The 56,179-nt window shown below is 65.7% G+C and carries 48 protein-coding genes, 2 tRNA genes and 1 riboswitch (1 of these 51 running past the window's edge); of the genes, 30 read left to right on the top strand and 20 right to left on the bottom strand.

Features of this window, described 5'->3' with window-relative positions:
- The first annotated feature begins 24 nt into the window (after positions 1 to 24).
- Positions 25 to 1,713 (top strand): MFS transporter, encoded by a 1,689-nt coding sequence (locus tag ABIA45_RS28495; RefSeq protein WP_271543161.1) that lies wholly within the window; start codon positions 25 to 27, stop codon positions 1,711 to 1,713.
- Positions 1,714 to 1,826: 113 nt separating this feature from the next.
- Here ABIA45_RS28495 and ABIA45_RS28490 read toward each other — a convergent pair whose 3' ends face one another.
- Together ABIA45_RS28490 and ABIA45_RS28485 are read right to left on the bottom strand one after the other, a co-directional pair.
- Positions 1,827 to 2,042: a hypothetical protein gene (locus ABIA45_RS28490; protein ID WP_404545042.1), complete on the bottom strand. Its 216-nt coding sequence runs from the start codon at positions 2,040 to 2,042 to the stop codon at positions 1,827 to 1,829.
- A 164-nt stretch (positions 2,043 to 2,206) separates the two neighbouring features.
- A complete protein-coding gene (locus tag ABIA45_RS28485) occupies positions 2,207 to 2,500 on the bottom strand; it encodes a hypothetical protein (RefSeq protein ID WP_036038816.1) in 294 nt (97 codons plus the stop codon).
- A gap of 253 nt (positions 2,501 to 2,753) precedes the next feature.
- On the opposite strand from ABIA45_RS28485, the gene ABIA45_RS28480 reads away from it, so the two are divergent.
- Complete coding sequence (locus tag ABIA45_RS28480; RefSeq protein ID WP_404545040.1) at positions 2,754 to 3,809, top strand: polysaccharide deacetylase family protein; 1,056 nt, start codon at positions 2,754 to 2,756, stop codon at positions 3,807 to 3,809.
- Positions 3,810 to 3,981: 172 nt separating this feature from the next.
- On the opposite strand, the gene ABIA45_RS28475 is transcribed toward ABIA45_RS28480, so the two are convergent.
- The 5 genes from ABIA45_RS28475 to ABIA45_RS28455 form a co-directional block, all read right to left on the bottom strand.
- Entirely contained in the window at positions 3,982 to 4,371 is a 390-nt protein-coding gene (locus tag ABIA45_RS28475; RefSeq protein ID WP_157285113.1) for a hypothetical protein, read from the bottom strand.
- A 134-nt stretch (positions 4,372 to 4,505) separates the two neighbouring features.
- Positions 4,506 to 4,581, bottom strand: a tRNA-Thr gene (locus tag ABIA45_RS28470).
- A gap of 99 nt (positions 4,582 to 4,680) precedes the next feature.
- Complete coding sequence (locus tag ABIA45_RS28465) at positions 4,681 to 6,480, bottom strand: heme biosynthesis HemY N-terminal domain-containing protein (protein WP_404654489.1); 1,800 nt, start codon at positions 6,478 to 6,480, stop codon at positions 4,681 to 4,683.
- Positions 6,481 to 6,516: 36 nt separating this feature from the next.
- Positions 6,517 to 7,737, bottom strand: coding sequence for a COG4223 family protein (locus ABIA45_RS28460; RefSeq protein ID WP_404545034.1), 1,221 nt, complete (start codon positions 7,735 to 7,737; stop codon positions 6,517 to 6,519).
- Positions 7,738 to 7,801: 64 nt separating this feature from the next.
- On the bottom strand, positions 7,802 to 8,548 hold the full coding sequence (locus ABIA45_RS28455; RefSeq protein ID WP_404545032.1) for a uroporphyrinogen-III synthase: 747 nt from the start codon (positions 8,546 to 8,548) through the stop codon (positions 7,802 to 7,804).
- Positions 8,549 to 8,699: 151 nt separating this feature from the next.
- Between ABIA45_RS28455 and tsaD the strand changes: the two genes are divergently transcribed.
- The 3 genes from tsaD to ABIA45_RS28440 are packed head-to-tail and all read left to right on the top strand — an operon-like array spanning position 8,700 to position 11,172.
- On the top strand, positions 8,700 to 9,773 hold the full coding sequence (tsaD, locus tag ABIA45_RS28450; RefSeq protein ID WP_404545030.1) for a tRNA (adenosine(37)-N6)-threonylcarbamoyltransferase complex transferase subunit TsaD: 1,074 nt from the start codon (positions 8,700 to 8,702) through the stop codon (positions 9,771 to 9,773).
- Between the two features lie 2 nt (positions 9,774 to 9,775).
- The gene (locus tag ABIA45_RS28445) at positions 9,776 to 10,756 is read left to right on the top strand and encodes an NAD(P)H-dependent glycerol-3-phosphate dehydrogenase (protein ID WP_404545028.1); all 981 of its coding nucleotides are present in this window, start codon (positions 9,776 to 9,778) and stop codon (positions 10,754 to 10,756) included.
- Between the two features lie 2 nt (positions 10,757 to 10,758).
- Positions 10,759 to 11,172, top strand: coding sequence for an EVE domain-containing protein (locus ABIA45_RS28440; protein ID WP_271543172.1), 414 nt, complete (start codon positions 10,759 to 10,761; stop codon positions 11,170 to 11,172).
- 92 nt (positions 11,173 to 11,264) lie between these two features.
- Here the strand turns inward: ABIA45_RS28440 and ABIA45_RS28435 are convergent, their stop codons facing one another.
- Entirely contained in the window at positions 11,265 to 12,359 is a 1,095-nt protein-coding gene (locus tag ABIA45_RS28435; protein WP_271543684.1) for an adenylate/guanylate cyclase domain-containing protein, read from the bottom strand.
- A 101-nt stretch (positions 12,360 to 12,460) separates the two neighbouring features.
- Between ABIA45_RS28435 and ABIA45_RS28430 the strand changes: the two genes are divergently transcribed.
- Complete coding sequence (locus ABIA45_RS28430) at positions 12,461 to 12,916, top strand: SRPBCC domain-containing protein (protein WP_404545026.1); 456 nt, start codon at positions 12,461 to 12,463, stop codon at positions 12,914 to 12,916.
- 110 nt (positions 12,917 to 13,026) lie between these two features.
- Here the strand turns inward: ABIA45_RS28430 and ABIA45_RS28425 are convergent, their stop codons facing one another.
- Entirely contained in the window at positions 13,027 to 14,196 is a 1,170-nt protein-coding gene (locus ABIA45_RS28425) for a DNA topoisomerase IB (RefSeq protein WP_271543173.1), read from the bottom strand.
- Positions 14,197 to 14,586: 390 nt separating this feature from the next.
- Here ABIA45_RS28425 and acs point away from each other — a divergent pair, with 390 nt between their 5' ends.
- Both acs and ABIA45_RS28415 read left to right on the top strand, forming a co-directional pair.
- Positions 14,587 to 16,533, top strand: coding sequence for an acetate--CoA ligase (gene acs, locus ABIA45_RS28420; RefSeq protein WP_157285120.1), 1,947 nt, complete (start codon positions 14,587 to 14,589; stop codon positions 16,531 to 16,533).
- 420 nt (positions 16,534 to 16,953) lie between these two features.
- Positions 16,954 to 17,469 (top strand): L,D-transpeptidase, encoded by a 516-nt coding sequence (locus ABIA45_RS28415; protein ID WP_036024233.1) that lies wholly within the window; start codon positions 16,954 to 16,956, stop codon positions 17,467 to 17,469.
- 53 nt (positions 17,470 to 17,522) lie between these two features.
- On the opposite strand, the gene ABIA45_RS28410 is transcribed toward ABIA45_RS28415, so the two are convergent.
- The gene (locus tag ABIA45_RS28410; RefSeq protein ID WP_275513670.1) at positions 17,523 to 18,107 is read right to left on the bottom strand and encodes a thermonuclease family protein; all 585 of its coding nucleotides are present in this window, start codon (positions 18,105 to 18,107) and stop codon (positions 17,523 to 17,525) included.
- 201 nt (positions 18,108 to 18,308) lie between these two features.
- On the opposite strand from ABIA45_RS28410, the gene ABIA45_RS28405 reads away from it, so the two are divergent.
- The 4 genes from ABIA45_RS28405 (at position 18,309) to cysN (ending at position 24,064) form a co-directional block, all read left to right on the top strand.
- Entirely contained in the window at positions 18,309 to 20,027 is a 1,719-nt protein-coding gene (locus ABIA45_RS28405) for a methyl-accepting chemotaxis protein (protein ID WP_404654488.1), read from the top strand.
- A 154-nt stretch (positions 20,028 to 20,181) separates the two neighbouring features.
- The gene (locus ABIA45_RS28400) at positions 20,182 to 21,201 is read left to right on the top strand and encodes a sulfotransferase family protein (RefSeq protein WP_271543174.1); all 1,020 of its coding nucleotides are present in this window, start codon (positions 20,182 to 20,184) and stop codon (positions 21,199 to 21,201) included.
- 5 nt (positions 21,202 to 21,206) lie between these two features.
- Positions 21,207 to 22,169 (top strand): sulfate adenylyltransferase subunit CysD, encoded by a 963-nt coding sequence (gene cysD / locus ABIA45_RS28395; RefSeq protein ID WP_404545020.1) that lies wholly within the window; start codon positions 21,207 to 21,209, stop codon positions 22,167 to 22,169.
- Positions 22,169 to 24,064 carry a sulfate adenylyltransferase subunit CysN gene (cysN, locus tag ABIA45_RS28390; RefSeq protein ID WP_404545018.1) on the top strand — a complete coding sequence of 632 codons (1,896 nt, stop codon included), beginning with the start codon at positions 22,169 to 22,171 and terminating at the stop codon, positions 24,062 to 24,064. The genes cysD and cysN overlap by 1 nt, the downstream gene beginning before the upstream one ends.
- A gap of 184 nt (positions 24,065 to 24,248) precedes the next feature.
- Here the strand turns inward: cysN and ABIA45_RS28385 are convergent, their stop codons facing one another.
- On the bottom strand, positions 24,249 to 24,458 hold the full coding sequence (locus tag ABIA45_RS28385; protein WP_271543177.1) for a DUF1674 domain-containing protein: 210 nt from the start codon (positions 24,456 to 24,458) through the stop codon (positions 24,249 to 24,251).
- A gap of 188 nt (positions 24,459 to 24,646) precedes the next feature.
- Between ABIA45_RS28385 and ABIA45_RS28380 the strand changes: the two genes are divergently transcribed.
- The 3 genes from ABIA45_RS28380 (at position 24,647) to purH (ending at position 29,627) form a co-directional block, all read left to right on the top strand.
- On the top strand, positions 24,647 to 25,993 hold the full coding sequence (locus tag ABIA45_RS28380; protein WP_271543178.1) for an RsmB/NOP family class I SAM-dependent RNA methyltransferase: 1,347 nt from the start codon (positions 24,647 to 24,649) through the stop codon (positions 25,991 to 25,993).
- A 157-nt stretch (positions 25,994 to 26,150) separates the two neighbouring features.
- Positions 26,151 to 27,869, top strand: coding sequence for a heparinase II/III family protein (locus ABIA45_RS28375; RefSeq protein ID WP_404654487.1), 1,719 nt, complete (start codon positions 26,151 to 26,153; stop codon positions 27,867 to 27,869).
- A 59-nt stretch (positions 27,870 to 27,928) separates the two neighbouring features.
- Positions 27,929 to 28,010: riboswitch (ZMP/ZTP riboswitch) on the top strand.
- A gap of 24 nt (positions 28,011 to 28,034) precedes the next feature.
- Positions 28,035 to 29,627: a bifunctional phosphoribosylaminoimidazolecarboxamide formyltransferase/IMP cyclohydrolase gene (purH, locus tag ABIA45_RS28370; RefSeq protein WP_404545015.1), complete on the top strand. Its 1,593-nt coding sequence runs from the start codon at positions 28,035 to 28,037 to the stop codon at positions 29,625 to 29,627.
- Between the two features lie 120 nt (positions 29,628 to 29,747).
- On the opposite strand, the gene ABIA45_RS28365 is transcribed toward purH, so the two are convergent.
- The gene (locus tag ABIA45_RS28365; RefSeq protein ID WP_157285130.1) at positions 29,748 to 31,133 is read right to left on the bottom strand and encodes an MFS transporter; all 1,386 of its coding nucleotides are present in this window, start codon (positions 31,131 to 31,133) and stop codon (positions 29,748 to 29,750) included.
- A gap of 100 nt (positions 31,134 to 31,233) precedes the next feature.
- Between ABIA45_RS28365 and ggt the strand changes: the two genes are divergently transcribed.
- Positions 31,234 to 32,985, top strand: a complete 1,752-nt coding sequence (ggt, locus tag ABIA45_RS28360) for a gamma-glutamyltransferase (protein ID WP_404654486.1) — start codon at positions 31,234 to 31,236, stop codon at positions 32,983 to 32,985.
- A 29-nt stretch (positions 32,986 to 33,014) separates the two neighbouring features.
- Here ggt and ABIA45_RS28355 read toward each other — a convergent pair whose 3' ends face one another.
- Entirely contained in the window at positions 33,015 to 33,680 is a 666-nt protein-coding gene (locus ABIA45_RS28355) for a glutathione S-transferase family protein (RefSeq protein WP_271543182.1), read from the bottom strand.
- Between the two features lie 150 nt (positions 33,681 to 33,830).
- Here ABIA45_RS28355 and ABIA45_RS28350 point away from each other — a divergent pair, with 150 nt between their 5' ends.
- The 4 genes from ABIA45_RS28350 (at position 33,831) to panE (ending at position 37,622) form a co-directional block, all read left to right on the top strand.
- The gene (locus ABIA45_RS28350) at positions 33,831 to 34,424 is read left to right on the top strand and encodes a DUF2239 family protein (protein ID WP_271543183.1); all 594 of its coding nucleotides are present in this window, start codon (positions 33,831 to 33,833) and stop codon (positions 34,422 to 34,424) included.
- Between the two features lie 88 nt (positions 34,425 to 34,512).
- Positions 34,513 to 35,862: an MATE family efflux transporter gene (locus ABIA45_RS28345; RefSeq protein WP_271543184.1), complete on the top strand. Its 1,350-nt coding sequence runs from the start codon at positions 34,513 to 34,515 to the stop codon at positions 35,860 to 35,862.
- A 102-nt stretch (positions 35,863 to 35,964) separates the two neighbouring features.
- Positions 35,965 to 36,579, top strand: coding sequence for a 2-hydroxychromene-2-carboxylate isomerase (locus tag ABIA45_RS28340; protein WP_404545011.1), 615 nt, complete (start codon positions 35,965 to 35,967; stop codon positions 36,577 to 36,579).
- 119 nt (positions 36,580 to 36,698) lie between these two features.
- Complete coding sequence (gene panE / locus ABIA45_RS28335; protein ID WP_271543186.1) at positions 36,699 to 37,622, top strand: 2-dehydropantoate 2-reductase; 924 nt, start codon at positions 36,699 to 36,701, stop codon at positions 37,620 to 37,622.
- A 194-nt stretch (positions 37,623 to 37,816) separates the two neighbouring features.
- On the opposite strand, the gene ABIA45_RS28330 is transcribed toward panE, so the two are convergent.
- From ABIA45_RS28330 to ABIA45_RS28315, 4 genes are all read right to left on the bottom strand, one after another.
- On the bottom strand, positions 37,817 to 38,410 hold the full coding sequence (locus ABIA45_RS28330) for a cytochrome c (RefSeq protein ID WP_271543187.1): 594 nt from the start codon (positions 38,408 to 38,410) through the stop codon (positions 37,817 to 37,819).
- A gap of 191 nt (positions 38,411 to 38,601) precedes the next feature.
- Positions 38,602 to 39,876, bottom strand: a complete 1,275-nt coding sequence (locus ABIA45_RS28325) for a PQQ-dependent sugar dehydrogenase (protein WP_404545006.1) — start codon at positions 39,874 to 39,876, stop codon at positions 38,602 to 38,604.
- Between the two features lie 338 nt (positions 39,877 to 40,214).
- Positions 40,215 to 41,201: an NAD-dependent epimerase/dehydratase family protein gene (locus ABIA45_RS28320; protein WP_404545004.1), complete on the bottom strand. Its 987-nt coding sequence runs from the start codon at positions 41,199 to 41,201 to the stop codon at positions 40,215 to 40,217.
- Positions 41,202 to 41,276: 75 nt separating this feature from the next.
- Positions 41,277 to 41,351, bottom strand: a tRNA-Gly gene (locus ABIA45_RS28315).
- A gap of 271 nt (positions 41,352 to 41,622) precedes the next feature.
- On the opposite strand from ABIA45_RS28315, the gene trxA reads away from it, so the two are divergent.
- Entirely contained in the window at positions 41,623 to 42,546 is a 924-nt protein-coding gene (gene trxA, locus ABIA45_RS28310) for a thioredoxin (RefSeq protein WP_025033093.1), read from the top strand.
- Between the two features lie 105 nt (positions 42,547 to 42,651).
- Positions 42,652 to 43,329 (top strand): LON peptidase substrate-binding domain-containing protein, encoded by a 678-nt coding sequence (locus ABIA45_RS28305; RefSeq protein WP_128265775.1) that lies wholly within the window; start codon positions 42,652 to 42,654, stop codon positions 43,327 to 43,329.
- Positions 43,330 to 43,343: 14 nt separating this feature from the next.
- Here ABIA45_RS28305 and ABIA45_RS28300 read toward each other — a convergent pair whose 3' ends face one another.
- Positions 43,344 to 45,845 carry an EAL domain-containing protein gene (locus ABIA45_RS28300; RefSeq protein ID WP_404545000.1) on the bottom strand — a complete coding sequence of 834 codons (2,502 nt, stop codon included), beginning with the start codon at positions 45,843 to 45,845 and terminating at the stop codon, positions 43,344 to 43,346.
- 409 nt (positions 45,846 to 46,254) lie between these two features.
- Between ABIA45_RS28300 and ABIA45_RS28295 the strand changes: the two genes are divergently transcribed.
- A complete protein-coding gene (locus tag ABIA45_RS28295; RefSeq protein WP_225135539.1) occupies positions 46,255 to 46,452 on the top strand; it encodes a Trm112 family protein in 198 nt (65 codons plus the stop codon).
- 66 nt (positions 46,453 to 46,518) lie between these two features.
- On the opposite strand, the gene ABIA45_RS28290 is transcribed toward ABIA45_RS28295, so the two are convergent.
- Positions 46,519 to 47,739, bottom strand: a complete 1,221-nt coding sequence (locus tag ABIA45_RS28290) for a ubiquinone biosynthesis hydroxylase (RefSeq protein WP_404544997.1) — start codon at positions 47,737 to 47,739, stop codon at positions 46,519 to 46,521.
- 205 nt (positions 47,740 to 47,944) lie between these two features.
- Between ABIA45_RS28290 and tesB the strand changes: the two genes are divergently transcribed.
- Positions 47,945 to 48,808, top strand: coding sequence for an acyl-CoA thioesterase II (gene tesB, locus ABIA45_RS28285; RefSeq protein ID WP_404544994.1), 864 nt, complete (start codon positions 47,945 to 47,947; stop codon positions 48,806 to 48,808).
- Positions 48,809 to 48,948: 140 nt separating this feature from the next.
- Here the strand turns inward: tesB and ABIA45_RS28280 are convergent, their stop codons facing one another.
- Positions 48,949 to 49,827, bottom strand: a complete 879-nt coding sequence (locus ABIA45_RS28280; RefSeq protein ID WP_271543204.1) for a DUF4339 domain-containing protein — start codon at positions 49,825 to 49,827, stop codon at positions 48,949 to 48,951.
- Between the two features lie 260 nt (positions 49,828 to 50,087).
- Between ABIA45_RS28280 and ABIA45_RS28275 the strand changes: the two genes are divergently transcribed.
- From ABIA45_RS28275 to ABIA45_RS28250, 6 genes are all read left to right on the top strand, one after another.
- Entirely contained in the window at positions 50,088 to 50,426 is a 339-nt protein-coding gene (locus tag ABIA45_RS28275; RefSeq protein WP_008142802.1) for a P-II family nitrogen regulator, read from the top strand.
- A gap of 134 nt (positions 50,427 to 50,560) precedes the next feature.
- Positions 50,561 to 51,862, top strand: coding sequence for an ammonium transporter (locus ABIA45_RS28270; RefSeq protein ID WP_404654485.1), 1,302 nt, complete (start codon positions 50,561 to 50,563; stop codon positions 51,860 to 51,862).
- A 309-nt stretch (positions 51,863 to 52,171) separates the two neighbouring features.
- Positions 52,172 to 52,510, top strand: a complete 339-nt coding sequence (locus tag ABIA45_RS28265) for a P-II family nitrogen regulator (RefSeq protein ID WP_008142813.1) — start codon at positions 52,172 to 52,174, stop codon at positions 52,508 to 52,510.
- Positions 52,511 to 52,547: 37 nt separating this feature from the next.
- Positions 52,548 to 53,996 (top strand): ammonium transporter, encoded by a 1,449-nt coding sequence (locus ABIA45_RS28260; RefSeq protein ID WP_157285148.1) that lies wholly within the window; start codon positions 52,548 to 52,550, stop codon positions 53,994 to 53,996.
- A 323-nt stretch (positions 53,997 to 54,319) separates the two neighbouring features.
- Complete coding sequence (locus tag ABIA45_RS28255) at positions 54,320 to 55,534, top strand: aminotransferase class I/II-fold pyridoxal phosphate-dependent enzyme (RefSeq protein WP_404544989.1); 1,215 nt, start codon at positions 54,320 to 54,322, stop codon at positions 55,532 to 55,534.
- A gap of 9 nt (positions 55,535 to 55,543) precedes the next feature.
- Positions 55,544 to 56,179, top strand: the 5' portion of a protein-coding gene (locus tag ABIA45_RS28250; protein ID WP_275500376.1) for a DNA translocase FtsK. Its footprint extends 1,845 nt past the window's final position; 636 of the gene's 2,481 nt are visible here — the first part of the coding sequence; its start codon is at positions 55,544 to 55,546; its stop codon lies beyond the right edge, outside the window.

Here is a 56,179-nt window from a genome sequence, read left to right as displayed (position 1 = left end):
CTGCCATCCGACATGGAAGGGGATATGACCGAGCAGCCGAACCGCCCGAAAATGGCCGCCGACGGCATCACTGCGCCCCTGCGGTACACCGTGTTCCGGCGGATCTGGCTCGCCAGCCTGCTCTCCAATCTCGGCCTCCTGATCCAGGGCGTGGGTGCGGCCTGGGCGATGACGCAGATGGCGGCCTCGGCAGACAAGGTGGCCCTGGTGCAGACCGCGCTCATGCTGCCGATCATGCTGATCTCGATGCCGGCCGGCGCCATTGCCGACATGTATGACCGTCGCATCGTCAGCGTGATTTCGCTGTCGATCGCGCTGATCGGCGCGAGTGTGCTCACCGTGCTGGCCGGCTTCAACCTGATCACCCCGGAATTGCTGCTCGCCTTCTGCTTCATCGTCGGCAGCGGCAATGCGCTGTTCGGTCCGGCCTGGCAGTCCTCGGTCAGCGAACAAGTGCCGCCCGAGGCATTGGCGTCCGCGGTGGCGCTGAACGGCATCAGCTACAACATCGCGCGCAGCTTCGGCCCGGCGGTCGGCGGCGTCATCGTCGCTGCGCTCGGTGCGGTGGCGGCGTTCGCCTGCAACGCGATTCTCTATCTGCCGCTGCTGGTAGTGCTGCTGCTCTGGCGCCGCAACACCGAGGCGTCGCGCCTGCCGCGGGAGAAGCTCAACCGTGCCATGGTTTCGGGCGTGCGTTACATCACCAATTCGCCGCCGATCAAGATCGTGCTGTTGCGCACGCTGGTGATGGGCCTGATCGGCGGCGCCGTGATGGCGCTGATGCCGCTGGTCGCGCGCGACCTGCTGCATGGCGGCGCGCAGATGTATGGCATCATGCTCGGCGCCTTCGGCATGGGCGCCGTGATCGGCGCGCTCAACATTCACGAACTGCGCAAGCGCATGAGCGGCGAGGCCGCGATCCGCGCCTGCACCATCACGATGGCCTTCGCCATGGCCGCCCTCGCCCTGAGCACGGAGCCGGTGCTGACGGCGGCCGCGCTGGTGCTAGGCGGCGCAGTCTGGATGGCGGCGATCGCGCTATTCAATATCGGCGTGCAGCTCTCGGCCCCCCGCTGGGTCGCTGGTCGCTCGCTCGCAGCCTTCCAGGCCGCGATCGCCGGGGGCATCGCGATTGGCGCCTGGGGCTGGGGCCATCTCACCGACTATGCCGGCGTCGAGATCGCGCTGCTGACGGCAGCCGGCCTGATGCTGATCTCGCCGCTGCTCGGCATCTGGCTTACGATGCCGCGCGTCGGCGCCCGCAACGAGGATGCGGACATGCTGGCCGATCCCGAAGTGAAGCTGTCGCTGACCGGACGCAGCGGGCCCCTCGTGGTCGAGATCGAATATCGCGTCGCGCAAGAGAACGCGCGCGCGTTCCACAACGTGATGCAGGATGTGCAGCTCTCCCGCCAACGCAATGGCGCCTATGGCTGGTCGATCGCGCGCGACATCGCCGACCCCGAGCTGTGGACCGAGCGCTATCACTGCCCGACCTGGCTCGACTATTTGCGTCAGCGCAACCGGGCGACCCAGTCCGAACGCGCGCTGCATCAGCAGGCGATCGATTTCCACATCGGTCCCGAGCCGGTGCGGATCCGCCGCATGCTGGAGCGCCCATTCGGTTCGGTGCGCTGGAAGGACGATACGCCGGACCGCGCCAACAGCGAGGTGCTGCCGGTGGTCGCGACCGCGGCGGGAAGCAGTACGTAGGTCTTTCGTCATTCCGGGGCGCGCGAAGCGCGAGCCCGGAATCCATTTCTCTCAGGAGTTTGCCGCCCGATGGATTCCGGGCTCTCGCCTAACGGCGCGCCCCGGAATGACGATCACTGCCCATGATCCGTCAGCACCTTGTCGCAGCCCTTACTGAGGCGGGTGCGGTTCTGCTTCAGGCAGGCGAGCACGGCACCGTCGCCATTGTTCATTACGGGACGGCAGAAGCGCGTTACGTCGCGCGCGCAGGCATCATGGCCGGGCTGCTGTTGCGCGGAGGCGCTCGATGCGCACAGGAGCAAGTAAATAACGAAAAGCAGTCTGGTCATTGCGCAATTGCCTCTTACCCGGAAAGACGCGGGCGAAGCTAGTGCGACGATCCCGCACCTGCAACGGCTTTGTTGACTAGCTGCAGCGCGCCGCCGCCATCACCCCGGCTTCATGCCGGGGGACATGGCGAGGGGAGCTGCCGGCGCAACCGCCGGCGTCTTGATTACTGTGTGTCCTGAGCGTCAGCGACCTTGCGCGAAGCGCCCTTGGCGAGGGTCTTGTCCATCACCGCGCGGCAGCCGGCGCTGAGGTCCGAGCGATGCTTGATCATGCACGCGGTGATCTTCGGGATATTGGGGATCTCGGCCGAGCAGAGACGGAAGGCATCGCCCGTGCACATCTGCTGCGCCTCGGCCGAGAAGGCGAAGCTCGCGCCCGTCGAAGCGATCGAGACGATGGCGGCAAAACCCAGGGCCAGGCTGGTGTCGCGGATCTTGCCGGTAAACGACTTGGTCATTTGAAGCTCCCATTGGCGCCGCCACAGCGGGGCCCGTTGTCGATGGGAGCTACGATGCTCCGGCAAAACCGTTTCCACTGTGATGACGCTCACGGGAGACCCGTCCTCTGTGATCTCAGTCACTCAGACGCAGCCCACTGAAATTCCTTCGCAACCGCTGTCGTGTTGGTGTCACGTTAACTCTTACTTCGCATTAATGGCTCGTCGCGCGGGAAATTCCGCCGGTTTGGTTGCGTAATTGGAAAGAGTAGCGATGCGTAATGCGTTGGGCCTGATGCTGGCCAGTGTAGTTGCGGCGGTCGTGATCGCCGCCGGCGGTTGGTTTTATTATTCCGCGCGCGCCGACCAGGGCGCTCCCAAGACAGTTGCCGCCCGTGCCGCCGACCCATTGCCGGCACAGGCGAAGCTCGCCGCCAAGGACGACGTCGAGACCACCGCGGCCGTCGCGGCCAAGCCGGCCGCTGCAGCTCCAGCACCTGCCCCCGTGCCGGTCATGCCGATGCAGCCGAAGCAGGCCTGCGCCAATCCGAACGCGCTGGGCGTGTCCCGCGTCGTCGAGATCGACACGACGGGCGGCCCCGGCTTCGGCTTCGAGCATTTCAAGCAGTTCGACTTCCTGACCGAGAAGGAGGTCGTGCTGACCTTCGACGACGGTCCGTGGCCGGTCAACACGCCTACGGTGCTGAAGGCGCTCGCGGACGAATGCACCAAGGGCCTATTCTTCTCGGTCGGCAAGCACGCGACCTACCATCCGGAGATCCTGAAGCAGGTGCTGGCCCAGGGCCACACGGTGGGCACGCACACCTGGTCGCATGTCAATCTGAACAGCAAGAAGTTGACCGAGCAGCAGGTCAAGGACGAGGTCGAGAAGGGCTTCAGCGCGGTGAAATTCGCGCTCGGCACCAATCCGGCGCCGTTCTTCCGCTTTCCGCAGCTTCAGCATAATCCGGCGATGGTGAGCTATTTCGGCACCCGCAACGTCGCGATGTTCTCGACCGAAATCGACTCCTTCGACTTCAGGAAGGGCGCGACGCCGGAGAAGATCGTCGAGACCGTGATGACGAGGCTGGACAAGCTCGGCAAAGGCATCATCCTGATGCACGACTTCCAGAAGAACACGGGCCTCGCCCTGCCGACGCTGCTCGCGCGGCTGAAGGCCGGCGGTTACAAGGTCGTGCAGATGAAGGCCAAGACGAGCCTCCAGACGCTGCCGGAATATGACGAGGCGCTGATGAAGGACATGAAGGTGCCGACCGCAGGCACCAACACGCGCCCGATCGCGAGCGTGGTGCAAACAATTTCGCAGTAACCGCGCTAAATCCAAACTTTTGCGTCATGGCCGGGCTTGTCCCGGCCATCCACGTTTCTGAGTCAGGCGCGAAGACGTGGATGCCCGGGCCTTCGCCGCGCCGAAGCGGCTTCGGCCGCGCAGGCGGGTCAAGCCCGGGCATGACGGCGAGATCGGGGTACTGGTCTGCGGCCTACCAATAGATGCCGTGGCGATGCAGTTCGCTGATGATGCGGCGCTCGGTCCAGCTGCGCTTGGGCTTCGGCTTGTCTGACCTTGCTGCGCTCTTAGATGCGGGCTTGGCCGTCATGACCGGCGCGGCCGTCGTAGGTGCGGTCGCCGTCGGAGCGCTCACCGCAGCCGGCGCGGAGAGCGACACCGCCGGCGGACGATCGGAATATTTCGGAGCCTCGGTGGCCGGCGCGGCTTCGCTCACGTGCGTGGTCACGGTGCTCGCCGATGTCGCAGTTTGCGGAGTGGAGGTCTGTTCGTCTGCCGCGGCGAGCGACAGGCCGCGGGAGCCGCCTGCCTGGGCGGAGGCAGAAGCCAGGAGCATGGCGGCAATCAGAATGATCTTGCGCATGTGAGGTCTCCCCGTGTTGGCGTGACGGACGGTAGGGGAGCCATGGCTGCGATTATGTGATCGCGATCACGCAGCTGAGCGAGCCTGATGCCTGGTCGATCGGAGGCGCTTGGGGATCGGATGAACCGGGGCGCTGGTGCCGCAAGAGGGATTCGAACCCCCGACCCCGTCATTACGAATGACGTGCTCTACCGACTGAGCTATTGCGGCGAACCTGCCGGGACCAAAGCAATGCCGGCCCCGATACGCGCGCCCCTGATATCGGGCATGGCCCGAATTGGCAAGGACAAGCGGGAGGCGAAATACCGCTCACGCGCCCCAGCGGGACCAGAATCCGCGCCAGCCGCCCGCCTGGGCTTTGGGCGTGCCGATTTGTTCCGTAAATTCGTCGCTTGGGCCGTCGTCGTCGATCCCGGGATCGTCCGGTGCGCGGACGATCGGGATGACGGTCTGGGTCGGCGCCGAGGTGGGCTTACTGAGGTCGGCGCGGGTCCGGAAGACCGGCGTCGGCGCCGGCGGCGATGATTCGGCGGGCGCCGGAGCCGGATTCGCCGGCTCGGCGGGCGTGACGACCGGCTCGTCGACCTTCGCAGTTTGCTCCCCAGTCTCCTTGGCCACTTCCTTGGTAGCCTCCTTCGCGGCGTCCTTGGCCTGAGGGGGTGAATTGTCCTGCGCGGCCGGTGCCGGCAGCGGGGCCACCTCCGGCGGTTCCACCGCGGCTTCGCTGGGAGCGGCGGTCACCCGCTTCGGCGGCGGAGCGGCCAGCATGGCTTCCTCGAAGGCCGAGGATTCGAGCGTGGGGCCCTTGTCCGAGGGCAGGCTCGCGACCGGCGCCTGCCACTGGAACGCATCGAGGCGGCCGGTGACCGGGGAGACCGGACGCCAGCGGTCGCTGACATAGCCGTCCGCGGTCCAGGCGGGATCGAGCCGGGCGCGCACCGCGCGCAAGGTCCAGGCGCGGGCGCGGCCGCCGTCACCATGCTCGGTGCGCTCGATCTCAGCCATCAGCAGCGCGACGCGCTGGGTCGGATCCTTGAGATAAGGCGCGAGCACCTCGCGTGCGCGGGCGAACTCCGAGGCCTCGATCGCAGCACGCGCGATCGCGAGCTGCCCTTCGACATAACCGGGCTTGTCGGCGGGGGTCTTCGCGGCGAGAGTTTCCACCCGCTGCAAGCGGTGCCATGCGGAATCGCCGAGCTTCACATGCGCATAGGCATCCGCGAGATCGGGATGCGGATTGGCGAGCCAGGCGGCTTCGACCATCTTCATGGCGCGGCGCACCTGATGCGCCTCGCTCTCGAATTTTGCCGCGAGCACGGCCGCCGGCACCAGGGTCGGCGCGAGCTTGACCGCCTCCATCACGCTCTCGCGCGCGACGTCGCGGTCCATCGTTTCCAGCTCCAGCGCACGCGCGGCGAGCAGCACGCCGCGCTGCCGGCGATAGGTCGGCTTGTCGATCAGGCCCGCGGACAGATTCGAATCGAGGATCGCGAGCGCGCCGCTCCAGTCGCCGCGCGCGCAGCGGAAGCCGAGCACCGCGTGCGAGGCCCAGGTCGCGGACGGCGACAGCTTGATCGCTTCCTCCGCGATCATCACGGCGCCGACCGCATCATCGGCGCGCTGCGCCTCGATGAAGAGACCGCGCAGGCCGAGCAGCCGCATATCCTCGCGTTCGGCCATGGCGCGGAAGACGCGCTGCGCCTCGTTGCGATTGCCTTCGAGCTGCGCCGACTGCGCGTGCAGCAGCAGCGCGAGCGGATCGTTCGGTGCATGCCGCCGCGCCGCCTCGGCGTGCCGGCGCGCGAGCGCGGAATCGCCGTGGCCGATCGCGAGCAGGCCATGGGTGATGGCATGACGGCCGCGGGCATGGCGCTTGTCATGACGGCGTCGGCGCAAGCGCCCTGGCATGCGCCAGATCATCGTCAGGATGCTCCAGACCAGCACGACGGAAGCGGCGAAGAGGCCGAGCAAGAACACGAACCTCGGCAGCGTCGTCGAGATGCGGAAGCTGCCCGCGGTCAGGACGAGATCGCCGGGCTGGTCGGCGACCCAGGCCGCGCCGGCCGCCGCCAGTGCGATCAAGACGAGAAAGAGGACGATGCGAAGCATGGTCGATCCCTATACGCGCCGATTGTTGCGCGAATCTTATTGAGTAGATTTGGCGAGATCCGCCATGGCATCGTCGGCGAATTTGCGGGACGCGGCGAGCGCGGCGTCGCGGGCGTCGGCTTTGTCGAGCCAGGCCTGCGCCGGGGCGCGATCAGCCTCGGGCAGCGTCTTCAGCTCGCGCCGCGCTTCGGCGAAATCGCTGCGGAGCGCCGCCGCCGTGACGCGCGTCACGATAGCGCCGCGATCGTTGCCGACGCCATCGGTGCGCTCGATCCGCACGAGCTTCGACGCGCCCGCCTGGAGCCGCTCGACAATGCCGGCCTCGCTCGACGGAGCTTCAGCCGGCGGCGACAGCTTCGGCACGATATTGAGGAGCTCGCGGCTCAGCGCCGCCGATGTCGGGATGCCGGACGATGCAAACGCCTCGAGCGGCTTCAGCATATCGGGCTTGGTCGCCAGCGACCGCGCCGCCGCCAATTGCGATTGATAGGGATCGCCGTGGCGAACGGCAACGTCGAGCAGGGACGCCGCCACCACGTAGCGGAGCGGCTTGTCGTCCATCGTCTTGGCCTCGGCGATCTTCTCGCCCTGCTGCGCGAGCTCGGCCCGCTCGGTCTTGCTCGCGCGCTCGAGCTGAGCGATGCGGTCGGTGAGCGCGGCAAGATCGGGCGCGGCACTCGGGGCTGCGGATTTCGCATCGTTCAGCGCGCTCGCCGTCTTGTCGAACTGTGCGCGCAAATTGGCGATGTCGCCGCGCAGTGCGCTCGCCGCTTTCTCCAACGCGTCGATCCGCGCGACTTGGGCCGGATCAGCCGCGGGCCTCGCCGCTCTGGCTTCGACCGCGGCAACGCGTCCGCTCAGCGCATCGACGGTCGCACTGGTGACCTGCGGCGCGGCCGGCGGGGCCTGCACCGCGGGCCAGCCCAGCATCCAGCCGACTGCGATCACGACCGCAGCCGCGGCAACGCCGGAGAACGGCGCAATGATCCAGGGGGAAATCGGCGCCGATACAGGCGCCGCCGCGGAGGCCTGCTGCTCTGCCGATTCGGACTGAGGCTCGGCCTTGACCTGTTCCGAGCCGGGCTCTTCCACCCTGGCCGGCTCCTGCGCGACGTGCTCGGATGCCTCGGGCTCGCCCGCGACCTGCTGCGGCTGGGTCGAGACTTCCGTCGCCTCGAGGTCGATGGTGGGCGGGGTGCGCTTGGCACGACCCGGATCGGGCGCCAATCCAGCGTCTTCAGGCTTGTCGTCGGCCATCGTGACGGTTCCTCACACTTCCATACCAGGGATGGATTAGATTGCGTCGGATTCGGCCCGACCTTTACGCCAAACGGGTCCGCAACGCACGCTCCAAGGTGTCGAATAAGGCAGTTTCGTCCGGCGTTGCGGCCACCAGAACCTGTGACGCGCCGGCATCGCGCAGCACGCCCGCAACGGTCTCGGACAGGCAGCAATGCGGGATCGCTAGCGCCGAAATTTCGACACCTTCGTCCCGCGCCGCATCTAGGAACGCACGTGCGCTACGCCGGGAGTAGTGCAGCACCGCCTCGATCCCGTAGGCGGCAAAGCCCTCGCACACCTCGCGCGGCAGATGCTTCACCGGCGCCATGCGGTAGGTCGTCTGCGTCACCACGCGGAAACCTCCCGCGCCGAGCTCGCCGCCGAGGTCGCGCGACAGATCCGCGCCGGCGAGATACAGCAGCGTGCTGTTTTTCTTCAGCACCTTGTCGCACGCGCTCTGCATCACCTTGTCGCGCAAGGACGCTGCGTCGCCCCCGGCGACGATCACCTCGGCAAAACCAGCCTTTCGCGCCGCTGAAGCCGTATGTTCGCCGACCGCGTACAATGGTAGCTCCAGCAGACCGAGGTCCGGCAATTGCGGCGCTATGGCGCGAATCGCGTTGGCCGAGGTGACGAGAACGGCATCATAAGAAACTTCGCTCTCGCCTTGGAAGGCGACCGGCTCGAGCTTGAGTGCCGGCGCAAGCAGTACCGCATGCCCGCGCGTGCGCAGATTGTCCGCCGTCGCCGCATTGTCGGGATGCGGCCGTGTGACAAGAATGGACATCGCTGCTGTTCCCGGACCATTTGGCGGTGACGCATTGACCAGAACGGCTGCGCGTGACGATTGCGCAAGCCGACCCCGGGATGCTACCGGACGTACCAGAACTCTGCTTTATGGATGAGCGCAAGGGCGCAAATTGGATAACAATTCGCCAATGCTGGTGCTGGGCATCGAAACCACCTGCGACGAGACCGCCGCGGCCGTGATCGAACGCGCGGCCGACGGCAAGGGCAAGATCCTGTCCAACATCGTGCGGTCGCAGATCGCCGAGCATGCCCGCTTCGGCGGCGTGGTGCCGGAGATCGCCGCGCGCGCGCATGTCGACGTGCTCGATGGGATTATCGAGCGCGCCATGAACGAGGCCGGCATCGGGTATGCTCAGCTCGACGGCGTCGCGGCGGCCGCGGGGCCCGGGCTGATCGGCGGCGTCATCGTCGGACTCACCACCGCGAAGGCGATCGCGATGGTGCACGACACGCCGCTGGTCGCGGTGAACCATCTCGAAGCGCATGCGCTGACGCCGCGTCTCACCGACGGCATCGAATTTCCCTATTGCCTCTTCCTCGCCTCCGGCGGCCATACCCAGATCGTCGCGGTCACCGGCGTCGGCCAATATGTGCGGCTCGGCACCACGGTCGACGACGCCATCGGCGAGGCCTTCGACAAGGTCGCGAAAATGCTGGGCCTGCCCTATCCCGGCGGCCCGCAGGTCGAGCGCGCGGCGGCAGGCGGCGACGCCACGCGCTTTGCGTTTCCCCGGCCGATGCAGGGGCGCCCCGATGCCAATTTCTCGCTGTCGGGGCTGAAGACGGCGGTGCGCACCGAAGCGAGCCGGCTGGCCGAGCTCATGCCGCAGGACATCAACGATCTCTGCGCGAGCTTCCAGGCCGCCGTGCTCGATTCAACGGCCGACCGGCTGAGCGTCGGCCTGAAGCTTTTCCGCGAGCAGTTCGGCGCGCCGCGCGCGCTGGTCGCCGCCGGCGGCGTCGCCGCCAATCAGGCGATCCGCGGCGCGCTTGACGATGTCGCGAGGCAGGCCGGGACGCAGCTGATCATGCCACCGCCCGCGCTGTGCACCGACAACGGCGCCATGATCGCCTGGGCCGGCGCCGAGCGCCTGGCGCTCGGCCTGACCGACACGATGGACGCGCAGCCGCGCGCACGCTGGCTGCTCGATGCCAACGCGACGGCGCCCGCGGGCTACGGCAAGACTCGGGCGGGATTCTAGGGATGGCCGCGTTCCAATCCGTCGCAGTGATCGGCGCAGGCGCCTGGGGTACGGCGCTGGCGACGGTGGCGGTGCGAGCAGGGCGAAACGTGACGCTGTGGGCACGCAATGCCGAGCATGGCGCGCGGATCGCATCGACGCGCGACAACCCGCGGCTGCCGGGCGTGCGCATCGCGCCTGAGATCGTGGTGACGGGCGAGCTGGCGCTCGCCGCGCGCGCGGACATGCTGCTGATCGCGACGCCGGCGCAACATTTGCGCGGTGCCGTCAACATGCTGGCCTCGCACATCACGAAAGCGGTGCCGATCGTCGCCTGCGCCAAGGGTATCGAGCACGGCACCCACAAGTTCATGACCGACGTGATCGCCGAGGCCGCGCCGCACGCGCGGCCGGCGATCCTGTCGGGGCCGAGCTTTGCCGACGACGTCGCACGCGGCCTGCCGACGGCAGTGACCCTGGCGGCAAGCGATGAGGCGCTCGCCAGCAGCCTGGTGCAGGCGCTGGGCTCGCCGACATTCCGCCCCTATCACTCCACCGACATTCGCGGCGTCGAGATCGGTGGCGCCGCCAAGAACGTGCTGGCGATCGCGGTCGGCATTGCGGTCGGGCGCAAGCTCGGCGCCTCCGCGCAGGCGGCGCTCACGACCCGCGGCTTTGCCGAGCTGACGCGCCTCGGCCGTGCGCTCGGCGCACGCAGCGAGACGCTCACCGGCCTGTCGGGCCTCGGTGATCTCATTCTGACCTGCTCGAGCCCGCAATCGCGCAATTTCGCGCTCGGCCTCGCGCTCGGACGCGGCGAGCAGCCGCCCGCCGGCAAGCTCGCCGAGGGTGAGTTCACCGCCCCCGTGCTGATCGAGCTCGCGGCTTCGCAAGACATCGAATTGCCGGTATCCGAGGCGGTCGCATCGATCCTGAGCGGCCGAAGCACGATCGATGCCGCGATCTCGGCGCTGATGACGCGCCCCTTCAAGGCAGAGGAATAAGCTTGGCGTACTGGCTCGTGAAATCCGAACCGTCGGTGTGGTCCTGGGACCAGCAGGTTGCGAAGGGCGCCAAGGGCGAGGCCTGGACCGGCGTGCGCAATTTCACCGCGCGTCAGAACCTCGTGAACATGAAGAAGGGCGACAAGGCGTTCTTCTATCATTCCAACGAGGGCAAGGAGATCGTCGGCATCGCCGAGATCATCAAGGAGGCCTATCCCGATCCAACCGACAAGACCGGCAAATTCGTCTGCGTCGACATCAAGGCCGACAAACCCTTGAAGACGCCGGTGACGATGGTCGCGATCAAGGCGGAGAAGAAGCTCGCGGATATGGCGCTGGTGAAATATTCGCGCCTGTCGGTGCAGCCGGTGACGGCGGAGGAGTGGAAGCTCGTCTGCAAGATGGGCGGGCTGTAGTTACGTCGTTTCGTAGCCCGGATGGAGCGCAGCGCAATCCGGGAAAGTCTCGATTGAAGCCCGATCCCGGATTACGCTTCGCTCCATCCGGGCTACGATATCCGGGCTTGCGATTCCTCCAGCGCAAACACCTCGCACGGTGCGGCAATGCCGCGCAGCGAGTGCGACCCGAGCGCAACCAGCGGCATCTCCGTCTCGGCGGCGAGCGCGCCCGACACCAGCACCGTCCGGCCCAGCGGCTTGCACAATCCCTCCAGACGGCTGGCGAGATTGACGGCGGGGCCGATCGCGGTGAAGTCGAGCCGGTTGGCGGCGCCGATATTGCCCCAGAGCATCTCGCCGAGATGGAGCGCGGCGCCAAACGACAAAGGCGGCAGCCCTTGCGCGCGGCGCTCCTTGTTGAGGTACGCCATGCCCGCTTCGGCTGCGCTTGCCGCGCGCAGCGCGGCATCGCAGGCGCGGCGCGGTGACGCCTCGAGCACCGGAAAGATCGCGAGCACGCCGTCGCCGATGAATTTCAGCACCTCGCCGCCGAAGGCGTGAACCGCGCCGGCGATGCGATCAAACCAGGCATCGAGCGCCGCAATGACACCGGCCGGCGGGGTGGTCTCCGACAGGCTCGTGAAATTGCGCAGGTCCGCATAGAGCAGTGCGGCCTGGATGGTCTCGCCGAGATCGCGGCGCAGAGGCGCCGCCAGTACCCGCTCCGCGCTGCGCGTGCCGAGGTATGCATCGAGCGTTGCCCGCAAGGTGGCGCGCGCGGCGAGCACGGCCAGCGGCGTTGCGGCGAAACGCGCGGCCTGACGCAATTGCTCGATCTCATCTGCCGTGAATGGGCGCGGTCCGATCCAGCCGAGCAGCGGTCCAGCAGGCCGTCCGGCGACATCTTCATGCACCTCGCCGCGCGCGATATCGCGCAGCCAGCGGCGGCCGGCGTCGTCGGGTGGATCGGGCGCGAGGCCGCCCGGCGCGAAGCCGAGCGCTTCGATCACCTGGCCGCTGTCGGCACGCCACAGCCAGGTCCGCTTCGCGATCAGCGGATGCGGCACCTCCAGCGTCAGGGCGCCTGCCGCGAGCGGCACGCCGTCGGCGACCAGATGCGCGCCGAGCTCCGCGAGCAGGTGGTCGGCCCCGCGACAATCCGAGGCCGCATCGAGGAGCCAGGCGAGGGTCGGGGAGAGCTGCATCAGGCGATCATGGCGAAACCGGGTCGTCTTTGCCACGGGCAATCCTTGACGGAGCGCAGGGCCACCGCCATGTCCCATCGTCAGACCAGGGATGATCGCCGATGCCCGAGCCCTTCATAGTGCGACGCGAGACCCAGATCGCGGCCCCGCGCGCCACTGTCTTCGCCTACCTCACCGACCCCGAAAAGATCCTGAGCTGGATGGGCTCCGACGCAACCACGGAGCCTTATCCCGGCGGGCTCTACCTGCTCAAGGGCGTCAGCCCGGACGGCGCCGCCGCCCGCGGCGCGTTCCGCGAGGTCGTGCCGGTGCATCGTCTGGCCTACACGTTCGGGTGGGAGGGCGGTCAGGAAGTGCCGCCCGGCTCGAGCCTGATCGAGATCGACCTGATCGAGCAGGACGGCGGCACGCTGCTGCGCATGACCCATAGCGGCCTGCCGAACGAAGCGCAGGCGGCCGCTCATGCAACGGGTTGGGCGCACTACCTTGAGCGGCTCACGATCGCAGCCGCAGGCGGCGATCCCGGTCCGGACACGGGTGTGTCAGATAAGAAGTAGCTCTCGTAGGGTGGGCAACGGCGCGCTCTTCGCGCCGTGCCCACCACCCGTCACCATGGGCAAATGGTGGGCACGCTTCGTTTTGCCCACCCTACGAGAGCGTCGCTTCGTTACACCGCCGCGGTTGCCACCACCTGCGCCAGCAACTGCTCGCGCCTGGCCTGCGAGCGCTGACCCGTCATGGTCGCGGCGAAGCGCTCGAGGATGCCATCCTCGAAGGCGGTGACGATGGTGTCGTGGACGTAGCTCTTGCGGCAGATCGCCGGCGTGTTGGAGAGCTGGTCGGCGGCGGCGCGGATCGCATCCAGCACCTGCTTCTTGCGGCCGCGCTGGCTGCTCGCCGGCGTGATCCGCGACAGCGATTCCACCACGACGGCGGACGCCATCAGCGTGCGGAAATCTTTCAGCGAGATCTTGATGCCGGCAATCTCGCGCAGAAACGCGTTCACCTGGGTGGTGTTGACCGCGCGCACGATGCCGGAGGCATCGCGATACTGGAACATGCGCTTGCCGGGAACGCTCTGCAAAATGCCAATGGCGCGCACCAGCTTGGCGGCGTCGCACTCTTTGCGCACCGCCTTGCCACCCTTGGCCTTGAAGGTCAGCACGAAGCAATCGTCTTCCAGCGTGACGTTTGACTTCAGCAGCGTGGTCGCGCCGCGGGTGCCGTTGAGGCGGGCGTAAGATTCATTGCCGGGGCGGATTGCGGTGCGCGCGATCAGCTCGATCACGGCCGAGAGCGCGAACTCGCGCGTCGGCTCGTCCCCTGACAGGAACGCCGAGACCTTGCGCCGAATTTTCGGCAGCGCGCCGACGAGCTTTGCCAGGCGATGCGCCTTGCGCTGCTCGCGGACCTTCTCCCAGTCGGCGTGATAGCGGTATTGCAGCCGGCCCGCGGCATCGCGGCCCACCGCCTGAAGGTGCGAGTTCGGATCGGCGGAGTAGCGCACCTCGCGATAGGCCGGCGGCACCGCCATGGCGTGCAGCCGCCGGATGGTGCGGGCGTCGCGGATATGCGCGCCGTTGGGACGGACGAAGGAATAGCCCTTGCCGCGCCTGATACGACGGATGGTCAGCTCGTTTTGGTCGCCGAGCCGCAAGCCGAGCTCCTTGGCGAGGGCCTCGACCGTCGCCGCAGGCGCCGTGTCATAGGTCTTCTTGGGGCTCGGGCGCCTGAAACCGCCCGGTTTCGGCCATTGTCCGAGGGCCTTGGCCAGGGCAATGGCTGCAGGATCGGCTGAAGCGGGCCGTATCGTCCCGAGATTCTGCTGATCCATCATGGTCTTACGCCTTAGCCCTGTCCTGTTGTCGATCAATGCCGCTGTTGTGATTTTTGTTCCGAGGGGTCTCTTTGGACCCGGGTTGGCCATTTAGGGTGTTCCGAACACGATTGCGAGTCCCGAATCAGTGAGAAGAGGTTGCTAAATACCTCTCCTCGGCGCATGGGGGGTCTGCAGCGTCCCTGCTGGCGGTTTGGGTAAAGAGCCGGAAGGCGCCCGTCGCCCTGTTTCAGATTTGCGACGCGACCCGCCCAGACCTTGATCCTCCGCATGGCCGGCTGCCCGTCGAAGGTCCAGCTTGTGCTCCTTGTCGGGCCCGGTTAGCCCGACGCATAATCCATCGAATGATGCTGCCGGCATTGCCTGAGCTTGCCGCATGTGGAGGGAAGCATGTCCGAGAAGATCTACGATATCCCCGCGGAGTGGGCGAAGCGCGCCTGGGTCGACCAGGCCAAGTACAAGGAGATGTACGCCCGTTCGATCTCGGACCCGAACGGTTTCTGGGCGGAGCAGGCCAAGCGCATCGACTGGATGAAGGCGCCGACTAAAATCGAGAACGTCTCGTTCGCGCCGGGCAACATCTCGATCAAATGGTTCGAGGACGGCGTGCTCAACGTCGCCTACAACTGCATCGACCGGCATCTGCCTGCGCGCGCCAACCAGACCGCGATCATCTGGGAAGGCGACGATCCCTCGCAGTCCAAGCACATCACCTACAAGGAGCTGCATGACGAGGTCTGCCGGATGGCCAACATCCTGCGCACCCGCAACGTCGGGAAGGGCGACCGCGTCACCATCTACCTGCCGATGATCCCGGAAGCTGCTTACGCGATGCTGGCCTGCGCGCGGATCGGCGCCATCCACTCCGTGGTATTCGCGGGCTTCTCGCCTGACAGCCTCGCCCAACGCATCAACGACTGCCAATCCAAGGTGATCATCACCGCGGACGAGGGCCTGCGCGGCGGCAAGAAGGTGCCGCTGAAGGCCAATGTCGATGCGGCGCTCAGCAAGGCCGACGGCGTCGACTGGGTCGTCGTGGTCAAGCGCACCGGCGCCAAGGTCGACATGAACCCGACGCGCGATCTCTGGTACCACGAGGCGGCGGCGATGGTGACCACGGAATGCCCGGTCGAGCACATGCACGCCGAGGACCCGCTGTTCATCCTCTACACGTCGGGCTCGACCGGCCAGCCCAAGGGCGTGCTGCACACCTCCGGCGGCTATCTCGTGTTCGCCTCGATGACGCATCAATACGTCTTCGACTATCACGACGGCGACATCTACTGGTGCACCGCCGACGTCGGCTGGGTCACCGGCCACAGCTACATCCTCTATGGGCCGCTCGCCAACGGCGCGACCACGCTGATGTTCGAGGGCGTGCCCAATTATCCGGATAATTCGCGGTTCTGGAACGTCATCGACAAGCACAAGGTCAACATCTTCTACACCGCGCCGACCGCGATCCGCGCGCTGATGCAGTCCGGCGACGAACCGGTGAAGAAGACCTCGCGCGCCTCGCTCCGTCTGCTCGGCTCGGTCGGCGAGCCCATCAATCCCGAAGCCTGGGAGTGGTATCACCGCGTCGTCGGCGACGACCGCTGCCCGATCGTCGACACGTGGTGGCAGACCGAGACCGGCGGCATTCTGATCACGCCGCTGCCGGGCGCGACCAAGCTGAAGCCCGGCTCGGCGACGCAACCGTTCTTCGGCGTGGTGCCTGAGATCGTCGATGCCGACGGCAAGGTGCTGGAAGGCGAGACATCAGGCAATCTCTGCCTGACGCGCTCGTGGCCGGGCCAGATGCGCACGGTCTACGGCGACCATGCCCGCTTCGAGCAGACCTATTTCTCGACCTATAAGGGCAAGTACTTCACCGGCGACGGCTGCCGCCGCGACGCCGACGGCTATTACTGGATCACCGGCCGCGTCGACGACGTCATCAACGTCTCCGGCCACCGCATGGGCACCGCCGAAGTCGAGAGCGCGCTGGTCGCGCATGAGAAGGTGTCGGAAGCCGCCGTCGTCGGCTTCCCGCACGACATCAAGGGTCAGGGCATCTACGCCTATGTCACCCTGATGGCCGGCGTGCAGCCGAGCGACGAGCTGCGCAAGGAGCTCGTGACCTGGGTGCGCAAGGAGATCGGCCCGATCGCCTCGCCCGACCAGATCCAGTTCGCCCCGGGCCTGCCCAAGACCCGCTCCGGCAAGATCATGCGCCGCATCCTGCGCAAGATCGCCGAGGACGAGCCGGGCAGCCTCGGCGACACCTCGACGCTCGCCGATCCCGCCGTTGTCGATGATCTCGTCAAGAACCGGCAGAACAAGAAGTCGGCGTAAGGCGAGTTCGTGCCCCGGACGCAGCGCAGCGCTCCTTCAGCGGTGCGCTGCTGAGCCGGGGCCCAGCGATCGACCGAAAGAAAGAACTGGGTCCCGGATCGGCGCTCCGCCTCGCTGCGCTTGTCCGGGACACGAGAGCGCGTCTCCCTCTCAACCAACGGCCATTCACACCCTCACGCTGTTGTCAGCGGGCGCGGCAGCGCGCCTGCATCTTTCCCGCCGAGTGTTGTTTTCTGGTCATTTACTTTATTTCGAACATTTCCTTTGTTCCCCCTGCTGGCCTGCCCTCGGCAGCCGCGCGCGGAAACCATTGGGTTAACGGGCGCCGTTAAGAATGAGCATCGACGAGGGCTTGGTGCGGCGACGATTGCCGGTTCTGCGTCATTTTGGACGATCCGATTTGGGCAAGGGGAAGCATCGATGTCGATGAGGATTGCGGTGGCGCTGGCCGCCACCATCGCGGCTGGGGCCTTGACGTCGACGGCGGCGCAGGCGCGGCCGGAAATGGTGGGGGCGCACCTGGCCGACTATTCGCCGGGCACCATCGTGGTCAAAACCAGCGAGCGGCGGCTTTATCTCATCCTCGGGAACGGCCAGGCCGTGCGCTATCCGGTCGGCGTCGGCAAAGCCGGCAAGCAGTGGGCCGGCACCACGAAGATCGACGGCAAATATCTCAATCCGGCCTGGGCGCCGCCCGCCGAGGTGAAGCGCGACAAGCCTGGTATCCCCGACGTCATTCCGGGCGGCTCGCCGCGCAACCCGATGGGCGTTGCGGCGATGACGCTCGCCGGCGGCGAATATGCGATCCACGGCACCAACGTGCCGGGCTCGATCGGCGGCTTCGTCTCCTATGGCTGCATCCGCATGCTCAACGACGACATCACCGATCTCTACGGCCGCGTCTCCGTCGGCACGACGGTGGTCGTGACGCGCTGATCGCCTGAATCAGCCGAGATGAAATGAAAGGCCGCGTCTTCGACGCGGCCTTTTTATTGCCAGAACCGCCAGCCGCGCGCGCACCAGCCGTCGCGATGGCCGCCATTGTAGCTGCGCACGAAGCCGCCGGCGAGCAGTGCCGCCGAAACGTTCGCAGTCCGCCGGGTCGCGACGTCGGCGAGGACTCGGCCGTATTTGTCGGGAGCGAGATTGGTAATGGTCACGCCGCCCTGGCCGAGCAGATCGCGCAAGGCACGGGCCGCAGCTTCGGCCTTGTCCAGCTCCTCCTGGCAGGATGCTTTCAATTCGGGCGCATCGATGCCGCGCAGCCGAATGCGGACCACGGGATCGCGTCCCTCGTGCAGACGAACACGGGCGAGAAAAGTGTCGCCATCGATGGCGCGGATGAATTCGACGGGCCGCACATCCGCGTGGCCGGTCTGCTGAAGAACGATCTCGGCATCTCCAGTGCGATCGGTATCGGGAACAAGCCAGTGCGTTCCATGGCGGAATGTGAGCACGACGGCCAGCCCGATGCCCACTACGAACATCCAGGGCAATAGGCCGGAGAAGCGGCGGCCGAACGGCGAGCCGCTGAACTGCGGCCGATAGGAATTGGGGCGATCCTGGAAACGCATCAGCTCACGCTATGACTGAGTCGGGGGAACTCACAAGCATGAGCGCGTCCATGAACGAAGCCGAATGCGCCCGGAGGCCATGCACGAAAGTTCCGTCTCTCAGAAGTCAGCCGTAGTTCTACTGGGGATTCGCGAATATTTTCCAATTCTCAATCATTGGTTGCGAATAGCTGTTATACGACAAACCGAGGGGAGATCGCCGTGAGGTCATTGAGGTTTCGCATTGGAACAAAGCTCGGCATCGTGACAGGCGTGAGCGTCGTGCTGGTCGGCGGCATGCTGACCAATCAGATGCTCGGCAACCGCTCCATTGCCGAATCCAATCGCCTCGTCACGATCAACTATCTCAACAAGGGCAATGCGCAGGCGGCTCAGACGGCGATGGCACGCGCGCAGCTCGCCGCTCTCGAACTCGGCTCGGCACCGTCAGCCGGAGAGGTGGACAGGCTCCTTGAGCTTCTCCGTACCCGGGCCGGCGAGGCCGGCACCGAAATCGATGCCGCGAGAGAGCGGGCGACCCGCAAGGTCACACAGGACGCTTACCGCGAGACCAAGAAATTCGTCGATGCGTATCTGGCCAGCGGCGTCGAGCTCGCCGCGGCGCAAAAGGCGGTCATCGCCGCCCCCGCGGGTGGCGCCAAGCTTGCAGCAGAGTCGGCAAGGGCAAGCATTCTCGCAGAGCATATGCGTCCGGCAGCACAGGAAGTCAGCAAGCGCATCGACGATCTCGTCGGCGTCGCCAACGAATTCGCCGCGCGCCGCAAGGGCGAGATGCTGGCCGAGCTGGACCGCGTCGCCAATTTCGCTTTGATCGTCGGCCTATTCGTCGTCCTGACGTTGGTCGGCTCCGCAGTCTTTTCCGTCTTGAACGTCGCCCGTCCGATCCGTCGCATTGGCGATGTGCTCCTGCAGCTCGCCGGAGGCAACAAGGCGATCGAAATTCCCTACACCCGCCGTGGCGACGAGGTCGGCGATAACGCCCGCGCGGCACAGGCCTTCAAGGACAATCTGATCCGCATCGAGCAGATGGAAGCCGAGCAGAAGAACCATCAAGCCGCTGCGGCCGCTCAGCGCAAGCAGGAGATGACGCGGCTTGCCAACGCGTTCGAAACTGCGGTCGGCGGCATCATCGACTCGGTGTCGGCTGCATCCCAGGAGCTCGAATCCGCTGCCGGCACGTTGTCGGGTACGGCCGAACAGACCCAGCAGCTCTCCGGAATGGTCGCCGCCGCCTCGGAGGAAGCCTCGACCAATGTCGGGGCCGTGGCGTCCGCGGCCGAGGAAATGAGCACGTCGGTCGTCGAGATCGGCCGTCAGGTGCACGATTCCAGCCGTATCGCCGGCGATGCGGTCAAGCAGGCCGAGCGCACCGATGCCCGGATCAACGAGCTGCTCAAGGCGGCGGGCCGCATCGGCGACGTCGTCAAATTGATCACGGCGATCGCCGAACAGACCAACCTCCTGGCGCTAAACGCAACGATCGAGGCGGCCCGCGCCGGCGAGTCCGGCCGCGGCTTTGCGGTCGTGGCGAGCGAGGTCAAGGCGCTCGCGGCGCAAACCGCGCGAGCGACCGAGGAAATCAGCGCGCAGATCGCCGGCATGCAATCGGCAACGCAGGACTCCGTCGGAGCGATCAAGGAAATCGGAACGACCATCGGCCGCATCTCCGATATTTCGACGACCATTGCCGCGACGATCGAACAGCAGGGCGCAGCGACGGCCGAGATTGCGCGAAACGTCAGCGAAGCCGCCAAGGGAACGGTCGAAGTCGCGGACAAGATCGCCCAGGTCAGCCATGGCGCGAGCGCGACCGGCGCGGCGTCGGGACAAGTGTTGGCGTCGGCGCGTTCACTGTCGAGCGAAAGCAGCCTCCTGAAGACGGAGGTCGAGAAGTTCCTCAGCACCGTGCGCGCCGCGTAATGCGCAACGAAGCGGCGAGCACGATTGCCGTGCTCGCCGGACATTCATGAAGCCCCCGGGATTGCCCGGGTTTGACCGGGGTCATAATCAACAATAGGTTGAATATTGAGCCGTAAGCAACTCGCTTGCGGAACCTGTTCAGCGAGTCCCCGCCATGAATATCGATGCGTCGTCCCCCGATTCGCTCGAGCGAATCGCCGAACTCGTTCGTCAGCAAGATAGTTCTCTCGACACCACGCTGCTTCCGCCGGTGGAGGGGTTCCAAACCAGGACCGTCGCGCTCGAAACGCTGATGCGCGAGGTGACGGAGTGCCTGGCGGACGGCTTCCGGCATCGCTCGCCGCAAGACTTTCCCATGCTCTATTTTGCATGCGGCAAGGCGCGCGTCGGATCGACGGCCCTGAGCAATCTGTTCGGCATGACCGGGATGCCTTCCTATTATCAGCCTTTGAAGGCCATGCTGCGCGATGCGCTCGTCGGCAAGAGGCCGGCGCCGTGGGCCGTGCCGTCGGCAGACGACGAGCCGCACATCTTCAGCAAGGAAACGATCGGGCCCTACGTGCTCGCCGAGAGCCTGTTCAATCCGCTCAAGCTGCTGATCGAGGCGGGCTATCCGCGGCACCGGCTGCATCTCATCATGCTCGACCGTGAGCCGGCGAGTTCACTGGCATCGTGGCTCGACAAGCTGATCTCGCGCGCGCCTGCAGATGTATTGTTGCGGCACTATGTCGTCGCCGCGCTCAACGCGGCTCAAGTCGCAAGCTACGCCCAGCGACAGGGCGTTGCCGTCACTCACTACGTTTATGAGGTGAGCAAGGAGGCCGTGTCCTCGGTTCGTGTCCTGTTCGAACGGATCGGCCTTTCGGGCAGCTTCAACGAGAATGCCGTGACGTCCTGGCGTGAGCCGGGAGACTCGCACGCGAACAATGCGCGCGTCATCTTCCCGAGCGAAGCGACGATCTACAAGGTGCCCAATCTGCACACCTCCGACAGTGCCTATCGCTACCAGCGGCGTGCGACGGCCTCTCTGAGCGAAGCGCAACGCGAGGCTCTGGAGCGCTGCGGGGTCAATGATGCGTATCGCGCCGCGGTCGCCGCCTGCGTTCGCGATCTCGGCCTGAATGCGGCACTGTCGCAACGTCTGTTCGGCGACTGGTTTGCTGCGGCTGCGTGATCGTCATGCTGGACATTCCCACCGGAGCCGATTCCGCACTCCATGAAGGTGCTGGCGGCAAGCAGCGTCACGTCGCCAGCCACCTCCGCCGGCTGGAGGCGGAAAGCATCCACATTCTGCGAGAGACGGCGGCCGAGTTCCGCAAGCCGGTCATGCTGTATTCGATCGGGAAGGACTCGTCGGTGCTGCTGCATCTGGCGATGAAGGCCTTTGATCCCGGCAGGCCGCCGTTTCCGCTGCTGCATGTCGATACGACCTGGAAGTTTCGCGAGATGATCGCGTTTCGGGACCGACGCGCGCGCGAGCTCGGGCTCGACCTGATCGTCCATACCAACACTGACGGATTGAGCCAGGGCGTCGACCCCTTCACCCACGGCTCGGCCCGCTACACCGACGTCATGAAGACGCAAGCGCTGCGACAGGCGCTGGACTTCCACGGCTTCGACGCCGCGATCGGAGGCGCGCGGCGCGACGAGGAGAAGTCGCGCGCCAAGGAGCGCGTGTTCTCGCACCGCAGCGCCGCGCATCGCTGGGATCCGAAGAACCAGCGGCCGGAGCTGTGGGGCCTGTACAACACGAGGCTCGCGCCCGGTGAGAGCATGCGGGTGTTTCCGCTGTCGAACTGGACCGAGATCGACGTGTGGGACTACATCCTGCTCGAGGACATCCCGATCGTTCCGCTCTATCTCGCAGCGTCGCGCCCGGTGGTCGAGCGCGACGGTGCGCTGATCATGGTGGACGACGACCGGATGCCGCTGCAGCCTGGCGAAGAACCGCAATGGCGCTCCGTCAGGTTTCGCACCCTCGGCTGCTATCCCCTCACCGGCGCAACGAGCTCGACGGCGGCAACCCTGCCCGAGATCGTGCAGGAGATGATGGCGTCGCGTACCTCCGAACGACAGGGACGCATGATCGACCGGGACAGTCCCGCATCGATGGAGCGCAAGAAGGCGGAAGGTTATTTCTGATGTCCTATCACGAGGCACCGACCATTGCCGCCACCGATGCGCCGCGGCTCGACCAGGAGGATCGCCCGACGCTGCGTTTCGTCACCTGCGGCAGCGTCGACGACGGCAAGAGCACGCTGGTCGGTCGGCTGCTCTACGATTCGAAGACGCTGCTCGACGACCAGCTCGACGCGCTCGCCTCGGAGAGCAAGACCGCCGGCACCACCGGCGGCGACCTCGACTTCGCGCTGCTGGTCGACGGGTTGCAGGCCGAGCGCGAGCAGGGCATCACCATCGACGTGGCCTACCGCTTCTTCGCCACGAAGCTGCGCCGCTTCATCGTCGCCGACACGCCGGGACATGCGCAATATACGCGCAATATGGCGACCGGTGCTTCCAATGCCGATCTCGCCGTGGTGCTGGTCGACGCGCGCAAGGGCGTGATCACGCAGACGCGGCGTCACAGCCACATCCTGTCGCTGCTCGGCATCCGCCACGTCGTGCTCGCCGTGAACAAGATGGACCTGATCGGATTTGACGGCGATCGCTTCGCTTCCATCACCGCCGAATACCTGACTCTGGCCGGCCAGCTCGGGATCTCCCAGGTCCAGTGCATCCCGGTCGTTGCGCCCGACGGCGACAACATCGTCGCTGCGAGCACGCGCATGCCCTGGTACGAGGGGCCGACCATTACGGCCTATCTGGAATCCGTGGACGTCGCCGGCGACGCCTCGCAGCAGCCGTTCCGGCTGCCGGTGCAATGGGTGAGCCGGCCGCATGCGGATTTTCGCGGCTTCTGCGGACGGATCACGAGCGGAACGATCGCGGTGGGCGATGCCGTTCGCGCGCAACCATCGGGACACCAGACCCGCATCGCGCGCATTCTCACGCCCGCCGGCGAGCGCAATCACGCAAGGTCGGGCGAGTCCATCACCCTCACGCTCGCCGATGAGATCGACGTCAGCCGCGGCGACGTGCTCACCGCCGGATCTGCAGCGCCGGTGTCGGATCAGCTCGCGGCCCATCTCGTCTGGTTCGATGGCGAGGCCATGGTCGCCGGCCGGCGCTATCTGCTCCGGTGCGGCACCGCCTCGACCGGCGCGGTGATCACGGAGCTCAAGCACCGGATCGCCATCGACACCATGGCGCGGGAAAGCGCCGCCACGCTCGACGTCAATGAGATCGGCTATGTCCATCTCGATCTCGACCGCCCGCTGGTGTTCGAGGCCTATCGCGACAACCGCGAGATGGGCAGTTTCATCCTGATCGACCCGATCAGCCATCGCACTGCCGCGGCGGGAATGATCGACATGTCGCTCCGCCGCGCCACCAACGTTCATTGGCAGCGGCTTGCGGTCGACAAATCCGTGCGGGCTCGGCTGAAGCAGCAACGGCCCTGCGTGCTCTGGTTCACGGGGCTGAGCGGCGCCGGCAAATCGACCATCGCCAATCTCGTCGACAGCCGGCTCGCCGAGCTTGGGCGCCATGCCGCGTTGATCGACGGCGACAATCTTCGTCACGGCATCAACCGCGACCTCGGCTTTTCCAACGCGGAGAGAACGGAGAACGTCCGGCGCGTCGCGGAGATCGCGGGGCTGTTCGTCGAGGCCGGCTTGATCGCGCTGGTGGCGCTGATCTCGCCGTTCCGCAGCGAGCGCGAGCTGGCGCGCCAGCGGCTCGAAGCGGGCGAGTTCATCGAGATCCATGTCGCGACGCCGCTTGCCGAATGCGAGCGCCGCGATCCCAAGGGTCTCTATCGCAAGGCTAGGTCGGGCCAGCTACCGGCATTCACCGGCATCGATGCCCCCTACGAAGCGCCGCTGGCGCCCGACATCACCATCGACACCTCGGAGCTGTCGAGCGAGGCGGCCTGCGAACGCATCATCCGCTACTTGCGAGAGCACAATTACCTGTAGCGAGCCAAGGCAAGACGAGATTCGGTCTGATGCGGCCGCGAAGGAGCTTCGCTCCCTCTCCCGCTTGCGGGAGAGGGCTGGGGAGAGGGTGTATCCGCAATGGGATAATCCCTTAGAGAAGAAAGCCCTCACCCGCGCCTGCGGCGCGACTTCTCCCGCAAGCGGGAGAGGTTAAATAAGCGCCTCAGAAGTCGGAAGCGATGCCCTTGCGCTCCCAATCGCCGTAGCGGGTGGGCTCGGGCCCCTTTGGACCCTGCAGCTCCTTCGCCTTGGTCTCGTTCTTGGCCTCATCGTTGGCCCTGGCGGCCGCAGCCTGCCGGCGCGCCTCGGCCTCGGCCAGCGCACGCTGGGCGGCCGGCGACAGCGGCTTGCGATCGGGAACGGGGTTACTCATCGCCGCGCTTTCTAGCGCAGGACCGGGCACAACGCGATGCCCAATAACGCATTCCTGAAATCGGCCCGGAGCGCTGAAAAACCCGCAAGCGATTCTTACATTTGGCATATTCGCGTGTCAGAGATCGACTTCTCAAGGCATGCGCCCATTGCGGCGGAACTGCCGCTCGTTCAGAACCTTGCTTCCGCATGCCATCTCAACGTTTCGTCCCTCCGTCCGAAGTGCCCGGCCTTGCGGCGCGACGGATAGCCGCCGACATCGTCGACGGCGTGCTGCACAAGCACCGCACGCTCGACGACCAGCTTGACGGCGCCGGTGCCCACCCCGGACTGAAGACGCTGGCGGATCGCGACCGCGCGCTGATGCGGCGCCTGGTCGCCACCGTGCTGCGCCGGCTCGGCACTCTCGGCCATGTGCTGTCCCGCCTGCTCGACAAGGGCGTTCCCTCCGACGCGCCACGCGCGCAGAGTGCACTTTTGATCGGCGCCGCCCAGATCCTCTGGATGGACGTGCCGGATCACGCCGCGGTCGATCTCTCCGTCCGGCTCGTGCAATCCGACCGCCGCGCCGCGCGCTATGCCGGGCTCGTCAACGCCGTGCTGCGCCGCTGTGCGCGCGAGGGCAAGGCGCTGGTGGAGGAGGTCGCGACACAATCGCTGGATCTGCCGCCATGGCTGCTCGCGCGCTGGAGCGCGCATTATGGCGAGGCGACCGCACGCGACATGGCATCGGCGCTCGGCCACGAGCCCTCGCTCGATCTCACGGTGAAATCGGATCCCGCCCAATGGGCGAGCCGCCTGCATGGCGAGACGTTGCCGACCGGAACGGTGCGGATGCTGCTGCACGGTTCGGTGACCATGCTGCCCGGCTTCGCCGAAGGACAATGGTGGGTGCAGGACGCCGCCGCCGCGTTGCCCGCCCGGCTGTTCGGCGATGTCAAAGGCAAGTCCATTGCCGATCTCTGCGCCGCCCCCGGCGGCAAGACCGCGCAGCTGGCGCTCTCAGGCGCGCAGGTCACGGCAATCGACCGCTCGCCCGCGCGTGTGGCGCGTTTGCGCGAAAACCTGGCGCGGCTGTCGCTGCAGGCCGAGACCGTCGTCGCTGACGCCGTCGAATGGACCGGCCCGGCCGAGGCGTTCGACGGTGTTCTGATCGATGCGCCCTGCACCTCCACCGGCACGATCCGCCGTCATCCCGACGTCGCATGGCTGCGGCAGGACTCCGACATCGCTACCCTGGCCGCGCTCCAGCAGCGGCTGCTGCGCAAGTCGGTGTCGCTGCTCAAGCCGGGCGGGACGCTGGTCTATTGCACCTGTTCGCTGGAACCCGAGGAGGGCGAGCAGGCGGTGGCGGCACTGCTCGCCGCCGAGCCCGCACTTCGCCGCGCTCCGATCGTGGCATCGGAGGTTGCGGGCCTCGACGAAATCCTCAACCGGGACGGCGACCTGCGCACCCTGCCCTGCCATCTGCCGAACGCCGATCCCAGGCTCGGCGGGCTCGACGGATTTTTCGCGGCCCGACTCGTTAAATCCTGATTTTGCACTGGATTTTGCGACCACGACCCTGATTCGCGCCGTTCAAGGTGGTGTCAGGCGTCCGATTTTGGGATTAATAAGGATTCGTCACTGATCCTCTCCCCCATCAAGGCAAGGCGTGTCGGTCGCTCAACGCAGACGTATCTCGACGCTGGTCATGAACCGCTTCGCGCGGAACATGCTCGCGCGCGCGAGCGGCGGTTCCGTTGTGCTGTCGCGAGTCTGGCCCGGCCGTACCGACCGGCTGATCATCGCGCCGCATGACCTGCGGACCGCGGATGCGACTCGCGCTGCCGAGATCTATGCCGGTCGCTTCGTCTTCGCCGGCAAGATCGTCAATTGCCACGGCCGCTCGATCTTCGACCTCGAGCCGCCGTCGGAGGATTGGGAGGTTGCGCTGCTCGGCTTCGGCTGGCTGCGGCACTTGCGCGCCGCCGATACGGCGCTGACGCGGGCGAATGCGCGCGCGCTGATCGAGGACTGGATCTCGAATCCCGCCAACAAGCGCCGCCCCGTCGCGCGCCGTGCCGACGTGCTGGCGCGGCGCGTGATCTCGCTGCTGTCGCAGGCGCCGCTGGTGCTGAGCGAGACCGACAACAAGTTCTACCGCCGTTACTTGCGGGCGCTGGCGCGCGAGATCCGCTTCCTGCGCTATACCATGGTCGACATTCCGGACGGGGTGCCGAAGCTGCAGGTGCTGATCGCGCTGTGCTATGCGTCCCTGTGCCTCGCCAACCAGACGCGTCACATCCGCACCGCCTCCAAGAAGCTGTCCGACGAATTGCAGCGGCAGATCCTGCCCGATGGCGGCCACATCTCGCGCAATCCGGGGGCGCTGATCGAGCTCCTGATCGACCTCTTGCCGCTGCGGCAGACTTTTGCCGCGCGCAATATCGCGCCGCCGCCGGCGCTGCTCAATGCGATCGACCGCATGATGCCGATGCTGCGCTTCTTCCGGCACGGCGACGGCAATTTCGCCCTGTTCAACGGCATGAGCGCGACCTCGTCCGACCTGCTCGCCACGCTGCTCGCCTATGACGACACCCACGGCGTGCCGATGGCGAACATGCCGCATACCGGCTTTCAGCGCCTCGATGCCGGCCAGACCACTGTGATCATCGACACCGGCCCGCCGCCGCCGGCCGGCGTCAGCCACGACGCCCATGCCGGCTGCCTCTCGTTCGAATTGTCGTCCGGCATCAGCCGCATCGTCACCAATTGCGGCATGCCGACCACCGGCCGGGACAATTGGCGGCCGTTCGCACGCAGCACGGCGGCGCATTCGACCCTGACCTATCGCGAGACGTCGTCATGCCAGTTCGTCGAGATGTCGGCGATGAAGCGGCTCCTGCACGGCGCGCCCGTCACCAGCGGCCCGGTCGAGGTCGAGAGTTATCGCGAGGTCGTGCAGAACGGCACGCTGCTCACGACCTCGCATGACGGCTATCTCGCCAAGTTCGGCGCGATCCACCGCCGCGTGCTGATGATCGCCAATGACGGCGCGCGCATCGACGGCGAGGACGCGCTGTCGCCGCCGCAGGGCGGACGCTTCAAGGGCGCCGATGCCGATTTCGCGCTGCGCTTCCATCTGCATCCGGCGGTGAAGGCGAGCCGGCTGTCGGATGCGCGCGGCGTCATGCTGGTGCTGCCGAACCGCGACGTCTGGACCTTCGAGGCATTGGACGACAAGGTCGATCTCGAGGACAGCGTATTCCTGGCCGGCAATGACGGCCCGCGCCGCACCGCCCAGATCGTGATCCGTCAGAACGCCCGCCAGGCCCCCTCGATCCGCTGGAGCTTTGTCCGCTCCACCGCCTCGCCCGCGGTGACCAATGCCCGCCGCAACGCCCGGCGCGAGCCGGAACTTCCGTTGTAAACAGGCGCGATCCGGCCCTATCTACCCGTTGAGAGCGACGCCAAAAGCTGCTATCGAGCGCTCGCTCGCGCGACTGGCGACCTTGGATGGAGCACCATCGGGAAGCGCGGGACATATAAGCCGCGCGCCTGGGCATAGACACTCCCTGAACAGAGGATCTTGCTCATGACTGACCATCCCCGCCGCGTCACCCGCGCCCTTCTCTCCGTCTCCGACAAGACCAGCCTGATCGAGTTCGCCAAGGCGCTCGCCGCGCACGATGTCGAGCTGGTTTCGACCGGCGGCACCGCGAAAGCGATCGCCGCGGCCGGCCTTAAGGTGAAGGACGTCTCCGACCTCACCGGCTTCCCCGAGATGATGGACGGCCGCGTCAAGACGCTGCATCCGAAGGTGCATGGCGGCCTGCTCGCGATCCGCGACAACAAGGAGCATGCGGAGGCGATGAAGGCGCATGGCATCGCGCCGATCGACCTCCTCGTCGTCAATCTCTATCCGTTCGAGGCGACCGTCGACAAAGGCGCGGGCTTCGAGGATTGCATCGAGAACATCGACATCGGCGGCCCCGCGATGATCCGCGCCGCCGCCAAGAATCACGACGACGTCGCCGTGGTGGTCGAGGCGCAGGACTATCAGGCCGTGCTCGACGAGCTTGCCGCCAACAAGGGCGCGACCACGCTGAAGCTTCGCCGGCGGCTTGCCGCGAAGGCCTATGCCCGCACTGCGGCCTATGACGCCGCGATCTCGAACTGGTTCAACCGTCAGCTCGAGGTCGACGCGCCCGACTTCCGCGCTTTCGGCGGCAGGCTGATCCAGTCGCTGCGCTACGGCGAGAACCCGCATCAGACCGCCGCGTTCTATGCGACACCGGACAAGCGCCCCGGCGTCTCCACCGCGCGGCAGCTCCAGGGCAAGGAGCTCTCCTACAACAACATCAACGACACCGATGCCGCCTATGAATGCATCGGCGAGTTCGACGCCAAGCGCACCGCGGCCTGCGTCATCGTCAAGCATGCCAATCCCTGCGGCGTCGCCGAAGGGCCGAACCTCGTCGAGGCCTATCGCAGGGCGCTGGCCTGCGATTCAACGTCCGCGTTCGGCGGCATCATCGCGATGAACCGCGCCCTCGATGCCGACACCGCGCGCGAGATCACCAAGATCTTCACCGAGGTCATCATCGCGCCCGACGCCAGCGAGGAGGCGATCGCCATCATCGGCGGCAAGAAGAACCTGCGCCTGCTGCTCGCCGGCAGCCTGCCCGATCCGCGTGCGCCGGGCCTGACCGCCAAGACGGTGGCCGGCGGCCTGCTGGTGCAAAGCCGCGACAACGCCGTGGTCGACGACATGACGTTCAAGGTCGTCACCAAGCGCGCGCCGACGGATGCGGAGATGCGTGATCTGAAGTTTGCGTTCCGGGTGGCAAAACACGTCAAGTCCAACACCATCATCTACGCCAAGGATCTCGCCACCGTCGGTATCGGCGCGGGTCAGATGAGCCGGGTGGATTCAGCGCGGATCGCCGCACGCAAGGCGCAGGATGCGGCGGCCGAGCTGAAGCTCGCCGAACCGCTCACCAAGGGTTCGGTGGTGGCCTCGGATGCATTCTTCCCGTTCGCCGACGGCATGCTCGCCTGCATCGAAGCCGGCGCCACCGCCGTGGTGCAGCCCGGCGGCTCCATGCGCGACGACGAGGTGATCAAGGCCGCGGACGAGCACGGCATCGCCATGGTGTTCACGGGAACGCGGCACTTCAGGCATTGAGACCATCGATTCGTCATTGCGAGCGAAGCGAAGCAATCCAGTCTCTCTCCGCAAGGAAGGTCTGGATTGCTTCGTCGCAAGTGCTCCACGCAATGACGAGGATAGAGTTGCGTGGTGCAGCTAATCCCGCACCCGCATCAACAGGCCCAATCCCGCGACGAAGAACACGACGAGCACGGCCATGCCGGCCTTCTGGCTGGCGGTCACCGCGGTGACCAGGCCGATCAGGAGCGGGCCGATGAAGGACGTCACCTTTCCCGTCAGCGCGAACAGGCCGAAATATTGCGCGATGCGATCCTTCGGTGCGAGATGGATCAGCAGCGTGCGGGAAGCGGCCTGGAGCGGGCCGCCGGCGGCACCGATCAGGCAGCCCAGCACCAGATAGGCGCGCTCGGCCGCGCTCGAGAACAGAGCAGCGCCCGCTTGCGGCGGCGCGGTCTTGACGAACAGGACGCTGTCCTTGTCGACCAGAAGAATCGCGGCCACCGACAGCAGCAGGACCAGCAGGCTGCCGGCGATGACGCGCTTCGGCCCGAGACGATCATCCAGCTTGCCGCCGAGCCAGGCGCCGAGCGCGCCGGCGATCGCGAGCATGATGCCGAACGTCCCGATCTGGATCGTGTGCCAGCCGAAGGTGCCCGCGGCATAGATGCCGCCGAAGGCGAACAGCGACACCAGACCATCGGTGTAGATCATGTTGGCGAGCAGGAATGCCGCGAGCGATTTCTGCCTCGGCAGACTCTTGATCGACTGCTTCAGCTCCGAGAGGCCCTCGCGCAACGCCTCGCCCAGCGGGCGCTTCGCCGGATAATCCGGCGTGAACAGGAACATCGGCGTCACGAAGATGATGAACCACAGCGCGGTCAGCGGCCCCGCGGCACGATCGCCCTGACGTGTGAGGGGATCGAGACCGAAGAGCGGCGTGACGCCGAGCAGCGTGCGGCCGGTCTCGGGATTGGCGGCGAGCAGGCCGAGCACGATGATCAGGCTGACGATGCCGCCAATGTAGCCCGTGGCCCAGCCGGTGCCGGAGAGACGGCCGATCCGCTCCGGCGGCACCAGGGTCGGCATCATCGCGTTGTTGAAGAGCGTGGCAAATTCCGCACCAACGCTGGCGAGCGCAACTGCGGTGAGCACCAGCGGAATGACGGCATGATCGCCGGGCTTGCCGATCCAGAGCGTGCAGGACGCCAGCACCAGCACCGTACCGAAACCTGCGATCCACGGTTTCCTGCGGCCCGAAGCGTCGGCGATGGCGCCGAGCACCGGCGACAACAGCGCGATCGCGAGGCCCGCGGCCGCCATCGCAAAGCCCCACAAGGATTGACCGGCGGCGGGATTTGGCGCAATGGCCGTCGCGAAATAGGGCGCGAACACGAAGGTCGTGATCAGCGTGAAATATGGCTGCGCGGCCCAATCGAAGAAGATCCAACTCACGACGGCGGCGCGCGGCGGATAGGTCCGCGCCACGCCGGCCATGCGCGCATCCGGGGCGATTGTCGTCATCACGCAGTACCCATCACGAACAGTTTTGCCTCTCTTAGAGCAAACGGTATAGCATTACGGTGACGGGTGTGAACCGGTTCAACGCCACGGCAGGAATTCGATGATGTCGTCATATTCGACACGGCGGAGATTTTTAGCCGCCATTGCTGCCCTGGTGCTCGGTCTCGCGCCTGCAACCGCTCAGGATGCACGGCAGGGCTATGTTCCGCCCGCACGCGAGGCGGTGCGCGCCGTCGCCGCCGAGCACGACATGGTGGTGGCGCAGGAGAAGATCTCCGCGCAGATCGGCGCCGACATCCTGCGGCGCGGCGGCAATGCTATCGACGCTGCGGTCGCGACCGGCTTTGCGATGGCCGTGACCTATCCGCGTGCCGGCAATATCGGCGGCGGCGGCTTCATGGTGATCCATTCCGCCGATCGCAATGAAGACATCACGATCGACTATCGCGAAACCGCGCCGGCCGCCACCACGCCGCAGATCTTCCTCGGCGCCGACGGCAAGCCCGACGCGACGAAGTCACGGGACTCCGCGCTCGGCATCGGCGTGCCCGGCACCGTTGCCGGCCTCGCGCTCGCGCTCGAGAAATACGGCTCGGGTCAGTTCACGCTGGCGCAACTGCTGGCACCCTCGATTGCGCTCGCACGCGATGGCTTCATCGTCAGCGACGACATGGCCGATACGTTGCCGAGCTGGCACCGGCGGCTGGCACGCTGGCCTTCTTCGGCCAGGATCTTCTCGCGTCCGGATGGCACGCCGCTGGGCGAAGGCGATCGGCTGGTGCAGGGCGATCTCGCCGAAACGCTGGCGGCCGTCGCTGCACAGGGGCCGCGGGGATTCTATGAGGGGCCGGTCGCCGAGAAACTCACCAAGGCCGTGACCGATGCCGGCGGCATCATGACGCCGGCCGACCTCAAGGCCTATCAGCCGGTCATCCGCGCGCCGGTGCGTGGCAGCTACCGCGGCTATGACATCGTGTCGATGCCGCTACCCTCATCCGGCGGCGTCGTGCTGATGGAGACGCTCAACATCCTCGAGGGCTTCCCTCTGGCAGATCTGAAGCAGGGATCGGCGGCGTCGCTGCATCTCTTGATCGAAGCCATGAAGCGCGCTTATGCCGACCGCGCCCGCTATCTCGGCGATCCCGCCTTCGTCAACGCGCCGATCGAGACCCTCATTGCGAAGGACTATGCCGCGAAGCTGCGCGCGAACATTTCCTCCGAACGCGCCACGCCCTCGAAGGAGCTCGTGTCTGCTTCTGCCGCGCCGCGTGAGGGCAGCAACACCACGCATTTTTCCGTCGTCGACGCCCGCGGCAACGCCGTCAGCAACACCTACACGCTGAACTTCAGCTACGGCGTCGGCCTCGTCGCCGACGGCACCGGTGTGCTGCTCAACAACGAGCTCGACGATTTCACCGCGGCGGTCGGTGCGTCCAACGCCTATGGCCTCGTCGGCTTCGAGGCGAATCTGCCCGGACCCGGCAAGCGGCCGCTGTCGTCGATGTCGCCGACCATCGTGCTGAGGGACGGCAAGCCGGTGCTGGTGACGGGCTCGCCCGGCGGCAGCCGCATCATCTCGACTGTGCTGCAGGTGATCGTGAACGTGCTCGACTACAAGATGGATGTTGCGGCCGCCGTCGCAACGCCGCGGCTGCACCACCAATGGCTGCCGGATGAAGTGCGCGTCGAGCGCGGCTTTCCCGAGGGCGTGCTGCTCGAGCTGAAGGCGATGGGGCACCTCGTTGTCGAGCCTATGGGGCAGACATCTGCCAACTCGATTCTGGTGACACCGAACGGACCGCTGGGCGCAGCCGATCCGCGCACGCGCGGGGCGGAGGCGGCGGGGCAGTAACGTGCTCCCGGCATGTCGGGGTGGAAACTTTACCGCCCGACCTGATACGGCCCGCCCTTTTCCAGCGCGCGCACATATGCAGGGCGGGCGTGGATGCGCTCCAGGAACGCCATCGCCCTGGGATGGCCCTGCTCGAGCCCGCCGCGGGCTTGCGCCGCTTCGAGCGGAAAGCTCATCTGGATGTCGGCCGCACTGAACTCGCTGCCGGCGAACCACTCGCTCTTAGCGAGCTCGCCTTCCCAATAGTCCATGTGCTGCTTGAGCTGCGGATTGACCAGCGCGGTCAGTGCCTGGTTGCAGACCTTGCGCACCAGCGGGCGCAGCAAGGCCGGCGCACGCTTCGGCATCAGCGTGAACAGCAGCTTGAGCAGCAGCGGCTGCATCGCGGATCCTTCCGCATAGTGCAGCCAATAGGTGTAGCGCAGCCGCTCCGGCGTGTTCGGCGGCGGGATCAGCCGCCCGTTGCCATAGGTGGCGATGAGATATTCGATGATCGCGCCTGATTCGGCGATGGTGTTGCCGTTGTCGGTGATGACCGGCGACTTGCCCAGCGGATGGATGGCGCGCAGCTCCTTCGGCGCGCGCATGTCCGGCTGACGCTGATAGCGCACGATCTCGTAGGAAACGCCCAGCTCCTCGAGCAGCCACAGCACGCGCTGCGAGCGGGAATTGTTGAGGTGGTGAACGGTCAGCATCGCGGGGTCCTCAAGGCTTGGTCGTGGTCATCGGCCGCGCCGTTGGTGCCAGCCCGGCAACACAATGTCGAGCCGTCGCCGCAGATATTTTCACCCGGGTATATTGACGCGAGGAATTTACCCGGGTATTAAATCAGCAACGCGATCAATATGGCAATGATTCCAATGCAAGGGACCTACACAGCCTTCGCCGGCCAGCGCCGGCTGACCTCCGGCACGGCAGGCGAGGTTGCGCTTGCCGTCAAGCGGGCGACGCAACCGCTGGACCAGCCAATTGTCATCTTCGACGATAGCACCGGGCGGTCGATCGATTTCGACCTGCGCGGCGACGACCGCGAGGTGCTGGCCCGGCTGGCAACGCTCATGCCGCAAGCCGAGACGGCCGAAGCACCCGCAGAGCCGCGCGGGCGCGGCCGGCCGAAGCTCGGCGTGGTCGCGCGCGAGGTGACCTTGCTGCCGCGGCACTGGGAGTGGCTCAACGCACAGGCCGGCGGCGCTTCGGTCGCGCTGCGCAAGCTCGTCGACGAGGCCAGGCGCGCCAGCGGCGACAAGGACCGCGAGCGGCAGGCGCGCGATGCGGCCTACCACTTCATGTCGACCATGGCCGGCGACCTGCCGCAGTTCGAGGAGGCCTCGCGCGCGCTGTTCGCGGGTGACCGGCGACGCTTCACCTCGCTGATCGCCGATTGGCCGGCCGACATCCGCGACCACATCGTCCAGCTCGCTTACAGCCACCGCGCCTAAGCCGCGCGCCGCTTCTCACAACTCATCGACGGCCGAGCCGCGCATTGCGCGGCAACGGCTTCGCACGCCCTGATGAAAGGCCAATTCCATGTCTGCCGCAAAGCCACTCTGGACCACATTCCTCCGCTTCCTCGCACCCCTGATGCTGAGCAACGCGCTGCAATCGCTGTTCGGCACCGTCAGCAACGTCTATCTCGGCCAGATGGTCGGCGTCGGCGCGCTCGCCGCGGTGTCGGCGTTCTTCCCCGTGATGTTCTTCCTGTTCGCCTTCGTCATGGGCCTCAGCACCGGCGCCACCGTGCTGATCGGCCAGGCCTTCGGCGCCGGCGAGCATGGCCGGATCAAGATCATCGTCGGCACGACACTCGCCGTCGGCCTGCTGCTCTCGATAGCGATTGCACTCGTTGGCGGGATCTTCAGCCGGCCCCTGATGGCCATGCTCGCCACTCCCGCGGACATTCTCGATGAAGCCAGCGCCTATGCGCGTATCATGCTGTTGACGATGCCGCTCGGCTTCATCTTCCTGCTGATGACGGCGATGATCCGCGGCGTCGGCGATGGACTGACGCCGCTGCTGGCGCTGGCCTTGTCGACGGCGATCGGCCTGATCCTGACGCCGATGCTGATCCGCGGCACGTTCGGATTGCCGGTGGCCGGCATCACCAGTCCTGCCTGGGCGGCTGCGATCTCGAACACGCTGACGCTGATCGTGCTGGCTGCCTATCTGCTGCGGAGAAAGCACACGCTCGCGCCGGATGCGACGCTGCTGCGTCACCTCCGGCTGAACGGCGCCGTGCTCGGCAAAGTCCTCGGCATCGGCCTGCCGAGCGCGATCGGCATGGTGGTGATGGCGATCGCCGAGCTTGTGCTGCTCGGCCTCGTCAACGGCTTCGGCTCGAATGCCACCGCGGCCTATGGCGCCGTCAACCAGGTGATGGGCTACACCCAGTTCACGGCGATGTCGATTTCGATCGCGGTCTCGATCCTCGGCGCCCAGGCCGTCGGCGGCGACGACCGGGCCCGGCTCGACGGCATCGTGCGGATGGGCCTTGCGTTCAACATCGTCCTGACCGGCGGGTTGGTGGCGCTGATCTATCTCGCGCCACGCGCGGTGCTCGGTATCTTCATCACCGACGGCGCCGTGCTGGATCTGGCGAAGGGATTGCTCAACATCGCCTTGTGGAGCTCGGTGCCGTTCGGGCTCGCCACCGTGTTCTCGGGCGCGATGCGCGGCGCCGGCGTCGCATTGACGCCGATGCTGCTGTCGATCTTCGCGATCGCCGCAATCGAGCTGCCGGCTGCAATCATCCTCAGCCGCACGGTCGGCCTGACCGGCGTGTGGGCTGCCTATCCCATCGTATTCTGCGCCATGTTGATTCTGCAGATGGGCTATTACCATCTGGTGTGGCGCAAGCGGGCGATCCAGCGCCTGATCTGATCGTCAGAGTATTATGACCATCATTAAACGATGGACCTGTGGCGCGGCCTGCGCCACAATGAAAAAAAGCCACTCAGAATGCTAAGACCAGGGAGAATAATTTTGACCCGCACCGCCCCGCAATTCCTGTTCGATTTCGGTAGCCCCAACGCCTATCTCAGCCATCTGGCGATTCCGGCCATCGAACAGCGGATCGGCGTCAAGTTCGAATACGTGCCGATCCTGCTCGGCGGCATCTTCAAGTCGACCAACAACAAGTCGCCGGCCGAGACGCTCGCCGGCATCAAGAACAAGCGGGAGTTCCAGCAGGTCGAGACCGAGCGCTTCATCAAGCGCTTCCATGTCCAGCCCTATGTCTGGAATCCGCACTTTCCCGTCAACACGCTGAACCTGATGCGCGCCGCGATCGCGGCGCAGCTCGAGGGCGTGTTCGAGCAGTATGTCGAGGCCGCCTTCCACCACATGTGGCGCGAGCCGAAGAAGATGGACGATCCCGAGATCGCGGCGAAGGCGCTGGCGTCGTCTGGTCTCGATGCGCAAAAGCTGTTCGCCCGCGCCGGGGAACCCGAGGTCAAGGCCAAACTGATCAAGAACACCGAGGAGGCGGTCGCCCGCGGCGCGTTCGGTTCGCCGACCTTCTTCGTCGGCAGCGAGATGTTCTTCGGCAAGGAGCAGCTGCGCGAGGTCGAGGAGATGGTGCTCGAGAAAGGCGAGTAGTGAATGGCGAATGGCGAGTAGTGGAAACGTTACTCGCGTTTCGTAACTTGCTATTCTATTCGCTACTCCCTATTCGCCATTCGCCTCTTTCTGAAGAACAACAATAACGGAGTTCTCCCATGCGCATCCTCGTGGTCGGCGCCGGCGCCATCGGCGGCTATTTTGGTGGCAGGCTGTTGCAGGCCGGCCGCGACGTCACCTTCCTGGTTAGGTCGCGCCGCGCCGGCGAGCTCGCGAGCGCCGGCCTCGTCATCAAGAGCCCGAACGGCGATGTGACCTTGAAGAACCCGCCGTCGGTTCAAGCTGACGCGATCAAGGACAAATTCGAGGTCGTGCTGCTCAGCTGCAAGGCGTTCGACCTCGACGATGCCATCAAGTCGTTTGCCCCGGCGGTGGGGCCGAACACCGCGATCATCCCGATGCTCAACGGCATGAAGCATCTCGACACGCTGGATACGAGGTTCGGCAAGGAACGCGTGCTCGGCGGCCTCTGCGCCATCGCCGCGACGCTGAACGATAAGCGCGAGGTGGTGCAGCTCCAGCCGATGCAGTCGATCAGCTACGGCGAGCGCGACGGCGGGATGTCGGACCGGGTGAAGGCGATCGACGAGGCCTTCAAGAGCGGCATCAATGGCGCCAGCGCCAGCCAGAACATCATGCAGGACATGTGGGAGAAGTGGGTGTTCCTGTCCTCGCTCGCAGCAAGCACCAGCCTGATGCGGACATCCGTCGGCAATATCCTCGCCGCGCCCGGCGGCCGGGAGTTCCTGCTCGGCATGCTGGATGAGACCAGCGCGGTTGCCACGGCGTCCGGCTATCCGCCGGGCGGCCCGTTCTTCGATCGCGTCAAAGGCAATCTCACCACCGAGGGCTCGCCGCTGACGGCATCGATGTTCCGCGACATCAAGGCCGGCCTGCCTGTCGAGGCCGATCACGTCATCGGCGATCTCATCGCGCGCGCCGACGCCGCCAAGGTGCCGGTGCCGAAGCTGCGCATCGCCTATACGCATCTGAAGGCGTATGAGAAGCAGCGGGCGGGGTAGGGCGTAACCACACATTCGGTGTCGTCCCGGGGCGCGCGCCGCGCGAGCCCGGGACCCATAACCACAGGGAGTGGTCATGGGGCGAAGTGGTGACTCCAGAGTCTTCGCAAAACTCTTGCCTGTGGCTATGGATCCCGGGCTCGCGACTTCGTCGCGCCCCGGGATGACGGCTGTGCTTGCCGCAGCATCCCGCGCTATTTCAAATGCGCGAGATAGTGCGAGACGGCGGTGATCTCCTCATCGCTCATGTGATAGGCGACGTCGGCCATCGCGGCGACGCCGCCGCCGACACGCTGGCCGGCCTTGTAATCGTGCAGCGCCTTGACGAGATATTCCTCGCGCTGGCCGGCGAGCCGCGCCACCGCCTTGGTACCGGCATAGCTGTCGGTATGGCATGAGGCGCAGCGGCGGCCGGCGGCAACCTGCGCGCCCTTCTTCGACAGGTCGGGATCCCCGTCCTCGGGTCCCTTCGGCGGCGTCAGCGAGGCGAAGTAAGCGCCGAAATTGCGGATGTCCTCGTTGCTGATCCCTTCCACGATCGGCTGCATCTGATCGTTCTTGCGCGCGCCGGCGCGGAAGAACACGAGCTGCCATTGCAGGAATTGATCGGGCTGGCCGGCGAGCGAGGGGATGTTCTCGGTCTGCGAAATGCCGTTCTCGCCGTGGCAGCCGGAGCAGGCGGCGGCCTTCTCCTTGATCGCGGCATTGTCGGCGGCCTCGGCTTGAATGAAGGCGATCACTGCGAGCGATAGCGCGCCGATTACGGACCAAGAGAACTGACGGCGCATGATTGGAAATCCGTTCTGTCCTGCGTCATTCCGGGTTTGCCACTTGGCGCGGCCGCAATCCATAATCCCGTTGGTGGTTACGGGTTCCGGACTTGCGCGCAAGTGGCGCGCAATCCGGAACGACGGCGTGGGGCTTCAAAATGGGAGAAGCTGCGGCCGTCACCCGGCCGCAGCTTCTCCGTCAGGTCGCGCTACTTCTTGCTGTAGCTGATGCGATAGATCGCGCCGGCCCAATCGTCCGCCACGAGGATCGATCCGTCCTTGGCGATGATGATGTCGTTGGGACGGCCGAGATAGCCCTGGTCACCCTCGAGCCAGCCGGACGCGAAGATCTCCCGCTTCGGGTTCTTGCCGTCGGGTCCGACGATCACGCGCACGATGCGCGCGCCCTGGTACTTGTGGCGATTCCAGGAGCCGTGCTCCGCGATCAGGATGTTGTTCTTGTAGTCCGCGGGGAACTGGTCGCCGGTGTAGAACTTCATGCCGAGCGGGGCGACATGGGCACCGAGATTCAGCACGGGCGGCGTGAACTCGGAGCATTTGTGGCCCATCGCGAACTTGTCGTCAGGCAGATTGCCCTGATGGCAATAGGGATAGCCGAAATGTTCGCCGATCCGGTTGATCATGTTCAGCTTGTCCGAGGGCAGATCATCGCTGATCCAGTCGCGGGCATTCTCAGTGAACCAGTATTTGCCGGTGCGCGGATCGACGTCGCCGCCGACCGAGTTGCGGACGCCGAGCGCCCAGATTTCGGCGTTGCCGGTCTTGGGATCGACGCGCCGGATCTGCGACACGCTGGTCGGCGGAATGCCGATGTTGAAGGGCGGGCCGAACGGCAGGAAGAACCAGCCTTCCTTGTCGACCGCGATGTACTTCCAGCCATGCGCGGCATAGGACGGCATGTCGTCATAGACGACCTTGCCCTGGCCGAGATTGTCGAGATTGGCTTCGGCGTTGTCGTAGCGGATCAGCTTGTCGACGGCGATGACGTAGAGCGCACCGTCCCGGAAGGCGAGACCGGTGGGCATGTTCAGGCCCTTGAGGACGGTCTTGACCTCCTTCTTTCCGTTGTTGTCCTTGATGGCATAGACGTTGCCGAGACCGAACGAGCCGACGAACAACGTGCCCTTGTCACCCCAGGCCATCTGCCGCGCGGCCAGCACGCCGGAGGCGTAGACCTCGATCTTGAAGCCCGGCGGCAGCTTGATCTTCTTGACGATGTTGGCGAGCTCGGCGTCGGAGGCGCCGGTCGGCGGGCCCGACGGCGGCGCGAGGCCCTTCTGCGCCTCGGTCTCGTCACCGAGGAACCAATCGTCAGGCGGATGGGTCCAGAATTCCTTGGTGCTGGAATCGTATTTCTTCAGCGGCTTGCTCTTGTCCTGCTGCTGCGCGTTGCCGGCGCCGGTCCCGGCGAGAAGAGCCACGGCCGCAAGCGCTAACACGGATCGATGGAACATCGATGTCATCGCATCACTCCCCTAAGGCAGCCGTCAGGGCTGCGCGTTATTTTGTTTTGCTAGTCGAGAGGCGAAGTCTTGAGCCCGTCGGGACGACAGGCGCAAAAAGGTTAGCACATCTGCCCATCGTGAGAAGCGCGCCGGATGCAGCGCGGCTGCGCGCATGAAAAATTGAGACGGAACGTGAATGAACGGATGAACGCGGCGACAACGCGTTCTCGCTGCAACGCGGAATCAGGGTTGGACATACAAAAGTGCGAAAACAACCCCATGCACAGTAGAACGGCGCAATTGGCCCGCGCGCGGTGAGGCCGGACAGTCATTTGACGCGTCGAGTAAAATTGCGATTACGACGCGACGGGGTAGGGTCCGTCGTCGAATAGCGTGTCGTGATAGCCTTTCGATCCGACCTCACGCGCCAGCGCGCTGCGGACATCGCGGCCATCGCGCAGGCTGCGCAGCACGTGCGCGAAGTCGAATTCGGGTCGCCAGCCGAGCTCCCGCCGCGCCCGCGCGTTGACATAGACCCGGTCAATCGCGGGGAAGAGCCGCCAGCCGCGCGCCGCATAGAGCTGCGCGCACTCCGGATAGAGCTCGCGCACGACAGTGGCGGCATCGCGCGCCAGCGCTCCGAGATGACGTTGCTCGAACGGGCTCGTCGCCGAGACGATGTAGCGGGCGAAGCCGATGCCGGGCGCACGCTCGACGGCAGCTAGATGCGCGCTCACTGCGTCCGCGATATCCAGCCGGCGGTAGAGCATCTCGTTGGCCTGCGCGTTGTCCAGCGCGTAGGCCGATCGCATCGCCGGATCGTCGTCGTCCTCCGGAAAGAAGCGCGAGGTCCGCAGAACCACGATCGGTAGCGCGCGCTCGCGAAAGAACAGCTCGCAGAGGTTCTCGGCCATCAGCTTGGTCGTGCCGTAGATGTTCTTCGGCACCGACGGCAGCTCCTCGGTGACCCACACCGCGGCCTGTCCCGCCTCAGACCGCAGCTGCGAGCCGAACGCGCTGGTGGTGCTGGTGAAGACAAAACTCTTCACGCCGGCCGCTGCAGCCGCTTCGAGCAGATTCAGCGTGCCTGACACGTTGGTATCGACGAAGTCCTGCTTGGAGTGCGTCGCCACATGCGGCTTGTGCAGCGTCGCGGTGTGGATCACGGCAGTGATGCCGTCCATCTGCCGCCGCACGAAGGTGGGATCGACGATGGAGCCGACAGCGTCGGTGAAGGGGGAGCTCTTTAGATCAAGCCCGCGGGCAGGCGACCCGCGCCCACGCAGCGTCCGCAGGATGGCCTCGCCAAGGTGACCTGCGCTGCCTGTGACCAGAATTGTCATGTGAGACCCGAACAGCCGCCAGCGGCGCGGAAAACCGCGGCCTGATCCGGTTTGGCTGGATGCTTTGGAGAAAACTGGAGCGGGCGAAGGGGCTCGAACCCTCGACCCCGACCTTGGCAAGGTCGTGCTCTACCACTGAGCTACACCCGCATCCTGTGTCGGTCGCGTGACGCGCCGGCAACGGCTGTCGTATGCCAAAAGCGGGAGGGGAATGCAACAGCTACGGGCGGCCTCAATTCGCATTTGCGGCGCCATATGGAGCCCGAAGCTGGCCAAATTGACCGGAAAGGCCTCGGAACCGGCGAATCGGGGTGCCTGGATTGAAATTCGGCCCATTCGGCCCAATTTAGGAGCCGACCACAAGCATATGACGCGGCGGCGTGCTAAAGAGCCGCCATTCCAGACATGACGAGGGAATCCCGTGACGATCATCGACCAGGGTAACGGAGCGGCGGGCCCGGCTGCGGCCGACCTGATCAAGGACACCACCACCCAGACCTTCGTGAAGGACGTCATCGAGGAATCGAAGCGCCAGCCCGTGCTGATCGATTTCTGGGCGGAATGGTGCGGCCCCTGCAAGCAGCTCACCCCCGTCCTGGAGAAGGCGGTGAAGGCGGCCAAGGGCAAGGTCAAGCTGGTCAAGATGAACATCGACCATCATCCGGCGATCCCGGGCCAGATGGGCATCCAGTCGATCCCGGCCGTGATCGCCTTCGTCAACGGCCAGCCGGCCGACGGCTTCATGGGCGCGGTGCCGGAGAGCCAGGTCAACGCCTTCATCGAGCGGCTGACCAAGGGCGTCACCGCGCCGGGCGAGGTCAACGTCGCCGAGATCGTGCAGGAGGCCGACGCGGTGCTCGCCGAGGGCGACGCGGCGGCGGCGGCGCAGATCTATGCCGAGGCGCTGCAGCATGATTCGACCAACATCGCGGCGCTCGCGGGCCTTGCCAAGTGCTACGCCGTTTCGGGCGCGATGGAGCAGGCCAAGCAGACGCTGGCCATGGTGCCGGAATCCAAGCGCAACGACCCGGCCGTGAAGGCGGTGCAGACCGCGATCGATCTCGCCGAGCAGGCGAAATCGCTCGGACCGGTTGCCGAGCTGGAACAGAAAGTCGCCGCAAATCCGCTCGATCATCAGGCCCGGTTCGACCTCGCCACCGCGCTCAACGCCCAAGGCAACCGCGCGGCGGCGACCGAGCAGCTGCTCGAGATCATCAAGCGCGACCGCAAATGGAACGACGACGGCGCCCGCAAGCAGCTGGTGCAGTTCTTCGAGGCCTGGGGCGGCACGGATGATGCAACCGTCGAAGGCCGCAAACGTTTGTCGACGATCCTGTTTTCGTAACGGCCTTTTTTGAGCATGATCTGTTCGGAAAACCGCTCCACACTTTGCGCTAACGCGGTCCTTCGGATCCGGATCATGCGCTAGCAACGCCAGGGGACCGGGCAGATGCCGATCAACATCGAATATCGCGGGCCCGCCGACCTCCCGGAGATCATTCCGGTCTTCCCGCTACCGGGCGCGCTGCTGCTGCCCCGCGGCCAGATGCCGCTCAACATCTTCGAGCCGCGCTACCTTTCGATGGTCGACGATTCCTTCCGCGACGGCCATCGCCTGATCGGCATGATCCAGCCCGACATCGCGCATTCGCGGAAGGATTCCGACAAGCCGGCCCTGTTCAGCGTCGGCTGCGTCGGCCGCATCACCCAGCTCGCCGAGTCCGGCGACGGCCGCTACATCCTCGAGCTCACCGGCGTTTCGCGCTTCAAGGTGGTCGAGGAGCTCGAGGTGCTCACCCCCTATCGGCAGTGCAAGGTGGACTTCTTCGCCTATGTCGACGATTTCACCGCGCGCCGCGGCGAGGAGGAGGTCGACCGCGAGGCGCTGCTGGCGGTGCTGGCGGACTTCCTGAAGGCCAACAACCTCAAGGTCGACTGGGAGGGCGTCGAGAGCGCGCCCAATGAAGCCCTCGTCAACGCGCTCGCGATGATGTCGCCCTATGGCCCCGCCGAGAAGCAGGCCATGCTGGAGGCGCCCGACCTGAAGACCCGCGCCGAGATCCTGATCGCCGTCACCGAAATGGACCTCGCCAAGAAGCGCACCAGCGGCGATCCGCCGCTGCAGTGATCGGCAAGCGCGAGCTAAGCGGCAAACTCGCCGGCCTCGGCCCTTCGATCCGCAAGCCGCGCGATCGTCGAGGCCCGTACCGGCGGGCTGAGGTGGAAGCCCTGCGCCTCGACGCAGCCCTCTTGGCGCAGGACCTCCAGCTGCTCGGCGGTTTCGACGCCTTCGGCGGTGGACGTCTTGCCGAGACTCGTGGCGAATTGGACCACGGCCCGCGCGATGCGATGGGGCTCCTCCATCGGATTGGACAGCTCGCTGACGAAGCTGCGATCGATCTTGATCTTGTCGAATGGAAACTTCTGCAGAAAGCTGAGCGACGAATAGCCGGTGCCGAAATCGTCGAGGGCAATCCGCACTCCGAGCTCGCGCAGCTGGCTGAGTGCTGCGAATACGGTCCCGCTGTCATGCATGATGACGGTTTCGGTGACCTCGAGCTCGAGCCGATCTGAAGCGATCCCCGAAGCCGCCAGTGCGCTCACAATTGTCGACACGAGCTCCTTGCTCCTGAATTGCGCTGGAGACAGGTTGATCGCGATCTTTAGGTCGGAACGCCATTTCGCCGCTTCGGCACAAGCGGTTCTCAACACCCATTCCCCCAGCAGCAGGATCAAGCCGGTTTCCTCCGCGACGGGAATGAATTCGCCGGGCGAGACCAGACCGCGCTCGGGATGATGCCAACGCAGCAACGCCTCGAAGCCACAGGTCTCGCCGCTCTTCAAATTGACGAACGGCTGGTAGTGGAGTTCGAATTCGCTCCTCGCAAGCGCCTTCCGCAAATCCCGCTCCAGGTTGCGGCGCGCCTGCAGGAGCCGGTCCAGCTCCGGCTCGAAGAAGCGGAATGCGCCACGTCCGCCGCTCTTGGCCGAGTAGAGGGCAAGATCTGCGCTCCTGAGGATCGTGTCGGAATCGGCGCCGTCTCGGGGCGCAAGGGCGATCCCGATGCTGGTGCCTACGACGACCTGATGATCGCCGAGATCGAACGGCTCGCTGAGCGCGCCATGGATCGTCTCGGCGAGAGAGGCCGCGTCCGCAGCCGGATTGGTCACGTAGTCGACGATTGCGAATTCGTCGCCGCCCAGTCGGGCGACGAACGTCGTTTCCCTGACGCAGTCCAGCAAGCGCGCCGCGACCGAGCGCAGCAGCAGGTCGCCCGCCGGATGTCCGAGCGTGTCGTTGACCTCCTTGAAGCGGTCGAGATCGAGCAAGAGAACCGCCAAATGTAGGTTTCCGCCACGCGTATCGGCAAGAGCGGGCTCCAGACGCGCCTTGAGCAGCACGCGGTTCGGTAACTCGGTGAGCGCATCGTGTTCCGCCATGTAGGTGATCTTCGCTTCGGACCGGCGTTGCTCGGTGACATCCAGATGCGTAGCCACCCAGCCGCCGCCGGCCATCGGCTGCCGCGTCACGCAGATCAGCCGCCCATCGGCAAACGCATCGATGCGGCTCGAAACGACATGGATCGGCAGCGCATCGAGCCTGGCGATCTGCCGTTCGGCGGCGAAATCGCTGGCCTCGCCTTCGAGTACGCCGCTCTTGACGCGATGTCTGATGATGTCGCGGTGGGGAGTTCCCGCACGCAGCAATTCCGGGGGCAGCCGGTACAACCGGGCGTAACGCTCGTTGCAGATGACGAGCCGCTTCTCGGCGTCGAACATGCAAAGGCCTTCGACCATGTGGTTGATGGCCGTGTCCAGCCTCAGCTTCTGCTCCTTGAGCTCGTTCTGCGACCCTTCGAGCTGCTGCCGGGCGATGGAGAGCTGGCTGATGATCTCCTCGAACCTGGCAGTTCTGGTCGCCAGACGACGATCGGCCAGCACGCCGATCAGGCTCATGCCCAGCACCGACAATGCGACGCCGGCGATGGCGAGCGCGAGGAAGGCCGGAGACAGCGAAAGCGTATCGGTCGCGAGCGCCGGATCCGGTGTGATCTTCACGGCGCCCATGGCCGTGAAGTGATGCGACACGATGGCGAGCGTCAGCAGGGTGGCGGCTGCCAGCGTGCCGCTATAACCCTGACGGGTGAGCGCTGCCGCCAGCGCAGCGTAGCCGAAACACATGCCCAGAACGATGGAGAGGAGCACGAGGTCCACGGACCAGGAGACTCGGCCCGGCACTTCGAGCGCCCACATTCCGAGATAGTGCATGCTGGCAATGCCGCCGCCGATGATGACGCCGCCAGCCGCCGCGCGCCAGCGGCCGGACGTGACGACCGCGACGCCGAAGCCGACCGAGGTCAGCAGCATTGCCGCCGCGAGAGAGGACGCCGTTAACACGATGCCGTAGCCCGTGGAGACCCCGGGCTCGTAGGCGAGCATCGCGACGAAATGCGTAGCCCAGATCCCGTATCCGATGGCCGCGCCGGCAATGGCGATCCAGATCCACCGGGTTCTCCCGCGCGTTGCGATCGCGCGGTGGAAGATGCTGACCGCGACGATGCTGGCAACGAAGCAGACCAGAGCAGCGAGCACGACGAGCCGCCAATCGTGCTCGGCCGTAAGACAGGAGAAAACGCGGAACATTCAGTCTCGCCCCATCGTCGATATTGTTGATATTGTCGATGCTGGACCGGCTAATCGCCCTTCGCGTTAATTTTGTGCCGCGCCTGATCGCATGCTTAGCGCCACGTCAACACCGTCCGGAAAATTTGATCTTTCGGGCTAACACGTTCCGCGCGCCGGTCGCGCCGGAAGCCCGCTGCGCGCGTTTGCGGATCACGCTCTAGATGGCCGCGGATGCGTGGGCTCGCCCTGGCAACGGAGCTGGGCCGCGCGCAGATCCTGTACTGGACATTTCTCGGCTGCGCCCTGTCAGGCCCGTCAATCCCGGCCGCGGATCATACTCGACGAGCTCCTGGCGATGGTCCCCGCCTAAAGCGCGATGGCGGGCGCGAATTTCTATGCTAAAGGCAGGCAAGTGCCGGAGACTTCCATGAACGCGCCCACCGAACGTCCCGAAGCCAGCGTCGATCCAAAATTGCTGGAGATCCTGGTCTGCCCGCTGACCAAGGGCCCGCTGGAATTCGATTCTGAGCGGCAGGAGCTGATCTCGCGCAGCGCCAAGCTCGCTTATCCCATTCGCGACGGCATCCCGATCATGCTGCCGGAAGAGGCGCGCAAGATCGATTGATAACAGCGAGTGGGGAGTGGCGAATGGCGAATGGACCTACGCTATTCGCCACTCACCATTCGCCCCTTACAACGCCTCGCCCTTCAACAGCCGCGGCACCTCGCCGGTGAGGCCTGCGGCCTGGCGGACGAAGAGGTTCTTCAGCGGCGGGGCGCGGTCGACGAGGCCGAGGCCGATGTCGCGCACCGTGCGCAACAGCGTCGACTGGTTGGAGAACAGGAAGTTCAGCGAGTTGGTGGCGACGCCCATCGCCATCGTGTCGAACCGGCGCCAGCGCTGGTAGCGTTCGAGCACGTCCGCCCCGCCGATATCCAGGCCGAGCCGCGCGGCATCTACCACCACTTCCGCCAGCGCAGCGACGTCCTTCAGGCCCATGTTGAGGCCCTGGCCCGCGATGGGGTGGATGACATGGGCGGCGTCGCCGACCAGCGCGATGCGCTCGGCGATGAAGGACCGCGCGACGAAATAGGACAGCGGAAACGCCCGCGGCTTGTCGAGCACCTTGACCTCGCCGAGATGCAGGCCGAAGCGCTGCTCGAGCTCGGCGTGGAATTCCTCGTCGCTGAGGGCGATGATGCGCGCGGCCTCGGTGCGGCGCTCGGTCCACACCAGCGAGGAGCGTTTGCCGGTGAGCGGCAGGATCGCGAACGGGCCAGCCGGCAGGAAGTGTTCCTCGGCGCGGCCCTCGTGATCGCGCTCGTGGCCGACGGTGACGACGATGCCGGACTGGTCGTACTCCCAGCCATGAGTGACGATGCCGGCGCGCTCGCGCAGCTTCGACCGCGCGCCATCGGCGGCGACCAAGAGGCCCGCCGCGATCACGCTGCCGTCGCCGAGCGTCACGTCGATGCCGTCAGTGCGCGCATCGTAGGACGCGACCGGGGTGGCGCGAAGATCGATGCTCTCGGCCTCGGCGCGCACCACCAGCGCGTCGATCAGGCGGCGGTTCTCGACCATGTGGGCGAACGGCTCGCCCGGCGCGACATCGCCGGCGAAGTTCAGGAACACCGGACGGGTGGCATCCTCGAGCTTGGAATCGGTGACGACCATGTCGAGGATCGGCTGGGCCTCATCCCGGACGTCGTCCCAGGCGCCGATCGTCTCGAACAGGCGGCGGCAGGCGGCGACGATCGCGGTGGCGCGGGGGTCGCGGCTCGGCCGCGTGCCGAGGGCGGGATCGGCGACGACGATCGGGATCTCGGGCCCGAGCCCCTGGCGTAGCGCCAAGGCCAGCGCAAGGCCGGCAAACGCGCCGCCACCGATGACAATGCTACCCTGTACCGACATACCAAAGCTTCCCGGACAATTCTCGGTCTTGCTAGCAGACTTGAGCTGGGCGAAACAGTGCGGTGAAACGAGGGCCGCTAGCCCTTCGTTCCGTCATTCCGGGGCGCGCAACGCGCGTACCCGGAATCCGGAGGTTTATCAGCTCGAGATTTTCGGGTTCGCACCGCGTGCGCCCCGGAATGAGACATTACTGGAAAGCACCATCATGTCCAAAGGACTGATCGACCTCATCGGGATCCTCGACCTCGAGCAGCTCGAGGTGAACCTGTTCCGCGGCAACAGCCCGAAGACGAGCTGGCAGCGGGTGTTCGGCGGCCAGGTGATCGGGCAGGCGATGGTCGCGGCCTGCCGCACCGTGGAGGGCCGGCTGCCGCATTCGCTGCATTGCTATTTCGTCCTGCCGGGCGATCCGCAGATCCCGATCATCTATCAGGTCGAGCGCCTGCGCGACGGCAAGAGCTACTCGACCCGCCGCGTCACCGCGATCCAGCACGGCAACGCGATCTTCTCGATCATGGTGTCGTTCCACGCCGAGGAGGAGACTGCGTTCGACCACCAGGACACGATGCCGGACGTGCCGCCGCCGGAAAAGCTCACGGCGGAGGAGGTGGCGAAACAGCCGATGTTCAAGGAGATGCCGGACTTCATCCGCCGCTACTACGAATCCGATCGGCCGATCGAGCTGCGCCCGGTCGAGCTCGGCCGTTATTTCGGCCAGAAGATCGACGACGGCCGCATCCACGTCTGGATCAAGACCGCCGCCAAGCTGCCCGACGATCCGGCGCTGCACATGTGCGCGCTCGCTTACGCCTCGGACTTCTCACTGCTCGACGCGATCATGGCGCGCTATGGTCGCACGCTGTTCGACAAGCGCATGATGCCGGCGAGCCTCGACCACGCGATGTGGTTCCATCGCCCGTTCCGCGCCGACGAATGGCTGCTCTACGCGCAGGATTCGCCGAGCGCACAATCGGGGCGGGGCCTGACCCGCGGCTCGATCTTCAAGCCGGACGGCACCCTGGTTGCCTCCGTCGCGCAGGAAGGCTCGGTGCGCGAGCGGAAGGCCTGATCGCTTCTAAAGCGCGATGCGATTAGGATGAATCGTCATCGCGCTTTAGGTTATTGTTTGAGCATGATCTTTCGGAAAACCGCTTCACACTTTTCCGGATCATGCTCTAGCGCGACGAGCAGCGCCTGAAGCCGTTCAGATCATGCCCCGAGCGAGCCGCGCGGCGCGAGCTCGGTCTGCGAGGCGAACCAGTTCATGATCCAGCGGTACACCCACGGGATCGGGATGATGAAGCACATCAGGATGGCGGCCACGATGCCGCGCCAGAGGATATCGAGACCGCTGCCCTTGAAGACGATCTCGCGCCGCGTGCCCTCGATGTTGCGGCAGAACCAGCGCATCTGCGCCGCGGCCACCCAGGCCCAACCGATGATGGTGATGATGGAGATCGCGAACAGCAGGTTCCAGCCGATATAGGCCCAGACCGAACCGGTGAAGCTGAGGCCCAGCGGCTGCCCGTTGGAGGCGAGGTTCGCGACCATCCATTTGATCAGCAGCCAGTAGAGCACGATCTGCACGATGAACAGCAGATTGCTCAGGATCTCACTGCCGACGAAGCCAAGCGCGATGGCGAGAACGATGAAGCCGAAATACCACGGCACCAACGTCATCGCATTGCCGGTGAAGCCGAGGTTCGGCCGCCCGGGGACGTTCACGCAGGAGACGATCCATCTGGTGTACCAGACGAAGGCCCAGGGCGCCGGGATGACGAAGATCATTCCAATCAGCAGGACGATGCTGCGCCAGGTGAATTCGAGGATGCTGAAATCGACCGAGAGCGATCCACCGCTTGCATAGCCGGCGGTGCCGCCATAGCCACTTCCGCCCGTCGGGACCATCGGCGGCGCACCGCCGCCGATCAGGCCGGGAATTTCGGCGGCCTTCTGCCAGCCGGCCATGCCCTCGGTCCAGACCAAGGTGTCCGGACGCACGACGCCCTGGGCAACGAGGTCGCGGAATTGCCCTTCCGGAAAGGGCCCCTGCTGCTTGCCCTCGGATGCGTAAAACCAACTCGCCATGGAACGTCCCCCTCGAACTTACGTATGTACCGGCCGGGACGCTTCGGTTCACGCCTGGGTTCACCGCATCCATGCCAAAAATGCATTGTGAATGATGAACAGCTGCCCTGTACAGAGGCGGCCGTTCACATGACCGCCCTTGGCCAAACGTTTTTCCGCTTCAATCTGCAACTTTTTTGTGCCATTTGCCCGGAAAGATGCCAGATTGACGCAGCGCCGGGGACATACGGCGCGGCGCATCCCGGGGAATAGGCCTGACCATGAAACTCGTCGTCGCGATCATCAAACCCTTCAAGCTCGATGAGGTCCGCCAGGCCCTGACGGCGATCGGCGTGCACGGCATGACCGTGACCGAGGTGAAAGGCTATGGCCGGCAGAAGGGCCACACCGAGATCTATCGCGGCGCCGAATATGTCGTGAACTTCCTGCCGAAGCTGCGCATCGAGATCGCGGTCGCTTCCGACGTCGCCGACAAGGCGGTCGCCGTGATCACCGCGACGGCGCGCACCGGCCAGATCGGCGACGGCAAGATCTTCGTCACACCGATCGACCACGCGCTGCGCATCCGCACCGGCGAGACCGACAGCGACGCGCTCTGACTTTTTGTTTTGACGCGTTTTCTTCACGCGAACCGGTATCCACTTCGCTCGAAAACGCTTTGACACGACTGCTTCGATCGCACCGGGCAAATACGCCACGATGTGCGACGCCAATTGATGCCGGGGGGAACGATATGGCGGGATTGTCGCGCCGCGCAGCTGCCATGGCTGCGCCAATTGGATTTGTGTCCGTCCTAGCTGCGCCGGCGCAAGCGGCGGCAACCGAGATCAACACCGCCGACACCGCCTGGATGATCGTCGCCACCGCCTTGGTGCTGATGATGACGATCCCGGGACTTGCGCTGTTCTACTCCGGCATGGTGCGCAAGAAGAACGTGCTCGCCACCATGGCGCAGAGCCTGGCCGCGGTGACGCTGATCTCCATTCTCTGGGTGGCGTTCGGCTATTCGCTGTGCTTCGTCGGCGACGGCCCGTGGATCGGCACGCTCGATCGCTGGTTTCTCGCCGGCATGACGATGGACAGCGTCAACCCCGCGGCGAAGACGATCCCGGAATCGCTGTTCATGCTGTACCAGATGACGTTTGCCATCATCACGGTGGCGCTGGTCGCGGGCTCGGTCGCCGACCGGATGCGGTTCTCGGCCTATCTGCTGTTCTCGGTCGCCTGGTTCATCTTCGTCTACATTCCGCTGGCGCATTGGGTGTGGGGCGGCGGCTTCCTCGCCAGCATGGGCGTGCTCGATTTCGCCGGCGGTCTCGTCGTGCATCTGTCGGCCGGCACCGGCGGCCTCGTTGCAGCCAAGGTGATGGGACGCCGTCACGGCTACGGCACCGAGAATCTCGCGCCGTTCGATCTGTCGCTCGCGGTGATGGGCACCGGCCTGCTGTGGGTCGGCTGGTTCGGCTTCAACGGCGGCTCGGCGCTCGGAGCGAACTCACGCGCGGTGATGGCGATCATCGCGACCCATCTGGCCGCCTGTGCGGGCGCGCTCACCTGGGGCGCGATCGAATGGTCGACGCGGCGCAAGCCTTCGGTGCTCGGCATGATCTCCGGCGCGGTCGCAGGTCTCGGCACCATCACGCCGGCCTCGGGCTTCGTCGCGCCATGGCACGGCATCGTCATCGGCATCATCGCCGGTGCGCTCTGCTATTGGGCCTGTACCTGGCTGAAGCACCGCTTCGACTATGACGATTCGCTCGACGTCTTCGGCGTCCACGGCATCGGCGGCCTGACCGGCACCCTGCTCGCCGGTGTGTTCGCCACCAGCGCAATCGGCGGCACCGCCGGCCTGCTGGAGGGCCATCCGCAGCAGCTCCTGACCCAGTTCTACGGGGTCGCCGTGACCTTCGTCTGGTCGGCGGGCGTCAGCTTCATCCTGCTCAAGCTGGTCGGCCTGTTCGTGCCCTTGCGCGTATCCCGTGAGCACGAGCTCGAGGGTCTGGATATTTCGCAGCACGGAGAAGCCCTGCAATAGACGCCGATACTACGTAAATACCGTCCTGCTGCCCGACGCGTGAGCAACATTGTGTCGAGAGCCTGTCTTGCCCATGTTTTGCGCAGGCGTGACCACGTTTTGAGCGCGACGTAATAGCGCACTGCATTGCAACACCCGCCGAAGGCGAAAACCCCCGTTTTCATAATCCGTTAGGCAATCCGCCTGATCTGGCACGGCATTTGATTCTAGGGGTCCGGCTGTGCCCGCGTAGTGAAACTTCTCCCTCGTGGCGAACCAGTCGAGAACGCCCGGCCACGTCCGGACCGGGCCCAAGCGGGGATAGGACCCATGAAAATTGTTATGGCGATCATCAAGCCATTCAAGCTTGAAGAAGTCCGTGACGCCCTGACCGCCATCGGCGTTCACGGTCTCACGGTGACGGAAGTCAAGGGGTATGGCCGCCAGAAGGGCCATACGGAAATCTATCGCGGCGCCGAATATGCCGTGAGCTTCCTGCCCAAGATCAAGATCGAGGTCGCTGTCGCCTCCGACCAGGTCGACAAGACCATCGACGCCATCACGTCCGCCGCGAAAACCGGACAGATCGGCGACGGCAAGATCTTCGTCATCAACCTCGACCACGCGGTGCGCATCCGCACCGGCGAGGCCGATGCCGCGGCCCTCTGATTTCGCGCTCAACCTTATTCAAGCAGGAGTAAACAATATGACGTTCAAGCGTCCCTATGGCGCGGGACTGGCAGCTCTCGCAGTCGGCCTGTTCGCTGCGACCGCAGCCTACGCCGAGCCAACGGTCAACAAGGGAGACAACGCCTGGATGCTGACATCGACAGTGCTGGTGCTGTTGATGACGATCCCCGGCCTCGCGCTGTTCTACGGCGGTCTGGTCCGTTCCAAGAACATGCTCTCGGTCCTGATGCAGGTGTTCTACACCGTCTGCGTCGTCACCGTGATCTGGGCCGTGTACGGTTACAGCCTCACCTTCACCGGAGGCTCGGACTTCATCGGCGGCTTCTCCAAGGCCTTCATGATGGGCGTCACCACCGATACGAAGGCAGCGACCTTCTCGGTCGACGCCAACATCTCCGAACTCATCTACGTCTGCTTCCAGATGACCTTCGCGGCGATCACGCCCGCCCTGATCGTCGGCGCCTTCGCCGAGCGCATGAAGTTCTCGGCCATCGCGCTCTTCATTCCGCTCTGGGTTACCCTGATCTATTTCCCGATCGCGCACATGGTCTGGTACTGGCAGGGCCCGGACCTGATCCAGGATGCGGCCAAGGCGCTCGCTGCCGCCACTGACGCTGCGGCAAAGACCGCGGCCCAGGCCAAGCTCGACGAGCTCAACGCCGACGCCGGCTGGATCTTCAAGATGGGCGCGATCGACTTCGCGGGCGGCACCGTGGTGCACATCAACGCCGGCATCGCCGGGCTCGTCGGCGCTCTGCTGATCGGCAAGCGCGTCGGTTACGGCAAGGAACTAATGGCTCCGCACTCGCTGACCATGTCGATGATCGGCGCCTCGCTGCTCTGGGTCGGCTGGTTCGGCTTCAACGCCGGCTCCAACCTGGAAGCTAGCGGCGGCGCGGCGCTCGCCATGACCAACTCCTTCGTCGCCACCGCGGCCGCTGCGCTGTCGTGGATGTTCGCGGAGTGGATCATCAAGGGCCATCCGTCGGTGCTCGGCGTGATCTCCGGCGCCGTCGCGGGCCTCGTGGCCGTCACGCCTGCGGCCGGCTTTGCCGGCGTCATGGGCGCGATCGTCCTCGGCCTCGTGGTCGGCGTGGTCTGCCTGTTCTTCTGCACCGTCGTGAAGAACGCGCTGGGCTACGACGACTCCCTCGACGTGTTCGGCGTGCACTGCGTCGGCGGCATCGTCGGCGCCATCGGCACCGGCATTCTCGTCAACCCCGCGCTCGGCGGCGCCGGCATCATCGACTACTCGGCGATCCCGCCGAAGGTCGCCGATTACGACTTCGCCACCCAGATGCTCGCCCAGATCAAGGCCGTCTGCACCACGCTGGTGTGGTCGGGCATCGGCTCGGCGATCCTCTTCAAGGTCGTCGATGTGATCGTTGGCCTCCGCGCCAATGTCGAGAGCGAGCGTGAAGGCCTCGACATCACCGAGCACACCGAGCGCGCCTACAACATGTAACCGTCTCCTCCCGGGCGCGGTCGCTTCGGGGACCGCGTCCACAACTACGGTTCGGGCACATACCCGGCAATGCCCTGACCGTTGAGGGGCTCCAGCGCAAGCTGGAGCCCCTTTCTTTTGATGGCTCCGCCTGCAGGCACCTCCAGGGGAGGGTGGACCGTCCATGCACGCCGCTATCTCGCCCCATTTTTCCCGCGCTGGACGCGGGCGGCGGCCGATGGTTAATCGCGTCTTAACCTCGCCCTATCTATGGTGAACTGAACCGCTTCCCGCCGGCGCCTATGGTAGCGACCGGCCGTTCCAAGAGTACTGGCGCCCAACGAATGGCTCTGACCGCTTCATCCCGTGCGCCGCAGGGCGGTAATGGCTCCGATTCCGAACGCTCGCCCTTCGTCCGGCTGAACGAGCTGCTGGCCCCGCATCAGCCGGGCAAGCCCTTGATTTCGCTTGCGGTCGGCGAGCCCCAGCATCCCGTACCCGACTTCGTCGGCCCGGTGCTGGCCAAGCACATCGCCGATTTCGGCCGTTATCCCGCGAACAAGGGGACCGACCCGTTCCGCAACGCCGCCGGGGCCTGGCTGTCGACGCGGTTCCAGCTGCCGCGGCCGCTCGACCCCGAGAGCGAGATTCTCGTCCTCAATGGCAGCCGCGAGGGGCTGTTCCTCGCCGCGATCGCGGCCGCGCGCTATGTCGGCCCGCGTCCGGGCAAGCCCGCGATCCTGATGCCGAACCCGTTCTATCCGGTCTACGGCGCGGGCGCGCTTGCGGCCGCTTGCGAGCCGGTCCATCTGCCGACCACGGTCGAGAACGGCTTCCTGCCCGACCTCGACGCCATCAATGAGGCGACCCTGGCGCGCACGGTGGCGTTCTACCTGGCTTCGCCCGCCAATCCGCAGGGCTCGGTCGCGAGGCCTGGCTATTTCAAACGCTTGAAGCAGCTCGCCGACCGCTACGGCTTCGTGATCCTAAGCGACGAATGTTATTCCGAGATCTACACCCGCGAGGCACCCGGCAGCGCGCTGGAATGCGCCGGCCCCGACTTCACACGTGTTGTCGCGTTCCAGTCACTGTCGAAGCGCTCCAACCTGCCGGGCCTGCGCGTCGGCTTTGCCGCCGGCGACAAGAAGTTCATCGGCATGTTCCTCGAGCTGCGCAACATCGCAGCGCCCCAGGTGCCGGTGCCGCTGCAGCATGTCGCGACGGTCGCCTATGGCGACGAGGCGCATGTCGAGGAGAATCGGCGGCTGTACCGGATCAAGTTCGACCTCGCCGACCAGATCATCGGCAACCGTTACGGTTATCGCCGGCCCGATGCCGGCTTCTGCGTCTGGCTCAACACCTCCGAGATCGGCGACGACGTGTCGGTGACGCTCAAGCTGTTCAGGGAAGCCGGCGTGCGCGTGGTGCCCGGCAGCTTCCTGGCGCGACAGCAGCCTGACGGATTCAATCCCGGCGCAGGCTATATCCGCCTCGCGCTGGTGCAGGACGGCGAGACCACGGCGCAGGCGCTGCACCGGCTGGTCGAGACTCTGGGTTAGGCGGGGCCCGTGAGCATGTCGGCAATCGAACGCGTCATTCCTCTGGTCGGCCATCTGCCGCCCTCGATCCGCGAGGGTCTGGCGCGGCGCATGCGCGAGCTCGCCGGCCTCGGCCTGATCGCGCTGGCGGGCGTCGCCGCGGCGGCGCTGATGACGTGGTCGGTGCAGGATCCCAGCCTCAGCCACGCGACCTCGCGGCCGATCCGCAACATCCTCGGCTATGCCGGCGCGATCGGCGCCGATCTCGCCATGCAGATCCTGGGGCTCGGCGCGATCATGCTGGTCCTGACCGTTGCGGTCTGGGGCTGGCGCATGATGACGCATCGGCCGTTCGACCGCGAGGCGCTGCGGCTCGGCTCCTGGATTCTCTGCACGGTGATCGCGGCAGGCTTCGTCAGTTGCTTTCAGCATGGCGGGGCCTGGCCGCTGCCGACCGGCCTCGGCGGCGTGGTCGGCGATGCGCTGGTGCGCGCCCCCGCGGTGATCTTCGGGCCGGCCGGTACGATCTATCGCATCGTGCTGGGCACGATCCTGTTCGCCGCGATGACCGCGACCTTCCTGATCGCCTGCGGCCTCGGCGCGCGTGAGCAGGACGACGAGATCGCTGAGGTCGCCGATGACGACAAGCCGCTCGACGAAGACGAG

The organism is Bradyrhizobium sp. USDA 336 (assembly GCF_044908355.1).
Classification (GTDB): Bacteria; Pseudomonadota; Alphaproteobacteria; order Rhizobiales; family Xanthobacteraceae; genus Bradyrhizobium; species Bradyrhizobium yuanmingense.
The sequence above is the reverse complement of the archived record's forward strand: the minus strand, read 5'-3'. Positions and strand labels throughout refer to the sequence as shown.

Excerpts from the sequence above, each read along its gene's own strand:
- panE (WP_271543186.1), top strand. The coding sequence starts at position 36,699 with ATGCGCATCCTCGTGGTCGGCGCCGGCGCCATCGGCGGCTATTTTGGT.
- ABIA45_RS28380 (WP_271543178.1), top strand. The coding sequence starts at position 24,647 with ATGCCATCTCAACGTTTCGTCCCTCCGTCCGAAGTGCCCGGCCTTGCG.
- ABIA45_RS28295 (WP_225135539.1), top strand. The coding sequence starts at position 46,255 with ATGAACGCGCCCACCGAACGTCCCGAAGCCAGCGTCGATCCAAAATTG.
- tsaD (WP_404545030.1), top strand. The coding sequence starts at position 8,700 with ATGCTGGTGCTGGGCATCGAAACCACCTGCGACGAGACCGCCGCGGCC.
- ABIA45_RS28465 (WP_404654489.1), bottom strand. The coding sequence starts at position 6,480 with ATGCTTCGCATCGTCCTCTTTCTCGTCTTGATCGCACTGGCGGCGGCC.
- ABIA45_RS28365 (WP_157285130.1), bottom strand. The coding sequence starts at position 31,133 with ATGACGACAATCGCCCCGGATGCGCGCATGGCCGGCGTGGCGCGGACC.
- ABIA45_RS28430 (WP_404545026.1), top strand. The coding sequence starts at position 12,461 with ATGCCCGAGCCCTTCATAGTGCGACGCGAGACCCAGATCGCGGCCCCG.
- ABIA45_RS28275 (WP_008142802.1), top strand. The coding sequence starts at position 50,088 with ATGAAACTCGTCGTCGCGATCATCAAACCCTTCAAGCTCGATGAGGTC.
- ABIA45_RS28305 (WP_128265775.1), top strand. The coding sequence starts at position 42,652 with ATGCCGATCAACATCGAATATCGCGGGCCCGCCGACCTCCCGGAGATC.
- cysN (WP_404545018.1), top strand. The coding sequence starts at position 22,169 with ATGTCCTATCACGAGGCACCGACCATTGCCGCCACCGATGCGCCGCGG.
- ggt (WP_404654486.1), top strand. The coding sequence starts at position 31,234 with ATGATGTCGTCATATTCGACACGGCGGAGATTTTTAGCCGCCATTGCT.
- ABIA45_RS28425 (WP_271543173.1), bottom strand. The coding sequence starts at position 14,196 with ATGATGGATCAGCAGAATCTCGGGACGATACGGCCCGCTTCAGCCGAT.
- acs (WP_157285120.1), top strand. The coding sequence starts at position 14,587 with ATGTCCGAGAAGATCTACGATATCCCCGCGGAGTGGGCGAAGCGCGCC.
- ABIA45_RS28415 (WP_036024233.1), top strand. The coding sequence starts at position 16,954 with ATGTCGATGAGGATTGCGGTGGCGCTGGCCGCCACCATCGCGGCTGGG.
- ABIA45_RS28280 (WP_271543204.1), bottom strand. The coding sequence starts at position 49,827 with ATGGCGAGTTGGTTTTACGCATCCGAGGGCAAGCAGCAGGGGCCCTTT.
- ABIA45_RS28265 (WP_008142813.1), top strand. The coding sequence starts at position 52,172 with ATGAAAATTGTTATGGCGATCATCAAGCCATTCAAGCTTGAAGAAGTC.
- ABIA45_RS28485 (WP_036038816.1), bottom strand. The coding sequence starts at position 2,500 with ATGACCAAGTCGTTTACCGGCAAGATCCGCGACACCAGCCTGGCCCTG.
- ABIA45_RS28475 (WP_157285113.1), bottom strand. The coding sequence starts at position 4,371 with ATGCGCAAGATCATTCTGATTGCCGCCATGCTCCTGGCTTCTGCCTCC.
- ABIA45_RS28455 (WP_404545032.1), bottom strand. The coding sequence starts at position 8,548 with ATGTCCATTCTTGTCACACGGCCGCATCCCGACAATGCGGCGACGGCG.
- ABIA45_RS28350 (WP_271543183.1), top strand. The coding sequence starts at position 33,831 with ATGGCAATGATTCCAATGCAAGGGACCTACACAGCCTTCGCCGGCCAG.
- ABIA45_RS28400 (WP_271543174.1), top strand. The coding sequence starts at position 20,182 with ATGAATATCGATGCGTCGTCCCCCGATTCGCTCGAGCGAATCGCCGAA.
- ABIA45_RS28330 (WP_271543187.1), bottom strand. The coding sequence starts at position 38,410 with ATGCGCCGTCAGTTCTCTTGGTCCGTAATCGGCGCGCTATCGCTCGCA.
- ABIA45_RS28490 (WP_404545042.1), bottom strand. The coding sequence starts at position 2,042 with ATGACCAGACTGCTTTTCGTTATTTACTTGCTCCTGTGCGCATCGAGC.
- ABIA45_RS28460 (WP_404545034.1), bottom strand. The coding sequence starts at position 7,737 with ATGGCCGACGACAAGCCTGAAGACGCTGGATTGGCGCCCGATCCGGGT.
- ABIA45_RS28260 (WP_157285148.1), top strand. The coding sequence starts at position 52,548 with ATGACGTTCAAGCGTCCCTATGGCGCGGGACTGGCAGCTCTCGCAGTC.
- ABIA45_RS28410 (WP_275513670.1), bottom strand. The coding sequence starts at position 18,107 with ATGCGTTTCCAGGATCGCCCCAATTCCTATCGGCCGCAGTTCAGCGGC.
- ABIA45_RS28385 (WP_271543177.1), bottom strand. The coding sequence starts at position 24,458 with ATGAGTAACCCCGTTCCCGATCGCAAGCCGCTGTCGCCGGCCGCCCAG.
- ABIA45_RS28345 (WP_271543184.1), top strand. The coding sequence starts at position 34,513 with ATGTCTGCCGCAAAGCCACTCTGGACCACATTCCTCCGCTTCCTCGCA.
- cysD (WP_404545020.1), top strand. The coding sequence starts at position 21,207 with ATGCTGGACATTCCCACCGGAGCCGATTCCGCACTCCATGAAGGTGCT.
- tesB (WP_404544994.1), top strand. The coding sequence starts at position 47,945 with ATGTCCAAAGGACTGATCGACCTCATCGGGATCCTCGACCTCGAGCAG.
- ABIA45_RS28355 (WP_271543182.1), bottom strand. The coding sequence starts at position 33,680 with ATGCTGACCGTTCACCACCTCAACAATTCCCGCTCGCAGCGCGTGCTG.
- ABIA45_RS28320 (WP_404545004.1), bottom strand. The coding sequence starts at position 41,201 with ATGACAATTCTGGTCACAGGCAGCGCAGGTCACCTTGGCGAGGCCATC.
- ABIA45_RS28270 (WP_404654485.1), top strand. The coding sequence starts at position 50,561 with ATGGCGGGATTGTCGCGCCGCGCAGCTGCCATGGCTGCGCCAATTGGA.
- ABIA45_RS28290 (WP_404544997.1), bottom strand. The coding sequence starts at position 47,739 with ATGTCGGTACAGGGTAGCATTGTCATCGGTGGCGGCGCGTTTGCCGGC.
- ABIA45_RS28325 (WP_404545006.1), bottom strand. The coding sequence starts at position 39,876 with ATGACATCGATGTTCCATCGATCCGTGTTAGCGCTTGCGGCCGTGGCT.
- ABIA45_RS28480 (WP_404545040.1), top strand. The coding sequence starts at position 2,754 with ATGCGTAATGCGTTGGGCCTGATGCTGGCCAGTGTAGTTGCGGCGGTC.
- ABIA45_RS28495 (WP_271543161.1), top strand. The coding sequence starts at position 25 with ATGACCGAGCAGCCGAACCGCCCGAAAATGGCCGCCGACGGCATCACT.
- ABIA45_RS28300 (WP_404545000.1), bottom strand. The coding sequence starts at position 45,845 with ATGTTCCGCGTTTTCTCCTGTCTTACGGCCGAGCACGATTGGCGGCTC.
- purH (WP_404545015.1), top strand. The coding sequence starts at position 28,035 with ATGACTGACCATCCCCGCCGCGTCACCCGCGCCCTTCTCTCCGTCTCC.
- ABIA45_RS28435 (WP_271543684.1), bottom strand. The coding sequence starts at position 12,359 with ATGCAGCTCTCCCCGACCCTCGCCTGGCTCCTCGATGCGGCCTCGGAT.
- ABIA45_RS28375 (WP_404654487.1), top strand. The coding sequence starts at position 26,151 with ATGAACCGCTTCGCGCGGAACATGCTCGCGCGCGCGAGCGGCGGTTCC.
- ABIA45_RS28255 (WP_404544989.1), top strand. The coding sequence starts at position 54,320 with ATGGCTCTGACCGCTTCATCCCGTGCGCCGCAGGGCGGTAATGGCTCC.
- ABIA45_RS28445 (WP_404545028.1), top strand. The coding sequence starts at position 9,776 with ATGGCCGCGTTCCAATCCGTCGCAGTGATCGGCGCAGGCGCCTGGGGT.